The following is a 54554-nucleotide window of genomic DNA, read 5'->3' as shown; positions in this document are numbered from 1 at the left end:
GGTCATATGGGGAATGTAAAACAAACAACTCTTAATCTTGAGTTAGTTAAGGTTGATGTTGAAAATTCATTACTGTTGATCAGAGGTGCTTTACCTGGAGCAAATGGTAGTACCGTTATTGTTCGCAAGGCAATTAAATAAGGTGGGCGTGATGGATTTAAAATTAATTGAATTAGCAAGTGGAAAAGAAGCGGGATCCGTTAAAGTCTCAGAAGCTGTATTTGGTACTGAGTTTAATGAATCTCTTGTTCATCAAGTTGTTAACGCCTACCTAGCTGCTGCACGTTCTGGAACTAAAGGCCAGAAAAATCGTTCAGCTGTAAGAGGTGGTGGTGCAAAACCTTGGGCTCAAAAAGGTTCTGGTCGTGCACGCGCAGGTACAAGTCGTGGTCCAATTTGGATTGGCGGTGGCCGTGCGTTCCCTGGTCATAACCGTGATTTTTCACAGAAAGTAAATAAGAAAATGTATCGTGGCGCAATGAAATCAATTTTTTCAGAGTTAGCTCGTACAGAAAGATTGGTAGTCGTTGACGACTTTAAGATAGAAGCACCTAAGACGAAAGACTTTGTTGCTAAGCTAAATACTTTGAATCTGAAGGATGCATTGGTTATTACAGAAGGGTTTGATGAGTATTTATATTTGTCAGCACGTAACTTGTATCATGCAGATGTGTGTGATGTAGCCTCGATTGATCCTGTCAGTCTAGTAGGTTTTAAGTCGATTGTAGTAACACAAGGTGCAATCAAGCAACTTGAGGAGAAGCTAGCATGAGTAAAGAACGTTTACTAAAAGTATTATTGGCTCCTCATGTCTCAGAAAAATCTGCAATGATGGCGGATGCTTCTGAGCAGTATATTTTCAAAGTTGTGCCTAATGCTACAAAGCCTGAAGTTAAACAAGCGGTTGAGTCTTTGTTTGATGTAAAGGTTCAATCTGTAAACATGATCAATATTAAAGGCAAAACAAAAGTCTTTAAAGGTCGAGTTGGTAAACGTAATGGTTTGAGAAAAGCTATTGTTCGTTTAGCTCCTGGGCAAGAGATTGATTTTATTGGTGCTGAATAAGAGGGTTTGTCATGGCTATAATTAAAAAATCAAAACCTACATCACCAGGTCGTCGTTTTGTCGTTAGTGTTGTTGAACCAGATTTGCATAAAGGCAAACCTTTTTCAGCATTGCTAGAAAAGAAATCAAAATCTGGTGGTCGTAACTCTAATGGTCGCATTACAGTAAGACACCAAGGTGGTGGTCATAAGCAGCATTATCGTCAAATCGATTTTAAACGAAACAAAGACGGTGTAGCTGCAGTTGTAGAGCGTCTAGAGTATGATCCAAATAGAACAGCTCACATTGCGTTGTTAAAGTATTCTGATGGTGAAAGACGTTATATTCTTGCACCTAGACATGTTAAAGCGGGTGACCCTGTTGAATCAGGTGAGCATGTTTCTATCAAAGCAGGAAATGCATTACCGTTAAGAAATATTCCAGTGGGTACAGTTGTTCATGCATTAGAAATGAGACCAGGTAAAGGGGCTCAGATTGCTAGAAGTGCTGGTGCTTATGCACAAATTGCTGGACGTGACGGTGCTTATGTTTTAGTTAAGCTACGTTCAGGTGAGATGAGAAAAATCTTAGCTGATTGTCGTGCAACTATCGGTGAAGTTGGAAACCAAGAGCATTCTCTTAGAAAGCTTGGAAAAGCTGGTGCTAAGCGTTGGAAGGGTGTTCGTCCAACAGTTCGTGGTGTTGCAATGAACCCGGTTGACCATCCACACGGTGGTGGTGAAGGTCGTACTTCTGGTGGTCGTAACCCTGTTACACCATGGGGTGTACCGACTAAAGGTAAGAAGACTCGTAGTAATAAGCGTACAGATAAGATGATCGTACGTCGTAGAAATAAATAAGGAAGGACCCTATGCCACGTTCAGTTAAAAAAGGACCTTTTGTAGATCATCACCTTGTTAAAAAGGTGATGGAGGCACAAGAATCTGGTAATAAACGTCCAATAAAAACATGGTCAAGAAGATCTATGATTCTTCCAGACATGATTGGTCTGACGATTGCAGTTCACAACGGTAAAGAGCATATCCCGGTCTATGTTTCAGAAAACATGGTTGGGCATAAGCTTGGTGAATTTTCAATGACTCGCACATATCGCGGTCATGCAGCTGATAAAAAATCTAGATAAGGAGAAATAACATGCAGGTTAGTGCTACTCATAGATTTGCTCGTATTTCTCCTCAGAAAGCGCGTCTTGTAGCGGATTTAATTCGCGGAAAAGATGTAGAAGCAGCTGTAAATATTTTGGCTTTTAGTGATAAAAAAGCCTCTGAGTTGATGAGCAAAGTATTAAATTCGGCTATTGCGAATGCGGAAAATAATGAAGGTGCTGATATTGATGAGCTGAAGGTAACTGCAGCTTATGTCAATGAAGGTCCCATCATGAAGCGTATGCGCGCTAGAGCAAAAGGTCGTGGAAATCGTATCTTAAAACGTATCAGTCATATTACTGTTACAGTTGGCGATAAGTAAGGAGAGTCAGAATGGGTCAAAAAGTACATCCGATTGGGATCCGTCTAGGGATTACAAAAGATTGGAATGCTCGCTGGTATGCGGATAGCAAAAACTATTCTGATTTCCTTATCAGTGATATCGAAATCCGAAATGAGTTAAATAAAAAGCTAAAACATGCTTCAGTAAGCCAAATTAACATTGAACGCGTAGCAAACGGTGTTCGTGTAACTATTCACACTGCCCGCCCGGGTGTTGTGATTGGTAAAAAAGGTGAAGATATTGAGAAGTTAAAGCAAGCATTGATTGCTAAAACTGGCATGCCAGTTAATATCAATATCGAAGAAATCAAGAAGCCTGAGTTAGATGCCAAATTGGTAGCGGAAGGAATTGCACAGCAATTAGAAAAGCGAATTCAATTTCGTCGTGCTATGAAGCGTGCAGTTAGTAATGCAATGCGCTTAGGTGCACAAGGTATTAAAGTAAATGTTTCTGGTCGTTTAAATGGTGCAGAAATTGCACGTGCTGAGTGGTATAGAGAAGGGCGAGTTCCTTTGCATACGCTACGTGCTGACATTGATTATTCGGCTTTCGAAGCAGATACCACTTACGGAAAAATTGGGGTTAAAGTTTGGATCTTTAAGGGTGAAAAGCTAGAAAAGATTTCAATGGTAAGTGATGACAAGAAACAATCTAAAGGCAAGAAAGGCCGTAAATAAAAGGAATACTTGTTATGTTAATGCCAAAACGTACAAAATTTAGAAAGATGCATAAAGGACGTAACCGCGGTCTTGCTAATGTTGGTAACAAAATTAGCTTTGGTGAATTCGGTTTGAAGGCAATGGAACGTGGTCGTATGACTTCGCGTCAAATTGAAGCAGCACGTCGTGTTATGACACGTAAAGTAAAACGTGGTGCTAAAATTTGGATTCGTGTATTTCCTGATAAGCCGATTACCAATAAGCCACTTGAGGTTCGTATGGGTAAAGGTAAGGGTAGCGTAGAGTATTGGGTTGCCCAAGTTCAGCCTGGACGTGTCCTTTATGAAATGCAAGGTGTTGATGAAGTGGTTGCGCGTGAAGCTTTCGAGCTTGCAGCAGCAAAACTTCCTTTCAAGACGCAATTTGTAACAAGAACGGTGATGTAAGATGACTTCAGAATTAAGAGAAAAGTCAGTTGAAGAGCTAAGAGAAGATTTGTTAAATCTTCTTCAGGAGCAATTTAACTTAAGAATGCAACATGCGACTGGTCAGTTGTCGAATAGCGCACAGTTAAAAACTGTTCGCCGTTCTGTTGCACGAGTTAAAACCATCATTCGTCAAAAAGTGAGTAAATAAGAATGGCTGGTAGTGAAAATAAAGCACGTACAATGCAAGGTGTTGTTGTTAGCAACGGCATGGACAAATCAGTTGTAGTGATGACAAATCGTTATATTAAGCATCCTAAATATAAAAAGTTTGTTAGAAAGTCTACAAAAGTTATGGCTCATGATGCAGATAACACCTGCGGAGTTGGTGATAAAGTCACCATTTCAGAATGTACCCCTTTCTCAAAGAGAAAGACTTGGTCATTGGTTTCGATTGACGAAAAAGCTGCATTGTAATAAAAGTAGACTTTTGATATCAATCTGATATAATTGCCCAAATTTTTCACCGCCTTAATAACCAAGCCTGTAAAAAGGAACTAGTTATTTCGGCGGTTTTTGTGTTATTTAAATTTTATGGATGGAGTTCCATCATGATTCAAATGCAAACTGTACTTGATGTCGCTGACAACAGTGGCGCTAGAAAGGTTCAATGTATTAAAGTATTGGGCGGTTCTAAGCGACGCTATGCGAGTGTTGGTGATGTTATTAAAGTAGCTGTTAAAGAAGCTGCTCCACGCGGCAAAGTCAAAAAAGGTGATGTTTTTGATGCGGTTGTCGTTCGTACGGCGCAAGGCGTAAGACGCCCAGATGGTTCAAAGATTAAGTTTGATGGTAATGCTGCTGTTATTCTTAATACTAAGCTTGAACCAATCGGAACACGTATTTTTGGCCCAGTAACACGTGAGTTACGTAACGATAAGTTTATGAAAATCGTTTCACTAGCTCCAGAAGTTTTATAAGGAACTGATAATGAATCGTCTAAGAAAAGGTGATGAGGTTATCGTTATTGCTGGAAAAGACAAAGGGAAACGCGGTTCAGTTTCTCAAGTTATGCAAAATGGTAAGCTAATAGTAGATGGAATTAATTTGGCTAAGAAGCACGTCAAACCTAACCCTATGACAGGTGAACAAGGTGGGATTGTTTCTAAGGAAATGCCTATTGATGCTTCTAATGTTGCTTTATACAATCCTGAAACAAAAAAAGCGGACCGTGTTGGTGTTAGAGTTGAAGGGGACGTTAAGACACGTTTCTTTAAATCTAATGACAAGTCGGTTGATGCTTAAGTAGGTTGAAATATGGCAAGATTACAAAAAATTTATAATGATCAAGTTGTTCCGGCATTAGTCGAAAAGTTTGGTTATAAGTCAGTCATGCAAGCTCCAAAACTCACAAAGATTACGATCAATATGGGTGTTGGTGAAGCAATTGGTGACAAGAAAATACTTGATAATGCAGTGTCTGATATGGAAGCGATTACAGGTCAAAAACCTGTTAAAACGCTTGCGAGACGCTCTGTTGCAAGTTTTAAGGTACGTGATGGTTATCCACTTGGTTGTAAAGTTACACTTCGTGGCGCCAAAATGTATGAGTTTTTGGATAGATTGATTAATGTTGCTTTGCCACGTGTTCGCGATTTCCAAGGTGTTAAAGGAAATGCGTTTGATGGTCGAGGTAATTATAATTTAGGTGTAAAAGAGCAAATCATTTTCCCTGAAATTGAATTTGAAAAGGTTGATAAAATTCGTGGAATGGATATCAACTTTGCAACAACAGCTTCAACTAATGATGAAGCAAAAGCTCTTTTAGAAGCCTTTAATTTTCCATTTAAAAAGCAATAGAGGTTTCTCATGGCAAAGCAATCAATGATTGAAAGAGAAAAGAAAAGAGCGAAGATGGTTGCTAAATATTCAGTAAAAAGAGCTGAATTGAAAAAAGCATCTGTTGATATGTCTCTGAGCTTTGAAGAGCGTGCAGAAGCAATGGATAAGTTAGCAAAGCTACCTAGAAATGCTTCTCCTGTTAGACAACAGAATCGTTGTAGACTGACAGGACGTCCTCATGGTGTTTACAGAAAATTTGGGTTATCACGTAACATGCTAAGACAGTTAGCTATGCAGGGTGATGTTCCTGGTTTAAGAAAAGCAAGTTGGTAAGGATAAATATTTATGAGTATGTCTGATCCAATAGCTGATATGCTAACTCGTATTCGTAATGGGCAAATTGCTGGTCATACGAATGTTGTTATGCCTTCATCAAAAGTTAAAGTTGCAGTCGCAAAAGTATTAGCTGGTGAAGGGTATGTTAGTTCATACAGCGTAAGTGATAAGAATGGTAAGTCAGAATTGTCGGTTGATTTGAAATATTTTGAAGGTCAGCCAGTCATTGAAATGATTAAGCGTGTAAGTCGTCCAGGTTTACGTGTCTATAAGAATACAAATGAATTACCAAAAGTAATCGGTGGTTTAGGAGTTGCAGTAGTTTCAACTTCTAAAGGAATCATGTCTGATCGTGATGCGCGCAGTGCGGGTATCGGCGGTGAGATTCTTTGTTATATAGCTTAAGGGAGATACACAATGTCAAGAATTGCAAAATCTCCTATTACGTTACCATCTGGTGTTGATGTGACAATTAATGGACTTGATGTCTCTGTAAAAGGGTCAAAAGGTGCATTATCTAAAACATTTAACCATGCTGTTTCAGTATCTCTTGAAGACGGTGTTGTAACGGTAGCACCTAAATCCAATAGTAAGAATGCATGGGCACAAGCTGGTACAGCGAGATCTATCATTAATAACATGGTTGAAGGTGTTACAGAAGGATTTGAAAAGAAATTACAATTGGTCGGTGTTGGTTATAGAGCACAGGCACAAGGTAAAGTGCTTAACTTAACGTTAGGTTTTTCACATCCAGTTAATCATCAGTTACCTGAAGGTGTGACAGTTGAAACGCCAAGCCAGACTGAAATCGTAGTTAAAGGCGCAGATAAGCAAGTTGTTGGACAAGTTGCTGCAGAAATTCGTGGGTATAGACCACCAGAACCTTATAAAGGTAAAGGTGTTAAATATGCTGATGAATATATCTTGCGTAAAGAAGCTAAGAAAAAATAAAGGTTGGGAATATAAATGGATAAGAAAGCTACCCGACTACGTAGAGCAAAAAAGACGAGAGCAAAACTTGGTTCACAAGATAGAGCGCGTCTTTGTGTGCACCGCACACCTAAGCATATTTATGCTCAGATTATCTCTTCAGATGGTTCATCTGTTGTTGCTTCATGCTCTACAGTCCAAGCAGATATTAAAAAGCAAGTTGCTTTTGGTGGAAACAAAGAAGCAGCTCAACTCGTTGGTAAGTCAATAGCGGAAAAGGCTAAGGCTGCGGGTATTGAATCTGTTGCATTTGACCGCTCTGGTTTTAAATATCATGGACGCGTTCAAGTCTTGGCAGATTCTGCTCGAGAGAACGGTCTTCAATTTTAAAAGAAGGGATTACAATGTCTTCAAGAGAATTACAAGAAGGTCAAGATGGTCTTGTTGAAAAACTAGTCTCTGTCCGCCGTGTCGCAAAAGTTGTGAAAGGTGGTCGAGTATTTGGTTTTTCTGCTTTAACTGTTGTTGGTAACGGTGAAGGTCGTGTTGGCTATGGAAGTGGTAAGGCGAATGAAGTTCCTGTTGCCATTAAAAAAGCAATGGAAAAAGCTCGTCGTAATATGAAAGATGTTCACCTTGATGGTGGTACATTGCAGTATCCTATTAATTTTAAACAAGGTGCTGCCAATATCGTGATGTTACCTGCCTCTGATGGTACGGGAATCATTGCGGGTGGTGCGATGCGTGCAGTATTAGAAGCAGCTGGTGTAAAAGATGTATTAGCAAAATGTGTTGGTACAACTCGCCCAGTAAACGTTGTTCGTTCAACCGTTAATGCTTTGACAGGAATGAGTAGCCCAGAACTGATTGCTGCAAAACGTGGTAAATCAGTTGAAGAAATTTTAGGTGAATAAAATGTCAGATAAGAAATTAGTCAATGTTACTTTGGTTAAAAGCACTATTGGACGTTTGCCGGCACACAAAGCTTGTGTTTCTGGTTTAGGTTTAAGAAAAATGCACCAAACAGTAGCGGTTATTGACACTCCTGAAAATAGAGGGATGATCAATAAAGTTTCCTATTTGCTTAAAGTAGAGGAAGCATAATATGCATTTAAATACTTTAAAGCCTTCTGAAGGCGCAAAGAAACTTGCCAAACGTAAAGGTCGTGGTCAAGGTTCTGGAAACGGAAAAATGGCAGGTAGAGGTCACAAAGGTCAAAAATCACGTTCTGGTGGAATGCCAAAAATTGGTTTTGAGGGTGGTCAGATGCCATTGCAACGTCGTCTTCCAAAAGTTGGTTTTACATCAAGAAAATCTGCATATGCTGCAGAAATTCGTTTAGATGTATTATCTTCTGTTGATTCTGATGTGATTGATTTGCCAGCATTAAAAGCTGCTAATCTTGTTTCAGAAAAAATTAAGACGGTAAAAGTTATCAATAGTGGTGAGATGAAGAAAGCAGTTAAAATTTCAGGTTTGAAAGTCACTGCTGGCGCAAAAGCTACTATTGAAGCTGCCGGTGGATCGGTAGAAGCTTAATTATGAATAGTCAGTCAATTGAAAATTCAGGCACAGGTGGGTTAAGCCAGAAAATATTTTTTGTCTTAGGTGCATTAATTGTTTACCGCTTAGGAACTCATATTCCTGTTCCTTTGATTGACCCAGTTGCGCTGGCTGCAATGTTTGAACAGCAAAAAGGTACGATCTTAGACATGTTCAACATGTTCTCAGGTGGTGCCCTTCAAAGACTTTCTATCTTGGCGTTGGGGATTATGCCTTATATTTCTGCCTCTATTATTATGCAGTTATTAACGGTGGTATCTCCAACCCTTGAGCAGTTAAAGAAAGACGGCGAAGCTGGTCGAAGAAAAATTACTCAATATACACGTTATGGAACCGTTGTTTTAGCAACATTCCAAGCACTAGGTGTCGCAATAGCATTAGAGTCCCAAAATATAAATGGGATGTCTGTGGTTGTTGAACCTGGTTTGTTGTTTAAGGTCATTGCTGTCGCAACCTTGGTGAGTGGAACAATTTTCCTAATGTGGTTAGGTGAGCAGATTACTGAAAGAGGTATCGGAAATGGTATTTCTTTAATTATTTTTGCAGGTATTGTAGCAGGCCTACCTTCTGCACTTGGCGGAACGTTTGAGCAAGTGAATACTGGTGCTATGCATGCGATTACAGCTTTTGTATTGTTGGCATTGGTGTTTCTGGTTATTGCGTTCGTTGTCTTCGTTGAACGAGGCCAGCGTCGTATACCTATCCACTATGCTCAACGTATGCGTGGTCGCAAGCTATATGGTGGTCAAGAAGGACACCTTCCATTGAAGTTAAACATGGCGGGTGTTATTCCTCCTATATTTGCTTCAAGCATCATTCTATTCCCAGCAACACTTGGTGGATGGTTTGGTACTGCGGAAAATATGGGATGGCTTAAGGATATCGCTACGACGATGTCTCCAGGTCAGCCTTTGTATATTTTATTTTATGCAATGGCGATTATTTTCTTTTGTTTTTTCTACACAGCAATTGTCTTTAATCCAAACGAGACAGCTGATAACTTAAGAAAATCTGGTGCTTATATCCCAGGTATTCGCCCTGGTCAGCAAACAGCAAGAAGAATTGATACAATCATGAGTCGTTTAACATTGGCAGGGGCAATTTATATTACACTTGTCTGTTTGTTACCTGAATTCTTGATTTTGTATTGGAATGTTCCTTTTTATTTTGGTGGAACATCATTGCTGATTATTGTTATTGTGGTCATGGATTTTATGACAAATATCCAAGCTCACATGCAATCAGGTCAATACGAAAGTATGATGAAGAAAGCTAATTTAAAGGGTCGGTAATTTTAATTTATTGAAAATTAGAGTTACTACTAGTAATTAATCCTAGAAATGAGTATAATCGCTCGTTTTTCGGTAGATGGATAGTTAAGGAGCGCAAAATGGCTCGTATTGCCGGCGTAAACATTCCAGTAAATAAACATATTGTTATTGGATTAAGATCGATCTACGGGGTTGGACAAACGACAGCTCAAAAAATTTGTGCAGATGTGAAGATTGATCCAACAACGAAAGTTCGTGAACTAACTGAAGAACAGTTAGAAGCACTTCGTTCAGAAGTTACAAAGTTTAAGATTGAAGGTGATCTTCGTCGTGACGTTACTATGAACATCAAACGTTTGATGGATATGGGATGTTACAGAGGAATTCGCCATCGTCGTAGCCTTCCTTTAAGAGGGCAGCGCACAAAAAATAATGCTCGTACTCGTAAGGGTCCTAAAAAACCTATTAAGCGTTAAGCATAAATTAGAGATTAGATATGGCAAAAGCAAATTCACGTGTTAAAAAGAAGGCAAAACAGGTAGTAACTGATGCAGTTGCACATGTTCATGCAACTTTTAATAACACCATTGTTACCATTACAGATCGTCAAGGAAATGCACTATGCTGGGCTACGTCCGGTGGAAGTGGTTTCCGTGGTTCGCGTAAAAGTACTCCTTTTGCTGCTCAGGTAGCGGCAGAGCGCGCTGGTCAAATGGCGACGGAATATGGTGTTAAGAATATGGATGTTATGGTTAAAGGTCCTGGACCCGGCCGTGATTCAGCAGTTAGAGGTTTAAACAGTGTTGGTTTTAAAATTACATCTATCGCAGATGTTACACCAATCCCTCATAACGGCTGTCGTCCGCCTAAAAAACGTCGCGTTTAAAATTCAGAGGTAGAAGATGGCTAGATATATTGGTCCAAAATGTAAACTATCACGTCGTGAAGGTACGGATCTATTTTTGAAGAGCGGTGTTCGTAGCATCGAATCAAAATGTAAGATTGATCAACTACCTGGTCAGCATGGTGCTGGTCGTAAGCGCGTAACTGAATACGGTTTACAGTTAAGAGAAAAACAAAAAGTTCGTCGTATTTATGGCGTTCTTGAAAAGAAGTTCCGTTTATATTACAAAGAAGCAGATCGTCGTAAAGGATCTACAGGTGTTAATCTACTTCAGCTTTTAGAAAGCCGTTTAGATAACGTTGTATACCGTATGGGATTTGCTTCAACACGCGCTGAAGCTCGTCAACTTGTATCGCATAAATCGATTCAAGTGAACGGACAGTCTGTAAATATTCCTTCTTACGAAGTAGCAGCTGGCGATGTAATCAGTATTAGAGAAAAATCTCGTAACCAATCACGTATTGCTGCCGCACTAGAATTGAGTGCACAAGCTGGTAACGTTGGTTGGGTTGAAGTTGATTCTAGTAAGTTTGAAGGTGTCTTCAAAACTTTACCAGATCGTTCTGACTTGTCTGCTGATATTTCAGAAAACTTAATTGTCGAGCTTTACTCTAAGTAAACCCTTTGAAACGGAGATAACTTCTAATGCAAGAGATGTTAGAGCAGCTACTAACTCCACGTTTAGTAGATATTAAAACGGTTAACGGTTTTAATAGCCGTGTAACTCTTGAGCCTCTAGAGCGTGGTTTTGGGCATACTCTAGGGAATGCTTTGAGAAGAATCTTATTATCTTCCATGCCGGGTGCTGCGATTGTTGAAGCACAAATAGATGGTGTATTACACGAGTATTCAGCTATTGAGGGTGTTCGTGAAGATGTTTTAGAAATCATGCTTAATTTAAAGGAAGTTGCCATTAAATTAAATGAAACTTCTGAAGCAGAATTAACACTATCTAAAAAGGGTCCTGCAGTTGTGACTGCAGCTGATATTCAGTTGAACCATGATACTGAAATCATGAACCCAGATCTTGTTATCGCTCACCTTGGTGAGGGTGCTGAACTTTCAATGAAGCTAAAGGTCGAAAAAGGGATTGGTTACAGAGCAGCTGTACAGTCTTCTGATTCTGAGTCGGCTAACATCGGTGTTTTAAAATTGGATGCAAGTTTCAGTCCTGTTAAAACAGTGAGTTACGAAGTTCAAAATGCTCGTGTAGAGCAAAGAACCGATTTAGATAAACTGATATTGAATGTCGTCACTGATGGAACTTTAGATCCTGAAGATGCGATTAAACAAGCTGCAACTGTTCTACATTATCAATTGATTGCTTTTGTTGATTTAAAACATAAAGAAATTGTTGTTCAAGAAGAAGAAGAAAATGAATTTGATCCAATCTTCTTACAGCCGGTTGATGATTTAGAGTTGACAGTTCGTTCAGCTAACTGTTTAAAAGCAGAGCAAATCTATTACATTGGTGATTTAGTTCAAAGAGCTGAATCAAGCTTGTTAAAGACTCCAAACCTAGGTAAAAAATCATTGCAGGAAATTAAAGATGTTCTTGCTCAAAGAGGTTTAGGTTTAGGAACAAAACTCGAAAACTGGCCACCTTCAAGTTTGGTTAGTAAAGAGTCAGCATAATTTAAAGGAAAGCTACCATGCGTCATCGTAAAAGTGGTCGTAAATTAAATCGTAATAGCTCACATCGTAAAGCGATGTTCAGAAACATGTCTGCATCTTTATTTGAACATGAGATGATTAAGACAACTGTTGCTAAAGCGAAAGAATTACGTGGTGTTGCTGAACCGCTAATCACATTAGCTAAGCAAGACAGCGTTCATAACCGTCGTATTGCTTTTTCACGTTTACGTGACAAAGCAGCGGTTGGAAAATTATTTTCAGAAATAGGTCCTCGTTACGAGTCAAGACCTGGTGGGTATATTCGCATTCTTAAATGTGGATTCCGTCCGGGTGATAATGCTCCAATGGCTTATGTTGAATTAGTAGATCGTCCGGAAGTGGACTCTACTGAATCTGAAGATTAAAATAAGAAGCCAGCATTAGCTGGCTTTTTTTATGTCTTATCTATTTGATACTCACTGCCATCTGGCAGACCCAAAATTCAATTTTACTCTGGCAAATGATTTAGATACTGCCAAACAACACTCTACGTTAGAATTTCTTTCTGTCGGAACCTCACCTGCTGACTGGTCTGAAACACTTCAACTTGCAAATCATTTTCAAAATATTCATGCCGCTTTAGGATTACACCCCTATTTTATTGATGCCAATCATGCTTTACATTTAAGTGAATTAGAGACTTTAGTGTCGTTAAATTCTATTAGTGCCATTGGCGAGATTGGGTTAGATTATTCAAAACAGGTTAAAGCGGATGAATCCTTGCAAATGTCTGTGTTTAGACAGCAGATAGAGATTGCGCAATTCCATAATCTACCCGTTTCCATTCATTGTCTGAAAGCTTATAATCCAATGTTAAAGTTTTTACAGCGGCATTCCGTTGAAGGGGTCATGCATGGCTTCGCAGGTGGCTCGGAAATGGCGACACAATTTATTGAAGCTGGTTTGTATATCGGGGTGAATTCTGTCCTGTTAAATCAAAATGCACGACGCTACCATGAGATGGTGCAGCTTATTGGTCTAGAAAGGCTTGTACTAGAGTCTGATGCACCTTTTGGGATGAATCTTTATCCAGACAGCCCTTTATCGAGTTTAAGGCTTGTTGCTGGTAAAATCGCAGAATTATTAAATTGTTCTGTTGATTGTGTCATTGAGCAAACAACTCGTAATGCAGAACAACTATTTATAAGGAAGCGATCATGACACCACTTTTTGAACGAAGCTTACTGGTTTTTGAAGAGCAAGGCATTAAACAACTTCAAAATTCGCATGTCTTGGTTGCTGGTGTCGGTGGTGTGGGCGGATTTGTTATAGAAGCCTTGGCTAGAGCGGGGGTTGGAAAGCTGACCATCGTGGATCATGATTCGGTTTCTCCCTCGAATCTTAATCGACAGATTATCGCTCTAGAGTCTACTCTGGGTGAAAATAAAGCCGTGGTGATGAAAAATCGTATCAATGATATTAACCCCGCCTGTGAAGTGAATACAATTCAATCTTTTTTGCGTCCTGAAGATATGGATGAGTTGCTAGGGGAAGAGTTTGATTATGTCGTCGATGCGATAGACAGTTTGAATTGTAAAGTTGCCTTGGTAGCGACGGCTCACCAAAAAGGTTTGAAAGTGGTTTCTAGCATGGGTGCGGGTCGGCGTATTGATCCAAGCAAAATAGTCGTTGCAGATATTTCAAAAACTCATACTTGTGGCCTTGCTCGTAATATGCGCCAACGGCTTAAAAAACAAAGAATTGCCAAAGGAATCCCCGTTGTTTTTTCAACAGAGCTGCCGAAAGCGCCTGGCCCTATGGAAGAAATCGAAGGGGCAAGAGGGCGTGTTGTAAATGGGACAGCCAGTTATATGCCGGGTATATTTGGGTTGATGCTGGCCGGGTTAGTGATTAAAGATTTGGCGAGCTAAGTTTTTAATAGACAAGTGGGTAGAGACCGGACTGTTTGACCTTTTTGCTGGCACCTTCAATAATGCCCGATGCTTGCCAACGTTGTAATGTTTGGCTTAGCAAGGGGTGCATTTCTTTGGCGTTCATTCCGGGGCTTAAGTGGTCGGAATAGAGCAGCTTCAACATAATATAATCCAGCCCTGTGAGTAAGTCTAATTTACTCTTATCATTTGCAATGCTCGGGAAGACCCAATCCGAATCGTTTGGCAAGCCCATGATTTGAGTGGTTTCTTCCACAATACAAGCGGGTAATAACCCTCGGCTCATAACAAAATCAACCGGAATAACCACTTTGGCGTCAACGATTTCATGTTGATGGTTCAAACGAAAGCTGCCAGAACAATTACTTTGACGACTTAACGCTTTTGAGTCTTTCTGTATATAACGTTTAATCGCTGTTTGATAATGTTGGTCTTGCGTGAAGATGATTTCAAGGTTAGGCCGTTGTCCACCTTCCGTTGGCACAATGGGATGATTCGTAATGGTTTGCAGCTGGACTAAATGCGTTGTGGTCAAGTTTTCGATGAATGGGTTTTTGGGAAGACCGAGATAAGTGAATTGGTAATGAATCGGTGCTCGCCATTTGACTAGCCGCAGATCGGTTTGGCGGTATTCATTTTTCAAGGCCACTTCTATAAAGGCACGCTCTATATACTGAATGTCTTGCCAGTCAGTATTTGAAGGTGCAGCCCATGCAAACTGAGAAAGGAGCCATAGGCTAAATGTTTGCCAAATGAATTTTTGCATTCAACCTCCTGGAATAGGTTGTGGTATTTTCATTAAAACAGCCAGGCCTGGCCGTTTTTAATGAAAATACTTGGCGTTAAACGCTTAACCCAGAACCTTTTTCAAATAATGTCCGGTGTAAGAGTGTTTATTTTGTGCCACTGTTTCGGGGGTACCGGTGGCGATTATTTGACCACCACCAGAACCGCCTTCCGGCCCAAGATCAACAATCCAATCAGCGGTTTTAATCACATCTAGGTTGTGTTCGATAATGACAATGGTATTGCCGTGGTCACGAAGATTGCGAATGACTTTGAGTAATAACTCAATGTCATGGAAATGCAGTCCGGTTGTCGGTTCATCCAGAATATACAGTGTATTCCCCGTGTCTCGTTTAGACAGTTCTTTTGCAAGTTTCACGCGTTGCGCTTCCCCGCCGGAAAGCGTGGTCGCACTTTGCCCTAGCTTAATGTAGCCTAAACCAACTTCCATCAGCATTTGAAGTTTTCTGGAAATCACTGGAATGGCGTCGAAGAAAGCACGTGCATCTTCTACTGTCATGTCCAATATTTCGTGAATGTTCTTGCCTTTATAATTGACTTGTAACGTTTCTCGATTATATCGAGCCCCATCACATACGTCACAGGCAACATATACATCCGGCAAGAAATGCATCTCAACTTTCAAGACTCCATCTCCCTGGCAAGCTTCACAGCGACCGCCTTTAACATTAAAGCTAAAACGTCCAGGTGTATAACCACGAGTACGTGCTTCTGGCGTTGCCGATAAAATTTCGCGAATAGGCGTGAAAAGCCCAGTATATGTGGCCGGGTTGGAGCGTGGCGTACGTCCGATTGGGCTTTGATCAATATTAACAACTTTATCAAAGTGCTCTAACCCGGTGATTTTTTCATAAGGAGCAGGTTCTAATAAAGCCTTATTAAGTTTACTGGCCGTGATTTTATAAAGGGTTTCATTAATCAAGGTCGACTTTCCAGAACCTGACACCCCTGTAATGCAAGTGAGTAAACCAGTAGGAATTTCTAAATCGACAGTTTGTAAATTGTTACCTGAAGCACCCTGAATGGATAACCAGTTATCTGGTAACGGTAGGCGGCTTTTCGGAATTTGAATCGCTTTTTCTCCCGTTAGGTATTGCCCGGTTAAAGAAGCCTTGGTTTGCATGACTTCTTCCGGGGTGCCTTGTGCCATGATGCGACCACCATGAATACCCGCGCCTGGCCCTATGTCCAAGACATAGTCAGCAGCACGAATCGCATCTTCATCATGTTCCACTACGATGACGGTATTTCCCAAATCTCTTAAACGCGTCAGGGTACTAAGCAAGCGATCATTGTCTCGTTGGTGTAGCCCGATAGAGGGCTCGTCTAGTACGTACATGACACCGACCAGTCCAGCACCAATCTGGCTGGCCAGTCTAATACGCTGTGCTTCCCCACCGGAAAGTGTGTCCGCACTTCGGTTTAGCGTTAAATAGTTCAACCCAACGTTGACGAGAAACGATAAGCGGTCATAAACTTCTTTAATAATTTTTTCAGCAATCTCCCCTTTGGTACCTTGCAATTCCAGTTGGCTGAAAAAGTCATACAAGTCACCAATGGGGCGTTCTGTTAACGCGGGTAGGGTTTCATCTGCGACAAAAACATGGCGTGCTGCTTCATTTAAACGTGCACCATGACAACTACTACAGGCATGTGATACACGAAATTTTTCCAGTTCATCTCGAACAGTTTTGCTGTCGGTTTCAGTAAAGCGACGCTCCATATTGGGAATAACCCCTTCAAAGCGACGCGTATCGGAATATCGTCCATGGGGTAAAGGTAGTTTTTCTTTACCTGAGCCGTATAGCACGATGTTCTGTTGTTCTTTGGTCAGCTCCAACCAAGGGGTTTCCATGTCAAATTGATAATAATCGGCAACGGCTTTCAGTAAATCATAATAATATTTATGACGACGATCCCAACCGCGAATGGCACCGCCAGCCAAGCTTAGGTCTGGGTGCATAATCACGCGTTCAGCATCAAAGCTTTGTTTAACCCCTAACCCATCACAAGTCGGACAGGCACCATGTGGGTTATTGAATGAAAAAATTCGAGGTTCCAATTCTGGAACGGAGTAACCACATTTAGGGCATGAAAAGCGTTCGGAAAACAACAAATGAAAATCATCATCCTCATCCATTGGTACCACTTGTGCAATACCATCAGCAAGATGCAATGCCATTTCAAAAGATTCGGCCAAACGTTGTTTAATGTCAGGGCGAATTTTGAATCGATCAACGACTACTTCGATGTCGTGTTTATATTTTTTATCCAGCTCAACCGATCCATCTAGTTCCATCAATTTGCCATTGATGCGAGCACGGATATACCCTTGGGCTTGAAGTTCATCAAGCAGATTTTGGTGAGCGCCTTTTTTGCCACGCACGACGGGGGCAATCAATAAACATTTCGTCCCTTCGGGAAGTTCTAATGTGTGATCCACCATTTGGCTGACGGTTTGCGCGACGAGGTCAGTGTTATGCGTTGGGCAGCGCGGTGTTCCAGCTCGAGCATACAGTAGGCGCAAGTAATCATAAATTTCAGTCACCGTACCAACGGTTGAGCGTGGATTATGTGAGGTGGATTTTTGTTCGATTGAAATCGCAGGAGAAAGTCCTTCGATGTGATCAATGTCTGGCTTTTCCATAACCGATAAAAACTGACGCGCATAGGCAGATAAGGATTCAACGTAACGACGTTGGCCTTCCGCATAAATGGTATCAAACGCCAGAGAAGATTTTCCCGAACCGGATAGCCCTGTAATCACAATCAACTTGTCTCGTGGCAAAGTGACATCGATGTTTTTCAAATTATGGGTGCGAGCACCTCGAACAATAATCTCTTCTAGCATGCGGGGTTAGCCTGTCGGTTATGAAAGCAAAAGTCTTATTATAACAAAACACTAGCGTGGAATGACATTGTCCACACCTTTGTAAAATAAGTCAGAAGAGAATGAGAGGGTTAGTTTTTTTGGTTTGAAATCAAGACGCGCCCAGACACGGTGATGCTTAGGCGAGTGTCTCCCGTTTCAATTATTGGTGCCGCTTGTGTGGAAGCTACTTTAGAGGCGTAAGCTGATAGTGACCGTTCAAAAGGAGGTGTTGGTGTGGTGTGTTGGATTTGTGTTTGTGTGATTCGATATGTCGATTGACCGAATGCGTCAGCAATCACTTTCGCTTGGCTCTGGTACCGCGCTAAAGCGCGCTTTAATAAAGATGTCATGGTTTGTTCACGCTGTGACTCTGAAACGGAAAAGCGAATGTCGTTATAATTTAAATAAGGTTGCACCTTGGTCAAAATTTCAGCCAGGCCTGGCTGATTTTTAAGGCTTAAATGAAGTGTTTGTTGCCCCTTCCAGTGTTGGATTTTTTTGTGCTCATTATAAACGGGCATCACTCGATAATTTTGCGTGCTCACCGTTATTTCAGGGTAGCGATTCAAAATAGTTTGCGCTTGATGCATTTTTTGATTGATCTGGCGTTGAACGGCTTGAGCTGTTTTCTCTTCAGCTTGGGCGATAAAGTGCACGCTGACAAAGTCATTTTCAACGCGTTGGCTTTCGGTCACGGAAAAAGTCACTTGGTTAAATTGAAGCAGCGTATCGCCAGCTTGACTGAAAGGTGTGAAGAATAAACTCGTTAAGCAGAGCAGAACAATAAGAGGGTGGATGTTCATTTTCGGACTCCTGTTTAAAGAATTCGGAACAATGCTATAATGCGGCCTATTTAAACGATTAAACACCGATGCAATTCTTTTCGCTCTCAGCGTGAAAAACACATCTATAAAGATAAACAGGATATCACAAATGTCAGAAACCAGTCGTAGTATGGCGCCGATTGAACGACGTGCCGCTTTTTCAGTCGCAGGAATTTTTTCGACTCGCATGCTCGGTCTGTTTATGATTTTCCCCGTGTTTGCCTTGTTTGCTCATGAAGAATTTCAAGGGGTAACAGCAACACAAATAGGGATTGCCATGGGGATTTATGGTTTAACGCAAGCCGTTCTTCAAATTCCTTATGGCATGCTGTCGGATCGTTTTGGTCGTAAGCCGCTGATTATTTTAGGGATGCTGGTCTTTATGATTGGATCCATTGTGTGTGCGATGGCCGATTCCATTGAAATGATGATTGTCGGTCGAGCCATTCAAGGGATGGGCGCCGTTGCGGCAGTCTTGATGGCAACGGTTGCTGACTTGGTCACAGAGCAGTTTCGTTTAAGAGCTATGTCAATTGTGGGTATGACGATAGGCTTGTCATTTACCGTTTCATTAGTTGCAGGGCCGGTGTTAGGCGAATTATTCGGCGTAAGAGGAATCTTCTGGGTTATTGCCGGTCTGGGTGTTTTAGGTATTTTGTTGGTGCTGTTTGCTGTTCCGAAGATTGAGAACCAAATCTATCAGCGAGAAGCGGAGGCTGATCCGAGCCAGTTTAAAGACGTGATTAAAAATCCACAATTACTCCGCTTGGATATCGGGGTGTTTGTGTTGCACGCCATGCTGACCGCGATGTTTATTGCCATCCCGTTTATGATTCGAGATAGTGCTGGCTTAGATTCACTGCATCATTGGGAGTTGTATTTGCCAGTGATGTTATTGTCATTCGTTTTAATGGTTCCGTTTATTATCCAAGCCGAATCGAAAGGGCGCATGAAACCGATTTTTGTTGGGGCGATTTTGACTATTGCGCTCATACAGCTAGGCTTTTTATTTGGTGTGAGTGGCTTCTGGTCAATGTTTGCTTTGTTACTGGTTTTCTTTACAGCCTTTAACTTATTAGAAGCCTCTTTGCCTTCACTTGTGGTAAAGCTTTCTCCTGCAGACAAAAAGGGGACCGCCAGTGGCGTTTACTCTAGTAGCCAGTTTTTAGGTGCGGCTTCCGGTGGTTTTATTGGCGGTTGGTTTTACGAAATGTATAGTCTGGAAGGGCTGTTTCTCTTTACCGCCACGATAGGCCTTGTTTGGTTTTTAGTTGCCATGAGCATGACTAGACCGCTTCCTTTGAGTATTGCCTCTGTTCATTACACGACCGATCTGAATGAATCCGAAGAACAACAGTTAACGGAAAAGTTGCTGTCCTATGAAGGGATTTATGAAGTGGTCTTCTTGTTGGATGAGCATCGCGTGTTCTTTAAGATTGATCGCAAGCTCATTAACGAAGTTGGGTTAATAGACTATCTTGAGAATGGGCTGGCATAATAAAGGGTAAGTAGAAAATTTATCTGATTGTCATAACGATATATAAAATTTGAATTATCTTTTTTGACCTAAAAAAGGTATTATTTGAAGATTAAAAATAAAGAAATTTGGGGAGTAAAAGATGGCGCGTGGTGTCAATAAAGTGATTTTGGTTGGAACGCTAGGGAGAGATCCTGAGCTTAAGTATGCAGCAAATGGGAATGCAATTGCGAATTTAAATGTTGCAACTTCAGAGCAATGGAATGATAAAGCATCCGGTCAAAAGCAAGAAAAAACAGAATGGCATCGTGTCGTCATTTTCGGCAAGTTGGCCGAAATTGCAGGCCAATACTTAAGCAAGGGTTCTCAGGTTTACTTGGAAGGGAAGTTGCAAACACGTAAATGGCAAGATCAAAACACAGGACAAGACCGTTATTCGACAGAAGTGGTTATTGATTTTAATGGACAGATGCAGATGTTGGGCGGTGGTAATCGTCAAGGGTCTGATGCGCCGTTTGATAATAATGCTGCCGGGCTTGGTCAACAAGCCCCTCAAGCGCCACAGCAAAATAATGCCGGTATGAACCAGCAGCAAGCCCAACCTGGTTTCGGTCAAACTGCACCGCAACAGCAGTCTGCGCCACAACAAGGGTTTGGTGGACAGCCAAATAACAACCCTGCGCCAGCGCAGCAAGTGCCTGCTTATACAGCAAATGACTTTGATGACGATGATGTACCGTTTTAAAATCCATCAAGTTTATAAGTGTTGATTAAAAGTCTAAAAAAGCCCGCTCTAACAGCGGGCTTTTTATTTTGATAAAGTATTTTTGAAATTGGCTTAATTGTTTTCGATTTTGGTCGATAACAGTATATAGAGGGAGTCAATATGAATAAAAATGAAATCACACCGGCTTTACAGTATTTCTTTAAAAGACTTGAGCGTAAGTCGGAAGAAGTTCGTCAGCATAAATTAGCGACGGAAGATAAAAAAGAAATCGTTCCTTTTGATGAAGTTGAGCGGTTCGCACGCGCTATTATGACCCAGAATATTTTTATTCATACGGTTGGGGTAAACGGGAAGCCTGAATCGACGATTTTAACCAAAGCCATGTTTAGTATTAATAAGGTTGTGCGACTCTATTACAGCACGAGTTTGGATGAAGATCGTCAAGGATATTTGAGAATACACCCTGATCGAAAGAAGCAGCTGATTGTAGTTGAACGGTTACATGGGTTCCGTCCGAAGCCGGAAATTTTATATGCGAGCTTGGATGAGTGTCATGTGATTCGATTCTTTGTGGGTTGGTTGCTGCGCCGAATTGATTGGGAAAAAACTAAAATTGATAATTTGGATCTATATAAGAAATTTGTCGATTTAGAGCGCAAAGAGTTAGAGAAAGCCATTGCTGCAGAAGAAGCTGAAAGGCAAGAAGAGGAATTACAGCAAACGCTAGATAAGCACTTTAAAGGGAAGCAGAGAATTCCGAGTTCAAGGGTTCGATAGTGAATGGTGATTTTTAGTGGTTTCTTTGAACCGCTAAGTCAGCTAAAGACAATAATGCTTGTTTGATTTCAGAGTCATCTAAAGGAGTCAAAGCTGCTTTGGCTTTTTCCGCCTCTTGGGTGGCAATTTCTTGCGTATACTGAATGGCGCCAGATGTTTGAATAATAGCAGTGACTTCATCCAGTAATTTGATCCCATCTGTTTCGATGGCCTTGCGAATTAATAATTTCTCTTCATCGGTTCCATTTTCAAGTACATAGATTAGAGGCAAAGTCGGTTTCCCTTCTGCCAAATCATCCCCTAAGTTCTTACCGAGTTCATCCGCATCTGCCATGTAGTCCAAAGCATCATCAATGAGCTGGAAAGCCGCCCCTAAATGACGTCCATAGGTTGCAAACCCTGTTTCCAATTCAGGTTTTTCACTCAAAATAGGCCCTAATATGGTTGCGGCTTCAAACAGTTTGGCGGTTTTACGGTGAATGACTTCCATGTATCTTTGGCTAGAGGTGCTGGCATCATGACAGTTGAGTAGTTGTAGTACTTCACCTTCGGCAATCACGTTAGTGGTTTCTGACATGACGTCCATGACGCGCATAATTCCGGGTTCCACCATCATTTCGAATGATCGGGAATATAAGAAATCACCGACCAATACGCTGGCAGCATTGCCCCAGACTTCATTGGCAGTTTTATTTCCACGACGTGTTTCAGATTCGTCCACCACATCATCATGTAGTAATGTTGAGGTGTGAATGAACTCGATGACAGCTGCAAGGGTAAGGTGGTCTTTGCCTTTATAGCCACAGGCATGTGCGGATAATAATACTAATAAAGGGCGTAAACGCTTTCCACCATTGTTAATGATGTAATGACCGATCTGATTAATAAGGACAACATCGGAAGACAGTTTAGACAGAATCAATTGGTCAGTGGCTGTAATGTCATCCTGAATAAGTTTTCGAATCTGTGAAAGCGTCATAAGTTAAATGGGATTGTTGTTGATTAGTTAAGACGCTAAAGTTTAGTATGAAAAGCAATAGAAGCAAAGCTGTAAATGGTTTTTTTCAATAAAAAACAGTGAGTTTGCTGGTTTTTATCACCCGGTGAAGTTTTTTTACAAATTATCTCTATTGGTGTTTGACCTAAAATGTAAAAGGTTATATAATCCCGCCTTTGCCGTTTCTGACGGTGTGAAAACAGAATTAATGAAATTGAAACCGGGAGTTTCCAAGAATGTATGCGGTAATTAAAACCGGTGGTAAGCAATATCGTGTTCGTGAAGGTCAAATTTTACGTGTTGAGTCCTTAGGTGCAAACGAAGGCGACAAAGTTGAGTTTGATCAAGTCATGATGGTTGGTGAAGGTGCAGATGTTAAATTAGGTGCACCTCTTGTTGAAGGTGCAAAAGTTGCAGCAACCGTTACTTCAAACGGTCGTGGTAAGAAAGTAACAATCATCAAGTTCCGTCGTCGTAAGAACAGATCACGTACTAAGCAAGGCCATCGTCAAAATTATACTGAAGTTGAAATTACAGGTATTTCAGCTTAATTTTTGAACTTGTTGTGAATACAGTAAGTTTGGTCGATTAATTTAAAGCCTCGCGTTATTTCTGAGTAGGGAATAACCAGGTTAACAGGAGATGTCACCATGGCTCATAAAAAGGCTGCAGGTAGTACTAAAAACGGTCGCGATTCTAATGCTAAGCGATTAGGCGTTAAACGTTTTGGTGGTGAGCAAGTTCTAGCAGGAAGCATTATCGTTCGTCAGCGTGGAACTAAGTTTCATGCAGGTGATAATGTTGGTCGCGGTAAAGATGATACTTTGTTTGCAAAAGCGACTGGTGAAGTTGCTTTCGTAACGAAAGGTAAGCCACTACGTACGTTCGTAACAATCAAAGCTGACTAATTTAACAGTCGCTGACATTGTTATCAAAAGCCCCGCTGCGTCGGGGCTTTTTTATTTCTAGGTTAAATGTTTTCTCTACGCTAAAATAAAGTGCAATCAGTTTACCGAGCTGAACGTATTCACGATATAGACGTTATTAGGGAAATAGGATTAAGGTCATGCAATTTGTAGATGAAGCCAATATTCGGGTAGAAGCGGGGCGCGGTGGGAACGGCGTCGCAAGTTTTCGCCGTGAAAAATATATTCCATTCGGTGGTCCCAATGGGGGTGACGGAGGCGATGGTGGCAGTATTTATTTAATTGCTGACCGCAATATCAACACCTTGATTGATTTCCGTTATACCCGTGATTATAAAGCACAAAATGGTCAAGCGGGAATGGGGCAGCAAAAAACCGGACGTGCAGGGCAGGACCTGATTATCCCGGTCCCAGAAGGAACGATTGTTCGAGATATTGATACTCAGGAAATGATTGGCGATTTGGTTGATCATGGTCAGAAATTATTAGTCGCTCATGGTGGGCGTCACGGTTTGGGAAATATACACTTTAAAAGTAGTACCAACCGTACACCGCGCCAATGTACCCCTGGAGAGCCAGGTGATGAGCGTAATCTAGGGCTGGAACTGTCGGTCTTGGCTGATGTCGGCTTGTTGGGGTTGCCGAATGCAGGTAAATCAAGTTTGATTACAGCGGTTTCTGCCGCACGCCCAAAGGTTGCTAACTATCCTTTCACGACGTTATACCCTAATTTAGGGGTGGTTCGTGTTTCACCTGAATCCAGTTTTGTGATTGCTGATATTCCAGGATTGATTGAAGGCGCTTCGGAAGGAGCCGGATTAGGGGTTCAATTCTTGAAGCATTTGTCGAGAACAGGGTTGCTTTTACATGTGGTGGATATTGCGCCGATGGATGAAATGGATCCTGTTGAATCGGTTCGAGTGATTGAGAAAGAGCTGGAAAAATACAGTGATGCATTGGCAGGTAAAGAGCGCTGGTTGGTTTTAAATAAAACCGATTTATTGCTGGAAGAAGAAGCCAATGAATTATGCGATCAGATTGTTGAGCGCTTGAATTGGACGGGACCTGTTTTTGCCATTTCAGCGGTGAACCGAGTGGGTACGGATGACTTGGTGAAAGAAGTTGCTTATGGTTTAGAGCAAAATCGTTTAAAAGCGCAAGAAACGTCTGTTGAAGAGTAGGGAATTGTTGTGTTAACCCGATCAGATATTCATCAAAAATCACGCCGTTGGGTGGTCAAAATTGGAAGTGCCTTACTGACCAATGATGGGCGCGGTCTGAATAAAGAAGCGATGGCACAATGGGTGTCTCAGATGGTGGCGTTACGTCAGCAGGGTATTGAGCTTGTTATTGTGTCTTCTGGGTCTGTAGCGGAAGGCATGCAACGCCTTGGATGGTCGAAGCGTCCTTCTGAAATTAATGAGTTACAAGCCGCTGCCGCGGTTGGGCAGATGGGATTGGTTCAGGCGTATGAATCGGAGTTTGCCAAAAACAGCATTCACACCGCACAAATTTTGATGACGCACGATGATTTGTCTAACCGAGCTCGGTATTTGAATGCGTCTAATACGATTCAAACTCTACTAGAGCATGGTGTTGTCCCTGTTATTAATGAAAATGACACAGTCGTGACCGATGAAATTCGTTTTGGCGATAATGATACCTTGGCGGCATTGACTGCGAATTTAGTGTCTGCGGATGTGTTGGTGATTTTGACTGATCAAAATGGTCTGTATAATGATAACCCACGCACGAACCCGAAAGCCGAGTTGATTTCAGAGGCTCAAGTGAGTCGTAAAGATATTGAAGCGATGGCCAGTTCCGAAGGCGGTAGTTTAGGCAAAGGCGGTATGTATACCAAAGTGATGGCTGCCAAACGCGCGGCACGTTCAGGCACCGCAACCTTTATTGCCTCAGGTCGAGAAGACAATGTGCTCCCTCGATTGTTGGCAGGAGAGCCGCTGGGTACTTTATTGATTCCAGATCTAGAGCCTTTGACTGCCAAAAAGCGTTGGCTGGCAGGACATTTGCAGGCTAAAGGTCAATTGGTGTTGGACGAAGGGGCGGTGAAAGCGCTACAGTCTTCAGGTAAAAGCTTGCTGCCTATTGGTGTGAAGGATATGAGTGGTGAGTTTCAGCGAGGCGAGATGGTGGTTTGTGTGAATGATAAAAATCAGGAAGTGGCTCGCGGTTTGGTGAACTATCCGTTCTTTGAGACACAAAAAATCATGGGACATCCTTCTTCAGAAATCAATCAAATACTGGGTTATAGCGACGGTGAGTTCTTGATTCACTGTGATAATTTAGTCTTGGCTGATTAGTTTAAAAAACGACCAGGCCTGGTCGTTTCTTTAATTTGTCTTAAAATCTTTTTTCTTTCCCTTGAAAAACAAATTAACGTCACTATAAGTCTTGACAGTGATGAACCAATCTATAAAATAATTAGCACTCTCGATGGTAGAGTGCTAATTGTTAGAATTTTAGTAACTAAAACCATGAATTATCAAACTTTTAGGAGAATCCTATGAATATAAAACCGTTACATGACCGTGTGGTCGTCCGTCAAGTTGAAGAACAAAAAGAATCTACTGGGGGCATTTTGCTACCAGGTTCTGCACAAGAAAAAGAAAACTTGGGCGAAGTGGTTGCTGCTGGGCCAGGTAAAGCGGCGGATAATGGTTCAATTATTCCAATGACAGTAAAAGTCGGCGATAAAGTAATGTTTGGTCAGTACTCAGGTCAAGAAGTGAAAGACGATGCTGGCAAGCCACTTAAAGTGATGCGTGAAGACGATATTATCGCGATTGTTGAATAATTAAGACCCTCATTAACAGAATATAAAAAGGATTTAAAAATGGCTAAAGACGTAAGATTAGGTTTAGATGCCCGCGAAAAGATGGTTGAAGGGATTAATGTCCTAGCGGATGCCGTAAAAGTAACTTTAGGGCCGAAAGGGCGTAATGTTGTTTTAGAAAAATCATTTGGTGCACCAACGGTCACTAAAGATGGTGTATCAGTTGCACGTGAAATTGAACTGGAAGACAAGTTCATGAACATGGGGGCGCAAATGGTTAAAGAAGTGTCTTCTCAAACCAATGATGTGGCCGGTGATGGTACAACAACTGCGACGGTTCTAGCTCAGTCTATCGTTCGTGAAGGGATGAAGTCAGTTGCAGCAGGCATGAACCCAATGGACCTTAACCGTGGTATCCACAAAGCGGTTGAAGCCGTAGTAAAAGAAATTCAAAAAATGTCAGTTCCTTGTACGACAAACGAATCAATCCAACAGGTTGGTACGATTTCTGCAAACTCTGATTCAGCGGTTGGGAAAATGATTGCTGAAGCGATGGAAAAAGTTTCAACAGAAGGTGTGATCACGGTTGAAGAAGGGTCTTCTTTACATGATGAGCTTGTCGTGGTTGAAGGGATGGAGTTTGATCGTGGTTACTTATCACCATACTTCGTGACAAACCAAGAGAAAATGGTTGCAGAATTAGACAATCCATACATCTTGTTACACGATAAAAAGATTTCAAACATCCGTGACTTGTTGCCAACATTAGAAGCGGTTTCAAAAGCCGGTCGACCATTGTTGATCATCGCGGAAGATGTTGATGGTGAAGCTTTAGCGACACTGGTCATTAACAATATGCGCGGTATTGTCAAAGCAACAGCGATTAAAGCCCCAGGTTTCGGTGAGCGTCGTAAAGCGATGTTGCAAGATATGGCGGTTCTAACCGGTGGTACGGTTATTTCTGAGGAAGTTGGTTTAACACTTGAAAATGTGACTCTAGACATGCTGGGTGAAACCAAGTCTGCTGTTGTTGGTAAAGATAGCACGAAATTAATTGATGGTGCTGGTGCGAAAGCCGATATCGAAGCGCGTTGTGCTCAAATCCGTTCACAAGCTGAAAACACAACCTCTGAGTATGACTCTGAAAAACTTCAGGAGCGTTTGGCTAAATTGGCCGGCGGTGTGGCTGTTATCAAGTTAGGTGCAGCGACAGAAGTTGAAATGAAAGAGAAGAAAGACCGTGTTGATGATGCTTTGCATGCGACACGCGCAGCGGTTCAGGAAGGGATTGTTGCCGGTGGTGGTGTTGCTCTGGTTCGTGCACGCTCAAAAGTCAAAGTCAAAGGTGACAACGACGAGCAGCAACTTGGGATTGAAATTGCCTTACGTGCAATGGAAGAGCCAATGCGTCAAATTGCAGCAAACTGCGGTTTAGAAGGCTCGGTTATTGTGAATAAAGTCATGGAATCAAAAGATAACATGGGCTTCGATGCGGCCTCTGAAACGTATGTTGATATGATTAAAGCCGGAATCATTGATCCAGCTAAAGTAACGCGTTCTGCATTGCAAAATGCTGCATCTGTTGCCGGTCTAGTCTTAACAACGGGCGCTGCGATTGCAGACCTTCCTTCAAAAGACGGTGCATCAGCTGATGCATCTGGCGGTGGCATGGGAGGTATGGGCGGAATGATGTAATTTTAGCTTGAGCATTTTCATGAATTAAATTTGTGGAACTGTTCAGCTTAAAATTCTGCTCAGAATTGAAAAGCCCGCTTTATGCGGGCTTTTTGCTCTTAAAATCTTATCAAAAATGACCAGGCCTGGCTGTTTTTGATAAGGTTTTACGATGGTTAACAAATAAGGTGAAGGTATGTCTGAAACGCATCCGGTACTCTATTCTTATCGGCGTTGCCCTTATGCAATGCGCGCCAGAATGGGGTTGTATCTGTCAGAGGTGCAGGTTGAACAACGTGAGATTGAATTTTGGGATAAGCCGGAATCAATGTTAGAAGCCTCTCCGAAAGGGACGGTCCCCGTGTTGGTTTTGCCGGATGATCAGGTTATAGAGGAAAGTTTCGATATTATGCTATGGGCATTGTCGCGAAAAGATCCTTATAACTGGTTGGACTCAAAGGGTGAAATCCCGTCGGCACAAGCTGTCTTGGTTCAGCAGTGTGACTATGAATTTAAATCTCACTTAGATCATTATAAGTATGCAGATCGATTTCCAGAATATCCGGCAACGTATTATCGAGAACAAGGCGAAGTCTTTCTTCAGCAAATAGAAACCCAATTACAAGAGAATATAAAGCAAGCGAAAGGGAAGTATTTATTTGGCGCGGAGATTAGTTTGGCGGATATTGCCATTTTCCCTTTTATACGGCAGTTCGCCCATGTTGATAAAGACTGGTTTACCACGTCAAACTACCCGGCTTTACGTCAATGGTTGTCGCAACTGATGGAAGCTGACTATTTTAAGGCGATTATGAAAAACCGTCCAAAATGGGAGCCGGAACACATCCCTTTATGGCTTGATGAACCGATATTGATGACCAAAGATCAGTTTCGTAAAAAGGCGCAAGGACGATGAAAGTCAATTAAAAAGCCATTAGTGGTGATTGACATTCAATGATAAAATAAACAGATTAATAAAACGTAAATACGTGATGATATTCACGGAAAGTGGTTGGGAAAATGGATAAAGCAAAAGTCAAAATTGGTATCGTGGGTGGAACAGGTTATACCGGAGTCGAGTTGTTACGGATTTTAGCAAGCCATCCGAATGCAGAAGTGGTTGCGATTACCTCTCGTAGTGAATCGGGGTTAAAGGTTGCCGACTTGTTTCCCAATTTGAGAGGTCATTATGATGACTTAGCTTTTTCAGAGCCTTCGGTAGACGTTTTGAATGCGTGTGATATCGTCTTCTTCGCGACGCCGCATGGTGTTGCGATGGAGATGGCACCTGATTTGATTGCCGCTGGCGTTAAAGTAATTGATTTAGCAGCTGATTTTCGGATTAAAGATATGCAGATCTGGACGCAGTGGTATGGTTTAGAGCACAGCTGTCCAGAAATCATGGATCAAGTCGCTTATGGATTGCCAGAATTGTTTCGTGACGAAATTAAGCAAGCAAAAGTGATTGCCAACCCCGGATGTTATCCAACCAGTATTTTGTTGGGAGCGACGCCTTTGTTGAAAGCAGGCCTGGTCAAATTTGATGCGGTTTTTGTGGATGGTAAGTCGGGTGTGAGTGGCGCGGGTAGAGGTGCCAAGGTTGCGATGTTGGGGGCTGAAATGAGCGAAAGCTTTAAAGCTTATGGTGCTGCAGGCCATCGCCACCTTCCTGAAATGCAAGAGAAGTTTCATCAAGCGACAGGGCAAGCGGTTGATTTAACGTTTGTGCCGCACTTAGTCCCTATGGTGAGAGGGATGGAATCGAGCATTTATATGACGCTTACCGAGGATGTTTCAGAAGAAGAGTTACACTCTGTGCTGGAAACCGCCTATCAGAATGAACCTTTTGTGGATGTGATGCCGCTGGGTAGTTTGCCAGAAACCCGTATGGTGAAAGGCTCGAATATGTGTCGTATTGCGGTTTATCGCCCGGCAGGCGGAAATAAGGTCGTGGTTTCTTCTGTGATTGATAACTTAGTGAAAGGGGCGGCCGGTCAAGCAATTCAAAATATGAATATCTTGTGTGGCCTCCCTGAAACGACAGGATTACAGCAAGTGGCATTAATGCCGTAAGCATTGTGAGATAAGATTCGCCTGAGTCTTTCGTGAAGATTCGGCGGGCTTTTGTTACAATTACTTTTTAATAGACAATTATAGTAGGAGGCGATCATGTCTGAAATGCCTACCCCAGTTAATTTTACCGAAGCAGCCGCTTCAAAAGTCAGTGGATTAATCCAAGATGAGGGTAATCCTGAATTGAAATTGCGTGTTTACATCACCGGCGGTGGTTGTTCGGGATTTCAGTACGGCTTTACGTTTGATGAATCTCAAGCAGAAGATGATACCGTTGTCGAAAAAGACGGTGTAAAGTTGATGATTGATCCGATGAGTTTCCAGTATTTAATGGGCGCTAAAATCGATTATTTAGAAGACCTTCAAGGCGCTCGATTTGTGATTGAAAATCCAAATGCGTCGACGACCTGTGGTTGTGGCTCTTCCTTCGGCGTTTAATTTCTAAAACGCTTTAAACAAAAAGACATTGTTGGTAACAAGTTTCGACAATGTCTTTTAATCATATTTCTTTGTTAGGGTAAATTATGGAATATATTCCTGGTTTAGCAGGCGTGCCTGCAACAGAGTCTGAAGTCTCTTATATTGATGGTAATAAAGGGATTTTGACATATCGCGGTTATGACATTATGGAGTTGGCGGAATATTCTTCTTTTGAAGAAACCACGCTATTGCTTCTATTTGGTAATTTACCAACGGCGGATGAGTTAGCAGACTTTGAAAATAAACTTCGTAATGCGCGTCGAGTTAAATATAACTTGAGAGAGATTATGAAGAACTTGCCAGCAACCACGCACCCGATGCATATGTTGCAAGTGGCGGTTGCCAGTTTGGCGAGCTTCTACCCAAGTACGGAATATATGAAAGGTGGCACGGAAAACCAGGAATATATTAACGAAGTGACAGTGAATATCATTTCGCATATGGGTACCTTGGTTGCGATGTGGGAGCATATGCGTAATGGGTTTGATCCAATTGAACCGCGCAAAGACCTGACCTATGCGGAAAACTTTTTGTACATGGTCACAGGAGAAGAGCCCGATAAAGATTGGGCAAGACTGTTAGATGCTTGTCTGATTTTGCATGCAGAACATACCATCAATGCCTCGACGTTCACCACCATGGTGACAGGCTCGACATTAGCCAACCCTTGCTCTGTTATTTCATCTGCGATTGCTTCGTTGTCAGGGCCGTTACACGGTGGTGCAAATCAAAAAGTCATTGAGATGTTAGATGAGATTGGCTCACCTGAAAACGCGCGTGCATATATTGAGAAGCGTTTGGCAGAAAAGAAAGTGATTTGGGGGATGGGGCATCGTGAATACAAAACGAAAGATCCTCGCGCTTCAATTTTGCAAAAGCTGTCTTCTGAATTGCTACAAAATAAAAGCGATGCGGGATCTCTCAGTAAAGCATTTGAAACCGCGATGGAAGTTGAGCGGGTTTGTGAAGAGTTGTTAGCCCATAAAGGTGTGTATCCGAACGTCGATTTTTATTCGGGCATCTTGTATAAAGAAATGGGCTTTGATGCGGGTTTATTTACACCTATTTTTGCTGTAGCTCGTTCTGCTGGCTGGATGGCGCATTGGCGTGAGCAGCTACAAAACAATAAAATTTTCCGACCGACTCAAATCTATAAAGGGGCGGGGAATTCTTGTTATCTTCCAATGGAAAAAAGAAGCCAAAAGAAATCCATGCCGTAATGGGTTTGGAAAGATGATTAAAAAACCGCTTAAAAGCGGTTTTTTTGTTTAAGAGTCAGTCTAAAAATGCCCAGGCCTGGCGTTATGGGTGCCAGATGCCCCCCAAGATTGAATCCTGAGTCGCGCCAGTAATTTGTTTTAGCGCGATGGGCCTGTTGTTGAGTCGTTGTTTCGCTAGCCAGGCGCACATCATGGCTTCCACCGCATGCGGTTGAATGCCGAAAGATTGTGTCGTCTCCACAGGGAAATCCAGTCGTGTTTGTAGTCGTGAAATCAATGTATTGTTTTCAGCGCCACCACCGCAAATCAGCAGCCTTTTAGGTTGAGCTGGCAAAGCGTTTAACCCTTGAATAAGGGTGTCAACGGTTAGCTGGTTCAGGGTGGATAAAGCGTCTTCTTTGGCTATGGCGGGATATTTCGCAAGAAAGCCACTTAACCAGTCATAATTAAATAAATCTTTACCCGTTGTTTTGGGTGCAGGTGCCGAGAAGTAAGGTTCTTTCATTAAGTCGGATAATAATGCTGTGTTCACTTGGCCTGTTATGGCAATCTTGCCATTAGCGTCGTAAGCACAGTTAAAGAATCGTTCGCAGTACTCATCCATTAGACCATTGCCAGGGCCGGTATCAAAACCGAGTGCTTTTTGATTGTCTAAATAAGTAATATTAGATATTCCACCTATATTAACGACTGCTGTGCCGTCAGTTGTACCGAATAGTTTTTGGTGAAATGCTGGCGCCAATGGTGCGCCTTGACCTTTATTGGCCATGTCATCAATTCTAAAATCGGCAGCCGTTGTAATGCCGGTATGTTTGGCGATAAAGGCTGGGTGTCCAATTTGTAAGCTCATTGGGATATCTGGTGCATGAAAGATGGTTTGTCCATGGCTGCCAATCGCGGTAACCTCTGCCGCAGAGTAATTGGAAGCGTTTAGCAGTTGCTGTGTCGCATCGGAAAACGCTTTAGCAACTCGGTATTCCAAGTCGCAGAGCGCTTTTAAATCAATGTGAGGCGTTTGGTTGAGCTGGTTGAGTTGGCTTTTTAAGTCATCTGCATAAGGAAAGGTTTTAAACGCTTTTAATTCAAGTTGTTCGTCCTGAAAGCTGACTAAAGCTGCATCAATGCCATCTAAACTTGTACCTGACATTAGCCCGATATAAAGTCGGGCAAGGTGAGGGTTACTCAAAGTTTGACACCAATTGTGTGTGTGGGTTAAGGCGGTCAAGCTGTGCTGACATCAGTTCAGCATAGTGGATAAACTGATGTCGGTATTTTTTAGGAACAGGTCCTGCATCCGGGAATTTAACTCTTAAAGGATCTACGTGGTGGCCTTTTTTACGGAATTCATAATGCAAATGAGGGCCTGATGCTAATCCAGTTTGTCCAATATAGCCGATGACTTGTCCTTGGCGTACCCAGTTACCTTGTCGATACTTACCAAATTTCGACATGTGAGCATAAACCGTTATATAGCCACCCGCGTGTTTGACATAAATCACCCGCCCGTAGCTTCGACTCCAGCGGCGCTTAATGATTTGACCATCACCTGTGACGCGAATAGGGGTTCCAATCGGACCACCATAATCAACCCCTCTATGTGCTCGCCATTTTTTCAAAACAGGATGGTATCGTTTTGGCTTGTAACGAGACGTAATGCGAACATAGTCCACAGGGTTTCTAAGGAAGGCTTTTCTAAGGTTACGTTTGTGTTGGTCATAATAGCCGACTTTATCGCCATTTTTATCGCGGAGTAAGAAGGCTGTGTGTAGCTGGTCACCATTCGTGGTGACTTCAGCAGCGAGTATTTCGCCATCGCCGACGTATTGGCCATTAATGAATTTTTTTTCATAGATCACTTTAAAGGGATCACCGGGTCTTAATTGGCGAATAAAATCGATTTCCCAAGAAAAGATATCTGCAAGATTCATGATAGTTTGGGCGCTTAATCCTTCATCTTTACCGCTTTGATAAAAAGAATGTTTGATTGTGCCGGAAGCTGTTTGAATTTTGGTTTCAACCGGATACTCGATTTTTTGAATCTTGAATGGGGTGTCTTCGTTGTCATTACGCGTCAGCTGGTAATGTACAGAATTATGTTTCGGATAGTGAATCTTTTGTAGCTGGTTGGCACTATCCAACCAGATTTCCAAGGTGTCTCCAGTGCGAAGTCTTGTGAGCCATTGTCCGTGTTTAGTGTTGGCAATCTGGAAGCTCACGACGGTGTCTAAACCGATAGAGTTTAAGGCTTCAGATAAAGAGCCATTTTTTTGAATTTTGACGACATGTTTTGTCCAGTTCGCATTTTGTTTATCGAGCGTATGTTTTTTTTGACTGGATAGGTCAACAGGTGGAAGAGGCAGTGCGTACCTTTCCGGTGATTGTGATGCTGTTGCAAATTGAACAACAAACAAGAAAATAAGTGAAATTAACAATAAAAATTGTAATGTTGGTTTGGCTTTAATCACTGTCTTAATATTCACATTAATACGATAAAAAATAAATAAGTTAACGCGTTTTAACTTAGCCCTTGTTTCGATTATACCTAAAGAAGTGAATTTTGTGCCAGTTAAATAATTGAGGTTAATTATCGATAAAATTTATGACGAATGCACTTCGATTTCAATAGTACAGCCAGTTTCAGTCGGCTGTACATGGATGACTTTGTGTCGATTGACTTTACACCAGCTGGTGATGTCTTTTTCTGCTCCCGGGTCGGTACACTCGATTAAAAGGTGATCTCCAGCGTTGCTTTTACGTGTCTGTTGCTGCAACTTAATGACAGGCATTGGACATTTTAGTCCTTTTGCATCAATACGCGTTGTTTCAGCCATTTTTTTTACCAATAAGTTGTTATAATTAGCGGTATTTTACGCTAGGAATGTCCTGATTTTAAAAACTTATTTTCGAATACCTTTTAGAGGCTAGAAAAAATAGTTTAAATCGGATGAAGACCCTAAGCAGTTCATTCTTCAAACAAATACTAAACAGGGAAACAAAGTGTCTAACAACGCGGCAACGGATATTTCAACCTTTCAAGGGTTAATTCAAACTCTGCAAGCCTTCTGGGCGAAACAAGGGTGCGTGATTATGCAGCCTTATGATAATGAGATGGGAGCGGGTACTTTCCACCCTTCAACCTTCTTGAGATCTATTGGTCCAGAACCCTGGCGTGCAGCTTACGTTCAGCCTTGCCGCCGTCCTACCGATGGACGTTATGGAGAAAATCCAAATCGTCTTCAGCATTATTATCAATTTCAGGTGATGTTGAAACCCTCCCCGGATAATATTCAAGAATTATATCTGGATTCATTGAAAGAGCTGGGAATCGATCCGCTAGAACATGATATTCGTTTTGTTGAAGATAACTGGGAGTCTCCAACACTTGGTGCTTGGGGACTAGGCTGGGAAGTTTGGATGAATGGCATGGAAGTGACGCAGTTTACCTATTTCCAACAGGTCGGCGGCATAGAGTGCCGTCCAGTCACGGGTGAAATAACCTATGGTTTGGAACGGATCGCTATGTATTTACAGGGTGTGAATAGTGTCTATGATTTAACCTGGGTAAATGGCCCAGAAGGCAAAGTAACGTATGGCGATGTGTTTCACCAAAATGAAGTTGAAATGTCGACGTATAATTTTGAAAAAGCGGATACCGATATTTTGTTTAGAACGTTTGACGAATGCGAGAAAATCTTTACGAAACTGGTTGAAGATAAGTTGCCATTGCCTGCTTATGAACAAGTATTAAAAGCGTCACATGCCTTTAATATGCTGGATGCACGTCATGCCATTAGTGTGACAGAACGTGCGCGCTTTATTGGACGTGTCCGTAATATGGCAAAACAAATTGCCGAATCTTATTATGAAGGCCGAGAAGCATTAGGGTTCCCTCTGGTAAAAGCAACAAAAGCGGAGGAGAAATAAGATGAGCATGAACACAGCAGATTTTTTAGTTGAAATTGGAACCGAAGAGCTTCCGCCAAAAGCGTTAAAAAAACTTTCGAATGCCTTTACGGATGGCATTAAGGCAGGTTTAGACGAAGCGGAACTGGCTTATGGTGACGTTAATGCATATGCGTCTCCACGTCGACTAGCCGTGAGAATTGAAGGCTTGCAAGCCAAACAAGCAGATAAAACTGTCGAGCGTAAAGGGCCGGCCAAGAAAGCTGCATTTGATGCAGAGGGTCAGCCAACGAAAGCATTGCAAGGATTTGCCAGAGGGTGTGGCGCAGATGTAAACGACTTGTCTGAAATTGAAACAGAGAAGGGCACCTGGATGGTGTATTACCTTGAGCAGAAGGGTCAGTTAACCGCTGAATTATTGCCCGCTATTGTCAATCAGTCTTTGGCCAAGCTGCCGATTCCGAAACGCATGCGTTGGGGGGCGTCAGAAGTAGAGTTTGTTCGTCCAGTTCATTGGGCGCTGATGTTATTAGATGACCAGGTTGTTCCAGCAACCATTTTAGGACATCAAACCTCTAATAAAACCCATGGTCATCGTTTCCATGCCCCTCAAGCAATTGAGATCACTAACCCCTCTGAGTACGTGTCGGTTTTGAAAGAACAAGGTTATGTTCAAGCTGATTTTGAAGAACGTAAATCGCGAATTCGTCAGCAGGTTGAAGCGGTGGCTCAATCCGCGGGCGGCGTGGCCGATATTGATGAAGAGTTATTGGACGAAGTGACGGCTTTAAATGAATGGCCTACCGCTGTCGTTGGCGATTTTGATGAAAGTTTCCTGTCCGTGCCATCAGAAGCCTTGATTTCGGCCATGAAAGGTCACCAAAAATATTTTCATATTTTAGATAAAGTCGGTCAATTGATGGCGAAGTTTATCACCATCTCGAATATTGAAAGCTCCAATCCTGAATCGGTTAAAAATGGTAACGAGCGTGTGATTCGTCCAAGATTGTCCGATGCGAAATTCTTTTGGGATCAAGATCGTAAACAGCCTTTGGATGATTTCTTACCGCGTTTGAAAACAGTGGTCTTCCAGCAAAAATTGGGCACCTTATATGACAAGATAGAACGATTGGAAACCTTGGTGGTTAAGATTGGTCGTCCATTGGGTGAAGAGGCGCAAATTCTAGAAAGAGCAGCACGTTTATCTAAATGTGATTTGATGACGGAAATGGTGGGTGAGTTTCCAGATCTTCAAGGGGTGATGGGGCGCTATTATGCGCAAGCACAAAATGAAGATGCAAAAGTGTCAGATGCAATAGATGAGCAGTATCAACCGCGCTTTGCAGGTGATTCCCTGCCGGAGTCTGCTGTTTCTCAAGCGCTGGCCATTGCAGATAAATTAGACACTATTACCGGGATTTATGGTATCGGACAGGTGCCAACCGGCGATAAAGACCCGTTTGCGTTACGTCGTTCGGCTTTAGGATTGGTTCGCATCATGATTGAAAAAGAACTGGATCTGGATCTGCAATTAATGATTCGTTTCAGTTTAGACCTGCATTCAGAAGTCGAAACGACAGATGATTTGGTCATGGATATTTATGACTTTATTATCAGTCGCCTTAAAGCTTATTATGCTTCGCAAGAAGTAACGGCCGAGCAGTTTGAAGCAGTTCGCGTGTGCGCACCTTCTCACCCATTGGATTTTGCGAAACGTATTGAAGCGGTTTGTCAGTTTAGTGAAATGGAAGAGGCGGAAAGTCTTAGTGCCGCGAATAAACGAATCGCCAACATCTTGAAGAAGGTGGATGCGACGTTACCTGAAGAAGTGGAATCTTCTTTGTTTGAAGGTGACGCGGAACGTGATTTGTTTGAAGCATTGGATGCGTTGCGTGAAACGGTGAGTAATAAGATCGCTGAGCGCGATTATGCCGGTGCCATGCAGTTGTTGGCCACGATTCGTCAGCCTGTGGATGCGTTTTTCGATAATGTCATGGTCATGGCCGATGATGAAGCGGTCAAACTGAATCGTTTGGCGTTGTTGAATCAGATTTATCAGCTCTTTAGACAAGTGGCTGACATCTCAAGATTGTAATAGCGCATTGGTTTGATCAGAGCGGACCCACAGTGATTTTAAAACTGTTGGGTCCGTTTTGCTTTATGGACATTGAAAATGTGACGGTGAAAAATAGCCAGGCCTGGCGACTTTTTACCGTCAGTTTCTAGGATACAAAAGAATGAAAATAATCGTTTTAGATCGTGATGGTGTGATTAATGAAGATTCGGATGCTTATATTAAACATCCGGATGAATGGCATCCTGTTAAAGGCAGTCTTGAAGCGATTGCTAAATTAAAACGTGCTGGCTGGACAGTGGCAGTGGCGACGAACCAGTCCGGCGTGCGTCGAGGGTATTATTCTCGTGAGACCTTGCATGCGATGCACATGAAGTTAGTTGCGTTATTGGCAGAGTATAACGTGGCCGTCGACTGGATTAATTACTCGCCGTATATCGCGGACGATAATTCACCTTGTCGAAAACCCAATGTCGGCATGCTACAGGCGATTGAAAATCGGTTTCAATGCTCTTTAGCTGGGCAACCAATGATCGGCGATACTTTGGCAGATATTGCAGTTGCGAAGGCAAAAGGCATGCAGCCGATATTGGTGAAAACCGGTAAGGGAGAAAGAACCCTGGCAAAACAGGATTTAATTTTGCAAGGAGTTCCAGTGTATGACAATCTTTTGGCAGCAGTAGAGGCGTTATTAAAATGAAATTTTTTTGGTTGATTCGGTCTGTTTTGTTTACGGTAGGACAACTGTCTTCTTTGGTGTTCTTTTCTCTGGTAGGGCAGCTATTAAGACCTTTTTCTGCACGTGTTCGTTATCAATTTATTCATTACTGGGCAAAGTTTTGTATCTGGTGGTTAAAAATCACTTGTGGCGTCACCTATACCGTTCATGGTAAAGACCGAATTGACGCGGCTCAACCTGGTTTGATTCTTGCTAGACATGAATCAGCTTGGGAAACCTTGGCATTTCAGTCAATTTTCCCGCAGCAAACCTTTGTCTTAAAAAAAGAGTTATTGAAAATTCCTTTTTTTGGTTGGGGGCTCGCAATGCTGACGCCGATTTCGATTGATCGAAACGCCGGCAGAAAAGCAATTAAGCAAGTGGTTGAGGAAGGTGTGGATCGTATTCAACACGGTATCTGGGTCGTTATTTTCCCGGAAGGAACGCGTATTGCCGCTGGTGAGTTTGCCAAAATTAAAGGGGGCGGTGCTTTACTGGCTCAAAAAGTCAAAGCGCCGGTGTACTTGGTCGGACATAATGCGGGTGAGTTTTGGCCCAAAAACAGCTTTATTAAACGGCCTGGCAACATTGATATTTATATAAGCGAACCGTTCGATGCGACAGAGATGACGGTAGCAGAAATTAACCAAAAAACAGAGGAATGGTTTTTAACGCACTCAAGTATTCGTCAGTCAGAAGTCGAAGATAAGGAGCGTTGATAACATAGGATTTTAATGAGTAAACTTGCAACATTAATCGGCGTTTTCTTGGGGTTGTTGATTCTAATCCTAAGTATGTTTGATTTTGAAAAAGGACAAATGCTGTCAGCGTTCTTTAACTTGCAGGGGTTACTCGTTGTTCTTGGAGGCACGTTTGCTGCCACTTTCATTAATTACCCGTTAAATCAAATGGGCTGCTTTTTTCGAGGGTTCGTTAAAGTTTTTGCCAGCGAACCGGACTCTGAAAATGAAGCGATTGAACAAATCATATATCTTAGTCATATTCAGCAAAAGAAAGGTATTCTGGCGCTCGAAAAAGAAATTGATCTAATTTCAGATAAGTTTCTGCGTTTTGCCTTGTCAGAGATGATGGTTTATCGCGATATTGAACACCTTTCAACCAGTTTAGAAAATCATTTGAACTCGATGCGGTTACGCCATATTGGGTGTCAAGATGTCTTTAATAATATGGCTTCTTATGCACCGGCTTTTGGGATGATGGGAACGGTTATGGGGTTAATCATCATGATGACAACACAGGTCAGCGGGGCAGGGACACCTTCTGCCGGTGACGGGTCTGAAGATATGTTGAGTAATTTACTCCAAGGCATGGGGTTGGCGTTAGTGACGACCTTTTATGGGGTATTGCTGGCCAATTTTGTCTTCATTCCGGTTGCCGGTAAGCTAAAAGTTCTGTCAGATGCGGAAGCGCTTAAAAATGAAATTTTAATGTTTGGTGTTTTAGGGCTGAAAAAAGAACAGTCTCCTTTACTGTTAAGAGAAAGTCTAACGGCGTTTGTTAATGAAAAAAATAAACAAAAGTTAGAAATTTCTTTAGGGTAATGGGAGGCTGAAATGAAAGCCGAAGCGATAATCCAAGCCGAAGACCAGAAGGCGGTTCAGCGCATCAAGCGAAATCAGTCATGGCAGGTGGTCTATATTGCGTTATTTACCTCTCTGTTGGCTTTCTTTGTTCTCATTACGACATTGATTGAATTAGAAGGGTCTCAGCCGAAAAGAGATTATCAAAAACTGGTGAATTTCTTGTATCTAGATGCTTTGGAAACACAGAAACGTTTGGGAATGAGTTGGCTTCAAATTGAAAATACCTTGTCGAAAGGGATTAAAATTACGATGCAAGAAGAAGTCTTTTCGTCACAAGACTTGTTTGCTTCCGGACGCGCCAAAGTTAATCCTCGCTACTTACCTTACATCAATCGGTTTGTCGGTTTTTTAACTCAGTTGCAATTAGAAAAATTTCAAAATCACCATCCAACGTTGGTTAGGAGTATTGTCAAGTCTGGAGAAACCTTTCAGGTTACAATTCGGATAGAAGGTCATACGGATGCCTCCCCATTAGCGAAAACCGCTTTATATAAAAGTAATTTTGAACTCAGTACGTTTCGTGCGTATGCCATTATGAATTTGTTACAAATTTATTCTGGGTTACCCGAATCTTTATTTTCGATTGCGGGCTATGGCAGTTTTCATCCTTTAACATCTGATCCTTATGATTCCAAAAACCGCCGGGTAGAAATTTATCTGATTCCACAAGTGATCCAGAATGGGAGCCAATCATGAGTGCTCTGGCTTTAAAAGCTCGCTCTTCCTGGTTATTTTCATTTGGCGATTTGGTGACGTTGCTGATTACCTTTTTTATTATGATGATTGTGCTTAATAAAGGGGAAATCTCACAAGTTCAAAAGTGGGCGGAAGGCCAGTTAGATCAAGCTTATGCTAGTTTGGAACAAGAAATGACCGGCGCTGACTATATTTCCTTATCCCGCACAGCGAATGGTATTTCGATAAATATCAGTCATAAAGAAGCCTTCGTCAAAGGCGGGTATGAACTGTCTGATGCTTTGGAGGTTGAATTGAACCAGCTTGGCAAGGCATTGCAGTCCTTGAAAATATTTCATTTGAGTCGATCGGACATTCCCATCAAGATTTTAAGAATTGCTGATGCGGATAGTTTAAGTTGGCGTTCAGAGGTATCGGTGGTCGGTTATACCGATAATGACCAGATTGCCCCTGAGTCCTCATTAAGAAATAATTGGTTTTTAAGTACGATGCGCGCGCAGAATGTCATGAAAAGTCTTTATCAATCAAGTGGTTTGGCGCAGTCTCAATTTGGGGTAACTGGCTATGGTAAATACCGACCTATTGCTTCTAATGAAAGTGCAGAAGGTAAAGCTAAGAATCGACGTGTTCAAGTAATGATTTCAGCGACCTTTGAAAAATCGATTACACGGTAATGAGGCTTAACGGGGTTGGCCATTGCTATTGTCAGTTTGTTGGTTGACCGTTTTAATTTGTCTTAAAAGAGCTTTCAAATCATTTTTGAGGAGCGTCTAGATCAAACGGCTTTATTCGGCAACTGCCAATTTATATGAGGAAGGTTATGTTCGGAAAGGTATTGGTTTGTTTTGGAAAAAGGTTTGCTTCCAAAAAAACCGCGGTAGGCTGATAAAGGCGACGGGTGCGGGCTTTTTAAGACTAAGTGATGGGCTGGGTTGATGATTTTACCTTTTTTCTGCGCATAAGCACCCCACAAAATAAAGACGATATTTTGGCGCTGGCTTGCCAAAGCGTCAATGATGGCATCGGTAAATTGTTCCCAGCCTCGATTTTGATGCGCGTTAGCCTGGCCAGCTTCTACTGTTAATACAGCGTTGAGTAATAAAACGCCTTGGTCAGCCCAAGGCTGTAAATACCCGCAATGGGTATTGTCGATGTTCAAATCATCCAGCAGTTCTTTGTTGATATTAAGTAACGATTTAGGCAGCGGTTTGACGTCCGGTAGTACAGAGAAGCTCAGTCCATGGGCGTGGCCAGGCGTAGGATAAGGGTCTTGCCCTAAAATAACCACTTTGACGTCTTCAAACGGTGTACTGTTCAGTGCATTAAACCAAAGCTTAGCTTTGGGCAATATTTCTTTGCCTGCCGCCTTTTCAGCTAACAAAAAGGTTTTAAGTTGCTGCATATACGGCTTTTCAAACTCTTCGCCAATGACATTGAGCCAAGATTCATCTAATTGGATGTTTTGATTCGGCATAAAAGCCTCTATTGTTTTCATCTGAATTAAGGGTTTAACCGAGTAATTTGCCAGGCCTGGTCGTTTTTTGAAAGACGTTGATAACGAAAACGATCATGTAGCCGACTGGGGCGCCCTTGCCAAAATTCAAAATAACATGGCTTAAGTTGGTAACCACCCCAGTGAGCAGGACAGGTTAATGTTGCGTCAGATTGTGATTTTGCATTACCCAGTTTCTCCTCCAATAGGTCACGACTGGCAACCGGTTGACTTTGGTTCGAGATGGATGCCGCCAGTTGACTGTCTTTAGGGCGACTATAAAAGTATGCTTCGGAGGTTTCGCGAGGCACTTTTTGGAGAGTGCCTTCAATGCGAATTTGACGGTCTAGTTCTGGCCAAAAGAATAATAAAGCGGCTTTTGTATTTTGTTCGATTTGTTGGCCTTTATCACTGTCATAGTGGGTATAGAAAACGAATCCCTCAGAATTGAACGCTTTTAATAAAACAATACGGCTATGAGGTTGTCCATCTGCGCTGACCGTTGAAATGCTCATGGCAGTAGCATCTTGCTCGGTTTTTTCAAGCGCCGTTTCCATCCAGTCAGAAAATTGGTGAAAGGGGTCTGTATGTAAGTCTGCTCGTCTCAGAGAAGCAAATCCATATTCACGTCTTTCAGCGTGATAATCTCTATTTGGCATAGGGTTGACGTTCCTGTTTGAATCCTTTTAAGTTAAGGGGTAATATAACTCAACTTAAATTTTCTTACCACCAGGAGTTCCCTTACGTGAGCGAAAACTATAATGCTTCCGAAATAGAGGTTTTAACCGGATTGGATCCAGTTCGAAAAAGACCGGGGATGTATACCGATACTACGCGTCCGAACCATTTAGCACAAGAAGTGATTGATAACAGTGTGGATGAGGCAATAGCCGGTTATGCCAGCAAAATTATTGTAACGCATTTTGCGGATGGTTCTATTGCTGTTGAAGATGACGGTCGAGGAATGCCTGTGGATATCCATCCCGAACAAGGGATGCCTGGGGTGGAAGTGATTTTAACCAAGCTTCATGCTGGGGGGAAGTTCTCGAATAAGGCTTATCAGTTTTCTGGCGGGTTGCACGGGGTTGGTATTTCCGTGGTGAATGCGCTCTCTAAACGAGTTGAAATTCAAATCAAGCGCGATGGTAAGTTACATCAAACAGCGTTTGAGCAAGGTTTAGTCGTTGAGCCGCTAGAGGTTATCGGAAAAGTCGGCAAGAAAAACACCGGAACGACTTTACGCTTTTGGCCGGATGAACGGTTCTTTGATACCCCTAAATATGCTTTGACCAAACTGAAACATTTGCTACGGGCAAAAGCGGTTCTGAGTGCAGGGCTACATGTCACTTTTATAGATGAAGTCAGTAATGAAACAATAGAGTGGCAGTTTGAAGATGGTTTAAGGGATTATTTGAACCAAGCTTTAGAGGGGGTTGAACGAGTCCCGGTCGAAGGGTTTGTAGGCGAATCTCATGGTGAAAATGAAGGTGTTTCCTGGGCGATTGCTTGGTTGGCAGAGCCAGCCGATACCGTTTTAGAAAGTTATGTGAACTTGATCCCGACCCCGTTGGGGGGAACCCATGTTAATGGACTTCGAGCCGGTACCACGGATGCTATTCGAGAATTCTGTGAGTTTCGTAACCTTCTGCCGCGCGGAGTAAAAGTGACTCCTGAAGACGTCTGGCAAAATGTCGCTTTTGTGTTGTCTGCCAAAGTCAGAGAGCCGCAGTTTGCCGGTCAGACCAAAGAGCGTTTATCTTCCAGAGAATGCGTACCCTTCATCTCTGGGGTGATTAAAGACAGCCTGAGCTTGTGGTTGAATCAGCATACCGATGTGGCCGAAAAAATTGCCGAAATCGTTATTAACAATGCTCATAATCGTAATAAAAAAGCGAAAAAAATTACCCGTAAAAAAATCACCTCTGGGCCAGCTTTGCCTGGAAAATTAGCGGATTGCACTGAGTCGGACTTAAATCGCACGGAACTGTTTTTGGTGGAAGGGGATTCCGCTGGCGGGTCGGCTAAACAAGCGCGTGATAAAAATTTCCAAGCCATTATGCCGCTTCGAGGCAAGATTTTAAACACTTGGGAGGTGGACTCAAGTCAGGTGCTCGCATCATCAGAGATTCACGATATCAGTGTGGCAATCGGTGTTGATCCTGGATCGGATGATTTAAGCAGTTTGCGCTATGGCAAGATTTGTATCTTGGCGGATGCCGACTCGGATGGCGCGCACATTGCCACGTTAATCTGCGCGCTTTTCGTCAAACACTTCCCAAAGCTTGTTGAAAATGGTCATGTGTATGTAGCCATGCCACCGTTGTATCGTATTGATGTAGGTAAACAACTTTTTTATGCCTTGGATGAATCTGAGCGTGCTGGCATTTTGGATCGAATTGAATCGGAAAAAATGCCAGGAAAAGTTCAAGTTACACGATTCAAAGGGCTTGGGGAAATGAATCCAAAGCAGCTTCGTGAAACGACTATGATGCCAGAGACACGTCGGTTGATTCAGCTAGGACTGGATATTGAAACGGCTGACCTTGTTATGGATAAGTTATTGGCAAAAAAACGATCTGGAGACCGAAAAATTTGGCTGGAAGAAAAAGGTGACTTAGCCGAAGTGGTTTAACGTTTGTTTGACTGTTAGATAAGTCTAGTCGACAAATACCATTTTTTTTGGATGGTATTTGTCGATTAAATTCAATAGCTTACAGAAAAACAAATAATGTATACTGTCCTAGTGTAGTAGTTTTACTTACTTGCAAAAGGTGGTTGCTTCTCGTGAAAACGCCCAAAAAAACATTTTTTACCCATCATCCTTTTTTAGAGCTGCAAAAGATTATTGTTTCGAATAATTTGATTTTGTTTGTTCTGATTGTGTTAATTATTGTTATTAATGCAGCAGGTTTCTTTAGTGTCAAATGGCTTCAGGCTGAGTGGAAGCAACAATACACGGTCTATCAGACCAAACAAACTTTGTATGTGGATCTTTACCGTGAATCGGGTTACGGCGGGTTCATCCATGCTTTTAAAAATGCCGTTTTAAGAAAAAAACCTACCTACCTCAAATCACTTTCAAAACGTTATCATAATGTTGAAGCAACCGTTTCTGCTTTAAAGGCTCTTGCAACGTCAATTGAAGAGAAAACCAAGCTCCAGGAAGTTCAAAATACTTTTGACAGTTATTGGCAAAAATATGACTTGTTGAAAAAAGGGGTTCAAGAAAACTGGTCCGCTGAAAAGTTGGATAAACAAGTTTTTGTGAATGATGAAGCCGCCCTAAAAGCTTTAAATCAACTTATTACGATAAACCAAGAAAAATTTGATCGTTCTGTCGAGAAAAATAATCAGCTGATTCAACAAATGGGTCTTTATGAAGGCGTGTCGTTAGGGGTTATTCTGTTTTTTAGTTTGATGCTGTATTTTGCAATGAGAAAAAAAGCAGGACTAGTGGGTAAAGTCTTAAGAATGCAAAAAGAAGCGGTGGCTAACAAAGAACTTTATGAAGCCACATTAGATAGCATGGTGGATGCCTGTATCATTACCGACGCCACTGGAAAAATTGAAAACTTTAATCAAATTGCATTAGAGCGTTTTGGGTATACCCCGGATGAACTCATGGGCCAACCGATTGAAATTTTAATTCCAGAAGGGGAGCATAAAAAGAATCATGCGCATTATATGGACAGCTCTTCAATGCACAAAAAAGTATTGTTTAAAGGCAGAGAGTTAAAAGCAATTACTAAAAATGGTGAGTTGTTGTCATCAGAAATTACCGTAACACCGCTGAAACAAAGTGAAGATTTGAAGTTTGTCGGTATCATTCATGACATTTCGAATCGAATGAAATTGATGGAACAATTAGGTTCACTGTTGAATCAGTTAAGAGATGAAGCCACAAAAGATTATTTAACCGGGCTATTGAATCGAAAAGCTTTCTTTGAGCAAGCTGATCAAATATTGCTTTCTGCAAAGGAAAGTGAAAAGCCGATTGCGGTATTAATGATAGATATCGATTATTTTAAAAAGGTTAATGATTCCTTTGGGCATGATGTTGGAGACCGTGTATTGATGGCCGTAGCGAAGGCTTTTAAAAAAGATTGTCGAGAAGAGGATCTGGTGTGTCGTTACGGAGGAGAAGAATTTGTCATTCTGTTGGATAACAAGGATGAAGAGCCTGCTCTAGAATTTGCTTCGAGACTTAAGAAAATTATCCAGGAGATTTCTATCTCTGAACAAGGTGAACAGATTCGCTTCTCAATTAGTATTGGTCTAACAGTCGGCAATGCCCTCTCTACTAACTCGATCGAACCGTTTATTTCTCGAGCTGATCAAGCTCTTTATCAAGCAAAAGCGAATGGACGTAACAGGGTAGAGGTAAACCATTCGGAAGAATGAGATAAGTTAAAATTTGAATGGTTCCTTTTATTCCAGTGTATTATTAAGATCTATTTATTAAAGATAGCAATGCTCAATTTCAGGCAAAAGTAATCAACGTAATATTGTTCAAACTTTATATCGTAAAGACAGAGCAAAAAGAAGCACACCATGACAGATTTTTTTACAAATGTATCTTTTTCTTTATCTCCGCTGATTGCCAGTGCATCAATTGTGCTGGTGTATTTTTTATTGAACATGGTTTTAAAAAAGGTAATCACATCTCTCGGCGAATTTAAAAAAGTTCCTGTTGGAAGACACACTCAAATCTATAAATACTTTCGGTTTATTTTACATGTGCTAACAGGCGTTGCCTTGTTGATTGCCTGGGGGTTTGATTATAAAGGGTTGGCTGTTTTAGCAACGTCCATCTTGGCGATGCTTGCCGTGGCGCTGGTTGCTCAATGGTCTATCTTGAGTAATATCACAGCAGGGGTACTCATCTTTTTTTATTTTCCAGTTCGGATTGGCGACAAGATGGAAATTATCGATGGCGCCGCTTCCGTTACGGGTGAGATTATTGAAATTAATTTGTTTCAAATTATTTTAGAAGACGACAGTCGGCAGTTGATTTCTTATCCCAATAATCTTCTGTTACAAAAAGCGGTCAGAAAAATTCAACCTGCTTCAACGTTAAAAACAACGACACTGAATCGCATGCAGAACCGATTAAAATAAAACAGCTAGTCAAAGCGATGATGATATCGAATAAATTCGGCGATTAGAGACTGCATATAAACAGGAAGGTTGGTGAATTGCACGCCTATTAAATACTGGTTTCGGACCGGTGTCGTATGTATGGTGATCCCTTCAAGTTCAATCGACGAACGATCTAATGCCAGTAAGCTAAACTTTACGGAGATCACCTCTCCTTTCTGGATGGGGTCGGGGGTGAGAATCCCTGTACCATTTTCAGATAAATCCAACATTTTTCCCTGAAAAATTCCATGGTCTGTTTGAATTGAAATAGGTCTTTCTGTGGCAATTCTGTCAAAGTGTCGTTTTTCGGATGGGTTTAGCATAATCTTTCCGGTTAGTTCCTGATACCAAGTCAATAGAGAGTGTTTTAAGTTTTATTCCGTATCTCAACTATGATAAATTAACTTTCTATGAATAGAAACGTAAAATACCGAGGCAAACATGCATTATTCCATGGAAGTCGAAAATATTAAGTGTGGTGGGTGTGCAAATTCGATTCAAACGAACCTAGGTCATATCGAGGGTCTTTCATTGGTTGAAGTCGATGTGGAAGCAGGCCTGGTTAAATTTGAAGCACAAACAGACACCTCTGTAGAATCGGCAAAAAAACAACTTCTAAAAATGGGATACCCTGAAGTGGGTTCAACGGAGGGGCTTAATGCGATGGGGGCAAAAGCAAAATCTTTTGTTTCCTGTGCAATCGGTAAAATGAGTGCAGATTCGGAAACCAAATCTTAAATCATGTTAAAAAACAATCAGAATACAAGAGGCATGGATGAGCCAGCAAATGATTAATTATGAAGGCATAGAGCAACAGTCGGTTGCGCAATTTACAGAAAAAGCTTATTTAGATTATGCAATGTATGTCATTTTGGACCGGGCACTTCCTCATATAGGAGACGGGTTAAAGCCTGTTCAACGCCGAATTATTTATGCCATGTCTGAGTTGGGATTGAAATCAACCGCAAAGCATAAGAAGTCTGCCAGAACCGTTGGGGATGTATTAGGTAAGTTTCATCCACATGGGGATTCCGCTTGTTATGAAGCGATGGTTCTCATGGCACAAAATTTTTCATTTCGTTATCCGCTGGTTGATGGCCAAGGCAACTGGGGATCGGTCGATGATCCAAAGTCGTTTGCCGCCATGCGATATACCGAAGCCAAGCTCTCCAAGTTTAGCCAGCTTCTTTTAGAAGAAACCGCCCAGGGAACCGTTGATTGGGTGCCGAACTTTGATGGCAGTTTGAATGAGCCGTCTGTGTTACCTGCTCGTGTACCACACGTTCTATTGAATGGTACCTCAGGGATTGCCGTTGGGATGGCAACCGATATCCCGCCTCATAATTTACGAGAAGTCGTTAATGCTTGTGTTGCATTGTTGGAGAATAACGACCTGACGACGCAAGAGCTTTGTCAGTATCTTCCTGGACCAGATTACCCAAACAATGCTTTGGTGATTACCCCTGAAGCAGAAAGACTTCGATTGTATGAAACAGGCAGTGGTTCTATTCGTCAAAGAGCGAACTACTATGTTGAAGATGGGGTGAATGTTGTCATTGATGCCTTGCCATTTCAGGTTTCTGGGGCGAAATTACTTGAACAAATTGCATCACAAATGCGCGCGAAAAAATTACCGATGGTAGTGGACCTAAGAGATGAATCGGACCATGAAAACCCGATTCGTCTGGTGGTTGAGTTGCGTTCCAAGCGTGTGGATGTTGAAGCAGCGATGTTGCATTTGTTTGCAACGACCGATCTTGAGCGTAGTTATCGCGTGAATCTTAATGTGATTGGTTTGAATGGCCGTCCGCAGGTGAAAAGTCTAAAAACCATGCTGACAGAATGGCTAGTGTACCGATTGGAAACCGTTCGAAGACGTCTACAGCATCGTTTGGATAAAGTGTTAGCGCGTCTTCATATTTTAGATGGGCTTTTAATTGCATTTTTGAATATTGATGAAGTCATTGCGATTATTCGTGAAGAAGATAAGCCGAAGCCTGTGTTGATTGAAAGGTTTGGACTGTCAGATACTCAGGCAGAAGCGGTATTAGAGCTTAAACTCCGCCAGTTAGCCAAACTTGAAGAAATGCGCATTCGCGGTGAACAGGAAGAGCTTGAAGCTGAACGTCAGAAAATTGAAAAGATTTTGGGCAGTGAAGCGCGTATGAAGACGTTGGTTAAAAAAGAGTTGTTAGCAGATGCAGATGCTTACGGAGATGATCGTCGTTCTCCTTTATCTGATGCAAAACAAGCACAAGCAATGAGTGAACAGGACTTGTTGCCGTCTGAATCCATTACAGTCGTGTTATCAGAGAATGGTTGGGTTCGTGCGGCAAAAGGACATGATGTGGATGGACGTACTTTAGGGTATAAGTCTGGGGATGCTTTTTGTGCCCAAGCGCTGGGACAAAGCCGACAGCTGTCGGTGTTTTTGGACGATACCGGCCGCGCTTATAGTTTGCCAACGCACAGCTTGCCTTCCGCCAGAAGCCACGGTGAGCCTTTAACCGGTCGGTTAAGCCCTGCCTCAGGCGCGAAGTTTAAGCAGGTAATGCTCGGTCAGCCTAAGGAACAATATGTACTTGCGTCTTCCGCTGGATATGGGTTTATTACCGAACTAGAAAATCTTTATTCAAAAAATAAAGCAGGTAAAGCGGCTATTTCATTGCCAAAAGGCAGTGACTTGTTGGCGCCTGCCAGAGTAGAGGCTGAAGACTGGGTAATCGTCGTCACTGATGAACCACGTATGCTGGTGTTCGAAATGTCTGAACTGCCTGTCTTGTCAAAAGGGAAAGGCAATAAACTGATACAAATGCCGAAAGGCACTTCCGTAAAAGCTGTTTTTGCCTTTAAGGCTGGGCAGAAAATTGAAATTATTGCCGGTAACTATTCAAAATCATTTGGTGCGACGGCCATTGAAGAAGCCTTTTCAAACCGAGCCAAACGCGGTGTTCCGCTACCACGAACGCTTAAAAACACAAATGAAATTCGTCTTTCAAAATAATAGGGGTGCTTCTTTGGTATTATTGTTGCTTAATCGAATCTAGATTAATTTAACAGTGTCAAAAAAGTAACCATTATGATTTCAAAACCTTTTGCAATTCTTGTCGTTCTAGGAAGCTCCATCGGGGGCTTTTTAATGGCCGGCGGTAACCTTATTTCTTTATGGCACCCTGCTGAGTTGGTGGTTATTATCGGACTTGGGTTGGGCGTTTTCCTTGGATCGACGCCAGTTTATATCTGGACGAAAACAATGACGTATTTAGGGCGTTATTTTGGTGGGGGGCGAGTTAATAAAAAGATCTATATCGAAGTGCTAGGATTACTGGATGAGCTTTCTAGATTGGCAAGATCTCAAGGCTTGCTGGCGCTTGAAAACCATGTGGTCGCGCCAGAGAGTAGTTCGATTTTTGCAAAATATCCCCTAATCCTAAAACATAAAGAATTAAAAAAATTCATTGTCGATAACTTTGGTTACTTGTTATTGAACCCGCCACAAGCGCTCAGTTTTGAGAATTATTTACACGATCAAATTGAAGATATTACCCAGTCAATGATGGAAGTGCCGAAGGCAACGGGTAAAATTGCCAACTTAATGCCGGGTTTCGGGATTATTGCCGCTGTTATGGGGGTAATCTTAACGATGAACCTGTTAGGCGGAGATATGGATGTGGCAAAAATCGGTAACTCGATTGGGGCGGCTTTGGTCGGTACCTTGACAGGGATTTTTGTTGCCTTCTCGATTATTGCGCCTTTTACACATGCCGTTGAAGTGATGATTCGGCAAGATAAAGCCATTTTTGTGGTGGTCGCTTCGTTTTTGACAGCCTTTGCACATGGTGTTTCTCCAAGTATGGCGCTGGAAGTTGGTAGACAGCGTATTCCTGCAGAATTTGAAGTCCCACGAGAAGGATAGGCGTATATGAGTCGTAGGCAACGTCACGAAGAGTGTCCAGAAGAAGGCGGAGCCTGGGAGATCGCTCTGGCCGATTTGATGACCACGTTAATGGTTTTCTTTTTGGTGATGTGGCTGACGTCGATTGTAGATCCAGATAAGCGCAAGGCGTTTGTTGAGGCTTTGGTTGGTGAAGGGGCTGGAGGAGAAAATATCTCGGCTGATGAAACCAATACGCCGACAGAACCAAGCATTCTTAAAGAAGATTTGAAGCCGGTGAGCACGGAAGAAATTCAAGAAGCTATGTCGGAAGTGAATCCAAAAGATATCGATATTGAGGATACACCTGAATATACCAAAATTACGTTACGGTCTGATAGCTTCTTTGAAAGTGGGCGTGCGACGATTACCGATAAAACACGTGAACAATTAGAGCAGCTAGGTGAAACCTTGGCTGGTCGAGATCAGGAAATCTCGATTACCGGGTATACAGACAGTATTCCGATTGAAAACTTACAGTTCCCTTCCAACTGGGAACTTTCTGCCGCTCGAGCAGCCACCGTTGCACGAACCTTCATTTATATGGGGGTAGATAAAAACTTGGTGACGATTTCAGGTAAAGCGGATAATGATGCTGTAGCGCCGAATGCAACATCATATGGCCGTTCTCTTAACCGTCGAGTGATTATTCTGGTGAATAAGCAATCTCAAAAGCAAAGAAAAGCGCAAAGCGAAAAGCCAACCAATCCAACATTTGATTATCGGTACCAGCAGCGCTAACGTTATGAGTTAGTGGCTAGACTGGCAAGTTTTGCAGTCTGGATCTTTGGATAACTTTAAGGTTCGGATTTGCATGGTGACGCCATCCATAATCATAAGCTTTCCAACCAATGTCGGCAGTCCGATCAAAGCTTTAATCGCTTCCATCGCTTGCATGGAACCCACCATGCCAACCATCGGAGCGACAACGCCGTTCTGACTGCAGGTGAGATCTTGCCCTTGCTCTTCTTTGTATAAGCATTGATAACATGGACTGTTTTCTTGGCGAAAATCATACGTAGTTAACTGGCCTTCCCAGCGAATGGCCGCGCCGGAAACAAGCGGTTTTTGGTGTTTGAAACACGCCCGATTCAGGGCAAAGCGGCTTGCAAAATTATCAGTACAATCTAAGACAATGTCAGCTGTTTTAATTAGCACTTCAAGTGCTTGTTCATCCAGCTTTTGGTTGACCGTTTCTATTTGAATATGGTGATTAAGCGCGAGTAAATTTTCTTTAGCAGATAATACTTTAGGTTGACCAATATTGGCTTCACGGTGAATGACTTGGCGCTGTAAATTGGAATCATCCACTTCGTCAAAATCCACTAGTGTTAAGGTGCCTACGCCTGCTGAAGCAAGATATAAAGAAGCAGGGGAACCTAATCCCCCTAATCCAAAAATCACCGCATGGGATTGTGAGAGTTTAAGCTGCCCCGCGTAATCAATTTCCGATAAAAGAATTTGCCGGCTATAACGGGAAAGTTCTTCATCGTTCAACTCTGTTTTAAGTGTGTTCATAACCGTTCTTTTTTGTTGTTGCGTTGAGTGTATTTTACAATAATGCGAGTGAACAAGCAGTAAGGAGCCTTAAAGGTGTCCTAAGGTCACTCTGGGGATTTGGCCATAATCTAATCGAGATTCAACGGCTTTAAAGCCCTGTGCTTTAAATAGCGTTTGTACGGCTTCATGCTGGTTGTACCCATGCTCAATGAGAAGCCAGCCATTCGGAGTTAGGTGAGCCGGAGCTTGTTGGATAATTAAGCGGATATCATCCAGTCCGTCTTCACCAGAGGTCAAGGCGGTTATCGGCTCAAACCGCACATCGCCTTCCTTTAAATGAGTATCTTTTTCTTCAATATAAGGCGGGTTGGAGACAATTAAGTCAAAGGTTTGACCTTTAACGGGATCAAACCAGCTTCCTTGTTTAAAAAGAATGGTTAATTGGTGTTTTCTGGCATTCTGTTCAGCCACGGCTAAAGCTTTGGTTTGGAAGTCGACAGCGGTGGCATGAGCATTTGGCTGGTTTGCTTTAATGGCGCAGGCAATCGCACCTGTTCCGGTTCCCAAATCTAAAAATGACCAGGCCTGGCTGTTTTTAGACTGCATTTTTTCCAGCGCGGTTTCGACTAAGATTTCGGTATCAGGTCGTGGGATGAGCGTATCCGGCGTGACGACAAACTCCATGCCCCAAAACTCACGGGTGCCCACAATATGGGCAATTGGATGTCCTTCTACACGGCGCGAAATCAACTCAAAATAATGTGTTTGCTCTGTTTGGGAGAGTGTTTTTTCGGGCCAAGTATAAAGATAAGTGCGATTTTTTTGTAACACAAAGCTTAATAAAAGCTCCGCATCCAGTGCAATGCTGTCAGAAGTGGAAGCTTTAAGTTGTTGCTTGGCCGTTGTTAAAGCTTCGTCAATGCGCATAAAGCCTCTTTTGTTCCGTTAATTAGGCGCTTTCTGCGCTGAGTGCGGCAAGTTGTTCGGCTTGATATTCATTGATCAACGGGTCAACCACTTGCTGCAATCCACCTTGCATGACTTCATCCAATTTATAAAGTGTCAGGTTGATGCGATGGTCTGTGACACGACCTTGTGGATAGTTGTAAGTACGAATACGCTCAGAACGGTCGCCACTACCGACCAGACTTTTACGCTCTTGCGCGATTTCCTGATCATGAATGCGTTGACGCTCGTCCATGATACGGGACGCTAACAAAGACATGGCTCGCGCACGGTTTTTATGCTGGGAGCGCTCGTCCTGACATTCCACCACGGTTCCTGTTGGAAGGTGGGTAATACGAATAGCGGAGTCGGTTTTGTTAACGTGCTGCCCACCCGCACCTGAAGCGCGGAAGGTATCGACTTTTAAGTCCGCAGGGTTTAAGTCGATTTGTTCCACATCTTGTGCTTCCGGCATGATGACGACGGTGGCGGCAGAGGTGTGCACGCGTCCTTGGGTTTCGGTTGCAGGCACACGCTGTACTCGGTGAGCGCCAGATTCAAATTTTAAACGGGAATAAGCGCCTTCCCCAATAATGCGAACAATAATTTCCTTGTAGCCCCCATGTTCACCTTCTTGAGAGTTAATCACCTCTACCTGCCAACGCATCGTTTCGGCATAGCGGCTATACATTCTAAAAAGGTCCCCGGCAAAGATGGCCGCTTCGTCACCGCCTGTTCCAGCACGAATCTCTAAGAAAATGTTTGCATCATCATTCGGGTCTTTCGGCAATAACATTTTTTGCAGGTCTGCTTCTAGACTTGTTTGTTGTTTTTCCAGCTCAGGCAACTCT

At 42.3% G+C, this 54554-nt stretch carries 68 protein-coding genes (2 of these 68 running past the window's edge); 55 read left to right on the top strand and 13 right to left on the bottom strand.

Annotated features, from left to right (window positions below; translation table 11 throughout):
• The 28 genes from rplC to P8629_RS03585 form a co-directional block, all read left to right on the top strand.
• On the top strand, nt 1–141 hold the final stretch of the coding sequence (gene rplC, locus P8629_RS03720) for a 50S ribosomal protein L3 (RefSeq protein ID WP_278164582.1). It extends 498 nt beyond the left edge of the window; only the last 141 of its 639 coding nucleotides appear in the window; its start codon lies off the left edge, out of view; the stop codon is at nt 139–141.
• 10 nt (nt 142–151) lie between these two features.
• Entirely contained in the window at nt 152–772 is a 621-nt protein-coding gene (gene rplD, locus P8629_RS03715) for a 50S ribosomal protein L4 (protein WP_278164581.1), read from the top strand.
• Nucleotides 769–1065, top strand: a complete 297-nt coding sequence (gene rplW, locus P8629_RS03710) for a 50S ribosomal protein L23 (RefSeq protein WP_278164579.1) — start codon at nt 769–771, stop codon at nt 1063–1065. The genes rplD and rplW overlap by 4 nt, the downstream gene beginning before the upstream one ends.
• A gap of 11 nt (nt 1066–1076) precedes the next feature.
• Complete coding sequence (rplB, locus tag P8629_RS03705) at nt 1077–1904, top strand: 50S ribosomal protein L2 (RefSeq protein ID WP_278164577.1); 828 nt, start codon at nt 1077–1079, stop codon at nt 1902–1904.
• Between the two features lie 11 nt (nt 1905–1915).
• On the top strand, nt 1916–2188 hold the full coding sequence (rpsS, locus tag P8629_RS03700) for a 30S ribosomal protein S19 (protein WP_278164575.1): 273 nt from the start codon (nt 1916–1918) through the stop codon (nt 2186–2188).
• 11 nt (nt 2189–2199) lie between these two features.
• Nucleotides 2200–2532 carry a 50S ribosomal protein L22 gene (gene rplV / locus P8629_RS03695; RefSeq protein WP_278164573.1) on the top strand — a complete coding sequence of 111 codons (333 nt, stop codon included), beginning with the start codon at nt 2200–2202 and terminating at the stop codon, nt 2530–2532.
• A gap of 11 nt (nt 2533–2543) precedes the next feature.
• Complete coding sequence (rpsC, locus tag P8629_RS03690; RefSeq protein WP_278164572.1) at nt 2544–3230, top strand: 30S ribosomal protein S3; 687 nt, start codon at nt 2544–2546, stop codon at nt 3228–3230.
• A gap of 14 nt (nt 3231–3244) precedes the next feature.
• Nucleotides 3245–3658, top strand: coding sequence for a 50S ribosomal protein L16 (rplP, locus tag P8629_RS03685; RefSeq protein ID WP_011369723.1), 414 nt, complete (start codon nt 3245–3247; stop codon nt 3656–3658).
• A 1-nt stretch (nt 3659) separates the two neighbouring features.
• Entirely contained in the window at nt 3660–3848 is a 189-nt protein-coding gene (gene rpmC / locus P8629_RS03680) for a 50S ribosomal protein L29 (RefSeq protein WP_278164569.1), read from the top strand.
• Between the two features lie 2 nt (nt 3849–3850).
• Nucleotides 3851–4114, top strand: a complete 264-nt coding sequence (rpsQ, locus tag P8629_RS03675; RefSeq protein ID WP_278164567.1) for a 30S ribosomal protein S17 — start codon at nt 3851–3853, stop codon at nt 4112–4114.
• A 134-nt stretch (nt 4115–4248) separates the two neighbouring features.
• On the top strand, nt 4249–4617 hold the full coding sequence (gene rplN, locus P8629_RS03670; RefSeq protein ID WP_011369726.1) for a 50S ribosomal protein L14: 369 nt from the start codon (nt 4249–4251) through the stop codon (nt 4615–4617).
• Nucleotides 4618–4627: 10 nt separating this feature from the next.
• Entirely contained in the window at nt 4628–4942 is a 315-nt protein-coding gene (rplX, locus tag P8629_RS03665) for a 50S ribosomal protein L24 (RefSeq protein WP_278164554.1), read from the top strand.
• A 12-nt stretch (nt 4943–4954) separates the two neighbouring features.
• Nucleotides 4955–5497, top strand: a complete 543-nt coding sequence (gene rplE / locus P8629_RS03660; protein WP_278164552.1) for a 50S ribosomal protein L5 — start codon at nt 4955–4957, stop codon at nt 5495–5497.
• Between the two features lie 9 nt (nt 5498–5506).
• Nucleotides 5507–5812 (top strand): 30S ribosomal protein S14, encoded by a 306-nt coding sequence (gene rpsN / locus P8629_RS03655; protein ID WP_278164549.1) that lies wholly within the window; start codon nt 5507–5509, stop codon nt 5810–5812.
• 12 nt (nt 5813–5824) lie between these two features.
• Entirely contained in the window at nt 5825–6220 is a 396-nt protein-coding gene (gene rpsH / locus P8629_RS03650; protein WP_278164547.1) for a 30S ribosomal protein S8, read from the top strand.
• A gap of 12 nt (nt 6221–6232) precedes the next feature.
• Complete coding sequence (gene rplF, locus P8629_RS03645; protein ID WP_278164545.1) at nt 6233–6766, top strand: 50S ribosomal protein L6; 534 nt, start codon at nt 6233–6235, stop codon at nt 6764–6766.
• 15 nt (nt 6767–6781) lie between these two features.
• Nucleotides 6782–7135, top strand: coding sequence for a 50S ribosomal protein L18 (gene rplR / locus P8629_RS03640; protein WP_278164543.1), 354 nt, complete (start codon nt 6782–6784; stop codon nt 7133–7135).
• 14 nt (nt 7136–7149) lie between these two features.
• On the top strand, nt 7150–7659 hold the full coding sequence (rpsE, locus tag P8629_RS03635) for a 30S ribosomal protein S5 (protein WP_278164541.1): 510 nt from the start codon (nt 7150–7152) through the stop codon (nt 7657–7659).
• Nucleotide 7660: 1 nt separating this feature from the next.
• Entirely contained in the window at nt 7661–7849 is a 189-nt protein-coding gene (rpmD, locus tag P8629_RS03630) for a 50S ribosomal protein L30 (RefSeq protein ID WP_135795023.1), read from the top strand.
• A gap of 1 nt (nt 7850) precedes the next feature.
• Nucleotides 7851–8285: a 50S ribosomal protein L15 gene (gene rplO / locus P8629_RS03625; protein ID WP_278164538.1), complete on the top strand. Its 435-nt coding sequence runs from the start codon at nt 7851–7853 to the stop codon at nt 8283–8285.
• A gap of 2 nt (nt 8286–8287) precedes the next feature.
• A complete protein-coding gene (gene secY, locus P8629_RS03620) occupies nt 8288–9601 on the top strand; it encodes a preprotein translocase subunit SecY (RefSeq protein ID WP_011369736.1) in 1314 nt (437 codons plus the stop codon).
• Nucleotides 9602–9699: 98 nt separating this feature from the next.
• Nucleotides 9700–10056: a 30S ribosomal protein S13 gene (gene rpsM / locus P8629_RS03615; RefSeq protein WP_278164535.1), complete on the top strand. Its 357-nt coding sequence runs from the start codon at nt 9700–9702 to the stop codon at nt 10054–10056.
• A 20-nt stretch (nt 10057–10076) separates the two neighbouring features.
• Nucleotides 10077–10466 carry a 30S ribosomal protein S11 gene (rpsK, locus tag P8629_RS03610; protein ID WP_068647290.1) on the top strand — a complete coding sequence of 130 codons (390 nt, stop codon included), beginning with the start codon at nt 10077–10079 and terminating at the stop codon, nt 10464–10466.
• Between the two features lie 16 nt (nt 10467–10482).
• Nucleotides 10483–11103: a 30S ribosomal protein S4 gene (gene rpsD / locus P8629_RS03605; protein WP_278164532.1), complete on the top strand. Its 621-nt coding sequence runs from the start codon at nt 10483–10485 to the stop codon at nt 11101–11103.
• Nucleotides 11104–11129: 26 nt separating this feature from the next.
• Nucleotides 11130–12119 carry a DNA-directed RNA polymerase subunit alpha gene (locus tag P8629_RS03600; protein ID WP_011369740.1) on the top strand — a complete coding sequence of 330 codons (990 nt, stop codon included), beginning with the start codon at nt 11130–11132 and terminating at the stop codon, nt 12117–12119.
• Nucleotides 12120–12136: 17 nt separating this feature from the next.
• A complete protein-coding gene (gene rplQ, locus P8629_RS03595; protein ID WP_278164529.1) occupies nt 12137–12523 on the top strand; it encodes a 50S ribosomal protein L17 in 387 nt (128 codons plus the stop codon).
• A gap of 31 nt (nt 12524–12554) precedes the next feature.
• On the top strand, nt 12555–13319 hold the full coding sequence (locus P8629_RS03590; RefSeq protein ID WP_278164527.1) for a TatD family hydrolase: 765 nt from the start codon (nt 12555–12557) through the stop codon (nt 13317–13319).
• A complete protein-coding gene (locus P8629_RS03585) occupies nt 13316–14029 on the top strand; it encodes a tRNA threonylcarbamoyladenosine dehydratase (RefSeq protein WP_278164525.1) in 714 nt (237 codons plus the stop codon). The genes P8629_RS03590 and P8629_RS03585 overlap by 4 nt, the downstream gene beginning before the upstream one ends.
• A 4-nt stretch (nt 14030–14033) precedes the next feature.
• On the opposite strand, the gene P8629_RS03580 is transcribed toward P8629_RS03585, so the two are convergent.
• From P8629_RS03580 to P8629_RS03570, 3 genes are all read right to left on the bottom strand, one after another.
• Nucleotides 14034–14816, bottom strand: coding sequence for a DUF2927 domain-containing protein (locus tag P8629_RS03580; RefSeq protein ID WP_278164523.1), 783 nt, complete (start codon nt 14814–14816; stop codon nt 14034–14036).
• 84 nt (nt 14817–14900) lie between these two features.
• Nucleotides 14901–17708, bottom strand: a complete 2808-nt coding sequence (uvrA, locus tag P8629_RS03575) for an excinuclease ABC subunit UvrA (protein WP_278164521.1) — start codon at nt 17706–17708, stop codon at nt 14901–14903.
• 110 nt (nt 17709–17818) lie between these two features.
• Nucleotides 17819–18532, bottom strand: coding sequence for an SIMPL domain-containing protein (locus P8629_RS03570; RefSeq protein WP_278164519.1), 714 nt, complete (start codon nt 18530–18532; stop codon nt 17819–17821).
• 130 nt (nt 18533–18662) lie between these two features.
• Here P8629_RS03570 and P8629_RS03565 point away from each other — a divergent pair, with 130 nt between their 5' ends.
• The 3 genes from P8629_RS03565 to P8629_RS03555 all read left to right on the top strand — a co-directional run bounded on the left by P8629_RS03565 (nt 18663) and on the right by P8629_RS03555 (nt 21534).
• Nucleotides 18663–20051, top strand: a complete 1389-nt coding sequence (locus P8629_RS03565; protein WP_278164517.1) for an MFS transporter — start codon at nt 18663–18665, stop codon at nt 20049–20051.
• A gap of 121 nt (nt 20052–20172) precedes the next feature.
• The gene (ssb, locus tag P8629_RS03560; protein WP_278164515.1) at nt 20173–20775 is read left to right on the top strand and encodes a single-stranded DNA-binding protein; all 603 of its coding nucleotides are present in this window, start codon (nt 20173–20175) and stop codon (nt 20773–20775) included.
• 141 nt (nt 20776–20916) lie between these two features.
• Nucleotides 20917–21534 carry a hypothetical protein gene (locus P8629_RS03555; protein WP_278164513.1) on the top strand — a complete coding sequence of 206 codons (618 nt, stop codon included), beginning with the start codon at nt 20917–20919 and terminating at the stop codon, nt 21532–21534.
• Between the two features lie 13 nt (nt 21535–21547).
• Here the strand turns inward: P8629_RS03555 and ispB are convergent, their stop codons facing one another.
• The gene (ispB, locus tag P8629_RS03550; protein ID WP_278164511.1) at nt 21548–22513 is read right to left on the bottom strand and encodes an octaprenyl diphosphate synthase; all 966 of its coding nucleotides are present in this window, start codon (nt 22511–22513) and stop codon (nt 21548–21550) included.
• A gap of 254 nt (nt 22514–22767) precedes the next feature.
• On the opposite strand from ispB, the gene rplU reads away from it, so the two are divergent.
• From rplU to P8629_RS03500, 10 genes are all read left to right on the top strand, one after another.
• Entirely contained in the window at nt 22768–23082 is a 315-nt protein-coding gene (gene rplU / locus P8629_RS03545) for a 50S ribosomal protein L21 (protein ID WP_278164510.1), read from the top strand.
• Between the two features lie 99 nt (nt 23083–23181).
• Nucleotides 23182–23439 carry a 50S ribosomal protein L27 gene (gene rpmA / locus P8629_RS03540; RefSeq protein WP_011369763.1) on the top strand — a complete coding sequence of 86 codons (258 nt, stop codon included), beginning with the start codon at nt 23182–23184 and terminating at the stop codon, nt 23437–23439.
• 158 nt (nt 23440–23597) lie between these two features.
• Nucleotides 23598–24638 carry an Obg family GTPase CgtA gene (gene cgtA, locus P8629_RS03535; RefSeq protein ID WP_278164507.1) on the top strand — a complete coding sequence of 347 codons (1041 nt, stop codon included), beginning with the start codon at nt 23598–23600 and terminating at the stop codon, nt 24636–24638.
• A gap of 9 nt (nt 24639–24647) precedes the next feature.
• Entirely contained in the window at nt 24648–25778 is a 1131-nt protein-coding gene (gene proB / locus P8629_RS03530; RefSeq protein WP_278164505.1) for a glutamate 5-kinase, read from the top strand.
• Between the two features lie 203 nt (nt 25779–25981).
• The gene (locus P8629_RS03525; RefSeq protein WP_278164503.1) at nt 25982–26272 is read left to right on the top strand and encodes a co-chaperone GroES; all 291 of its coding nucleotides are present in this window, start codon (nt 25982–25984) and stop codon (nt 26270–26272) included.
• A 39-nt stretch (nt 26273–26311) separates the two neighbouring features.
• The gene (gene groL, locus P8629_RS03520; protein WP_278164501.1) at nt 26312–27946 is read left to right on the top strand and encodes a chaperonin GroEL; all 1635 of its coding nucleotides are present in this window, start codon (nt 26312–26314) and stop codon (nt 27944–27946) included.
• A 175-nt stretch (nt 27947–28121) separates the two neighbouring features.
• Nucleotides 28122–28841 carry a glutathione S-transferase gene (locus tag P8629_RS03515; RefSeq protein WP_278164499.1) on the top strand — a complete coding sequence of 240 codons (720 nt, stop codon included), beginning with the start codon at nt 28122–28124 and terminating at the stop codon, nt 28839–28841.
• Nucleotides 28842–28945: 104 nt separating this feature from the next.
• On the top strand, nt 28946–29998 hold the full coding sequence (gene argC / locus P8629_RS03510; protein ID WP_278164497.1) for an N-acetyl-gamma-glutamyl-phosphate reductase: 1053 nt from the start codon (nt 28946–28948) through the stop codon (nt 29996–29998).
• A 96-nt stretch (nt 29999–30094) separates the two neighbouring features.
• On the top strand, nt 30095–30436 hold the full coding sequence (gene erpA / locus P8629_RS03505) for an iron-sulfur cluster insertion protein ErpA (RefSeq protein ID WP_011369770.1): 342 nt from the start codon (nt 30095–30097) through the stop codon (nt 30434–30436).
• A gap of 86 nt (nt 30437–30522) precedes the next feature.
• Nucleotides 30523–31698, top strand: a complete 1176-nt coding sequence (locus tag P8629_RS03500) for a citrate synthase (protein WP_278164494.1) — start codon at nt 30523–30525, stop codon at nt 31696–31698.
• 82 nt (nt 31699–31780) lie between these two features.
• Here the strand turns inward: P8629_RS03500 and P8629_RS03495 are convergent, their stop codons facing one another.
• The 3 genes from P8629_RS03495 to P8629_RS03485 form a co-directional block, all read right to left on the bottom strand.
• Nucleotides 31781–32884 carry an anhydro-N-acetylmuramic acid kinase gene (locus P8629_RS03495; RefSeq protein WP_278164493.1) on the bottom strand — a complete coding sequence of 368 codons (1104 nt, stop codon included), beginning with the start codon at nt 32882–32884 and terminating at the stop codon, nt 31781–31783.
• Entirely contained in the window at nt 32877–34178 is a 1302-nt protein-coding gene (locus P8629_RS03490; protein WP_278164491.1) for a M23 family metallopeptidase, read from the bottom strand. The genes P8629_RS03495 and P8629_RS03490 overlap by 8 nt, the downstream gene beginning before the upstream one ends.
• Before the next feature lie 117 nt (nt 34179–34295).
• Nucleotides 34296–34529, bottom strand: coding sequence for a sulfurtransferase TusA family protein (locus tag P8629_RS03485; protein ID WP_278164490.1), 234 nt, complete (start codon nt 34527–34529; stop codon nt 34296–34298).
• A gap of 166 nt (nt 34530–34695) precedes the next feature.
• Between P8629_RS03485 and glyQ the strand changes: the two genes are divergently transcribed.
• From glyQ to P8629_RS03450, 7 genes are all read left to right on the top strand, one after another.
• Nucleotides 34696–35622 carry a glycine--tRNA ligase subunit alpha gene (glyQ, locus tag P8629_RS03480; protein ID WP_278164488.1) on the top strand — a complete coding sequence of 309 codons (927 nt, stop codon included), beginning with the start codon at nt 34696–34698 and terminating at the stop codon, nt 35620–35622.
• Nucleotide 35623: 1 nt separating this feature from the next.
• A complete protein-coding gene (glyS, locus tag P8629_RS03475) occupies nt 35624–37696 on the top strand; it encodes a glycine--tRNA ligase subunit beta (RefSeq protein WP_278164486.1) in 2073 nt (690 codons plus the stop codon).
• A 142-nt stretch (nt 37697–37838) separates the two neighbouring features.
• Complete coding sequence (gene gmhB / locus P8629_RS03470; RefSeq protein ID WP_278164484.1) at nt 37839–38375, top strand: D-glycero-beta-D-manno-heptose 1,7-bisphosphate 7-phosphatase; 537 nt, start codon at nt 37839–37841, stop codon at nt 38373–38375.
• Nucleotides 38372–39112 (top strand): lysophospholipid acyltransferase family protein, encoded by a 741-nt coding sequence (locus tag P8629_RS03465; protein WP_278164482.1) that lies wholly within the window; start codon nt 38372–38374, stop codon nt 39110–39112. The genes gmhB and P8629_RS03465 overlap by 4 nt, the downstream gene beginning before the upstream one ends.
• 15 nt (nt 39113–39127) lie before the next feature.
• Nucleotides 39128–39955 (top strand): motility protein A, encoded by an 828-nt coding sequence (locus tag P8629_RS03460; protein WP_278164481.1) that lies wholly within the window; start codon nt 39128–39130, stop codon nt 39953–39955.
• A 12-nt stretch (nt 39956–39967) separates the two neighbouring features.
• Complete coding sequence (locus P8629_RS03455; RefSeq protein WP_278164479.1) at nt 39968–40693, top strand: OmpA/MotB family protein; 726 nt, start codon at nt 39968–39970, stop codon at nt 40691–40693.
• On the top strand, nt 40690–41367 hold the full coding sequence (locus P8629_RS03450; protein WP_278164477.1) for an OmpA/MotB family protein: 678 nt from the start codon (nt 40690–40692) through the stop codon (nt 41365–41367). The genes P8629_RS03455 and P8629_RS03450 overlap by 4 nt, the downstream gene beginning before the upstream one ends.
• A gap of 101 nt (nt 41368–41468) precedes the next feature.
• Here P8629_RS03450 and ung read toward each other — a convergent pair whose 3' ends face one another.
• Together ung and pdxH are read right to left on the bottom strand one after the other, a co-directional pair.
• The gene (gene ung, locus P8629_RS03445; protein ID WP_278164476.1) at nt 41469–42167 is read right to left on the bottom strand and encodes a uracil-DNA glycosylase; all 699 of its coding nucleotides are present in this window, start codon (nt 42165–42167) and stop codon (nt 41469–41471) included.
• 26 nt (nt 42168–42193) lie between these two features.
• Entirely contained in the window at nt 42194–42844 is a 651-nt protein-coding gene (pdxH, locus tag P8629_RS03440) for a pyridoxamine 5'-phosphate oxidase (protein ID WP_278164475.1), read from the bottom strand.
• A gap of 86 nt (nt 42845–42930) precedes the next feature.
• Between pdxH and parE the strand changes: the two genes are divergently transcribed.
• The 3 genes from parE (at nt 42931) to P8629_RS03425 (ending at nt 47303) form a co-directional block, all read left to right on the top strand.
• Nucleotides 42931–44817: a DNA topoisomerase IV subunit B gene (parE, locus tag P8629_RS03435; protein WP_278164473.1), complete on the top strand. Its 1887-nt coding sequence runs from the start codon at nt 42931–42933 to the stop codon at nt 44815–44817.
• A gap of 152 nt (nt 44818–44969) precedes the next feature.
• On the top strand, nt 44970–46586 hold the full coding sequence (locus P8629_RS03430; RefSeq protein ID WP_278164472.1) for a sensor domain-containing diguanylate cyclase: 1617 nt from the start codon (nt 44970–44972) through the stop codon (nt 46584–46586).
• Between the two features lie 150 nt (nt 46587–46736).
• Nucleotides 46737–47303, top strand: coding sequence for a mechanosensitive ion channel domain-containing protein (locus P8629_RS03425; RefSeq protein ID WP_278164471.1), 567 nt, complete (start codon nt 46737–46739; stop codon nt 47301–47303).
• Nucleotides 47304–47308: 5 nt separating this feature from the next.
• On the opposite strand, the gene P8629_RS03420 is transcribed toward P8629_RS03425, so the two are convergent.
• Nucleotides 47309–47647 (bottom strand): PilZ domain-containing protein, encoded by a 339-nt coding sequence (locus tag P8629_RS03420; protein WP_278164469.1) that lies wholly within the window; start codon nt 47645–47647, stop codon nt 47309–47311.
• 118 nt (nt 47648–47765) lie between these two features.
• Between P8629_RS03420 and P8629_RS03415 the strand changes: the two genes are divergently transcribed.
• From P8629_RS03415 to P8629_RS03400, 4 genes are all read left to right on the top strand, one after another.
• On the top strand, nt 47766–48062 hold the full coding sequence (locus P8629_RS03415) for a heavy-metal-associated domain-containing protein (RefSeq protein ID WP_278164468.1): 297 nt from the start codon (nt 47766–47768) through the stop codon (nt 48060–48062).
• 37 nt (nt 48063–48099) lie between these two features.
• Entirely contained in the window at nt 48100–50328 is a 2229-nt protein-coding gene (parC, locus tag P8629_RS03410; protein ID WP_278164466.1) for a DNA topoisomerase IV subunit A, read from the top strand.
• Nucleotides 50329–50403: 75 nt separating this feature from the next.
• A complete protein-coding gene (locus P8629_RS03405) occupies nt 50404–51240 on the top strand; it encodes a motility-associated protein (RefSeq protein WP_278164464.1) in 837 nt (278 codons plus the stop codon).
• 6 nt (nt 51241–51246) lie between these two features.
• Entirely contained in the window at nt 51247–51999 is a 753-nt protein-coding gene (locus tag P8629_RS03400; RefSeq protein WP_278164462.1) for an OmpA/MotB family protein, read from the top strand.
• A 9-nt stretch (nt 52000–52008) separates the two neighbouring features.
• Here P8629_RS03400 and P8629_RS03395 read toward each other — a convergent pair whose 3' ends face one another.
• The 3 genes from P8629_RS03395 to prfA form a co-directional block, all read right to left on the bottom strand.
• On the bottom strand, nt 52009–52776 hold the full coding sequence (locus P8629_RS03395) for a HesA/MoeB/ThiF family protein (RefSeq protein WP_278164461.1): 768 nt from the start codon (nt 52774–52776) through the stop codon (nt 52009–52011).
• 69 nt (nt 52777–52845) lie between these two features.
• The gene (gene prmC / locus P8629_RS03390; protein ID WP_278164459.1) at nt 52846–53685 is read right to left on the bottom strand and encodes a peptide chain release factor N(5)-glutamine methyltransferase; all 840 of its coding nucleotides are present in this window, start codon (nt 53683–53685) and stop codon (nt 52846–52848) included.
• Nucleotides 53686–53707: 22 nt separating this feature from the next.
• Nucleotides 53708–54554: the 3' portion of a peptide chain release factor 1 gene (prfA, locus tag P8629_RS03385; RefSeq protein ID WP_278164457.1), read on the bottom strand. Its footprint extends 245 nt past the window's final position; the window shows 847 of its 1092 coding nt (coding positions 246–1092); the start codon falls outside the window, past its right edge; it ends in the stop codon at nt 53708–53710.

It is taken from the genome of Hydrogenovibrio sp. 3SP14C1 (genome assembly GCF_029625905.1).
GTDB lineage: Bacteria > Pseudomonadota > Gammaproteobacteria > Thiomicrospirales > Thiomicrospiraceae > Hydrogenovibrio.
This window is presented reverse-complemented; position numbering and strand designations above follow the sequence as displayed.

Bases quoted from the DNA above. Each gene is read 5' to 3' on its own strand.
- P8629_RS03565 (WP_278164517.1), top strand. From the start codon at position 18,663: ATGTCAGAAACCAGTCGTAGTATGGCGCCGATTGAACGACGTGCCGCT.
- P8629_RS03450 (WP_278164477.1), top strand. From the start codon at position 40,690: ATGAGTGCTCTGGCTTTAAAAGCTCGCTCTTCCTGGTTATTTTCATTT.
- rplU (WP_278164510.1), top strand. From the start codon at position 22,768: ATGTATGCGGTAATTAAAACCGGTGGTAAGCAATATCGTGTTCGTGAA.
- rplB (WP_278164577.1), top strand. From the start codon at position 1,077: ATGGCTATAATTAAAAAATCAAAACCTACATCACCAGGTCGTCGTTTT.
- rplO (WP_278164538.1), top strand. From the start codon at position 7,851: ATGCATTTAAATACTTTAAAGCCTTCTGAAGGCGCAAAGAAACTTGCC.
- rplV (WP_278164573.1), top strand. From the start codon at position 2,200: ATGCAGGTTAGTGCTACTCATAGATTTGCTCGTATTTCTCCTCAGAAA.
- rpsN (WP_278164549.1), top strand. From the start codon at position 5,507: ATGGCAAAGCAATCAATGATTGAAAGAGAAAAGAAAAGAGCGAAGATG.
- P8629_RS03395 (WP_278164461.1), bottom strand. From the start codon at position 52,776: ATGAACACACTTAAAACAGAGTTGAACGATGAAGAACTTTCCCGTTAT.
- P8629_RS03590 (WP_278164527.1), top strand. From the start codon at position 12,555: ATGTCTTATCTATTTGATACTCACTGCCATCTGGCAGACCCAAAATTC.
- P8629_RS03525 (WP_278164503.1), top strand. From the start codon at position 25,982: ATGAATATAAAACCGTTACATGACCGTGTGGTCGTCCGTCAAGTTGAA.
- rplN (WP_011369726.1), top strand. From the start codon at position 4,249: ATGATTCAAATGCAAACTGTACTTGATGTCGCTGACAACAGTGGCGCT.
- P8629_RS03570 (WP_278164519.1), bottom strand. From the start codon at position 18,532: ATGAACATCCACCCTCTTATTGTTCTGCTCTGCTTAACGAGTTTATTC.
- rpsE (WP_278164541.1), top strand. From the start codon at position 7,150: ATGTCTTCAAGAGAATTACAAGAAGGTCAAGATGGTCTTGTTGAAAAA.
- rpmC (WP_278164569.1), top strand. From the start codon at position 3,660: ATGACTTCAGAATTAAGAGAAAAGTCAGTTGAAGAGCTAAGAGAAGAT.
- rpmD (WP_135795023.1), top strand. From the start codon at position 7,661: ATGTCAGATAAGAAATTAGTCAATGTTACTTTGGTTAAAAGCACTATT.
- rpmA (WP_011369763.1), top strand. From the start codon at position 23,182: ATGGCTCATAAAAAGGCTGCAGGTAGTACTAAAAACGGTCGCGATTCT.
- rpsM (WP_278164535.1), top strand. From the start codon at position 9,700: ATGGCTCGTATTGCCGGCGTAAACATTCCAGTAAATAAACATATTGTT.
- glyS (WP_278164486.1), top strand. From the start codon at position 35,624: ATGAGCATGAACACAGCAGATTTTTTAGTTGAAATTGGAACCGAAGAG.
- P8629_RS03460 (WP_278164481.1), top strand. From the start codon at position 39,128: ATGAGTAAACTTGCAACATTAATCGGCGTTTTCTTGGGGTTGTTGATT.
- gmhB (WP_278164484.1), top strand. From the start codon at position 37,839: ATGAAAATAATCGTTTTAGATCGTGATGGTGTGATTAATGAAGATTCG.
- P8629_RS03400 (WP_278164462.1), top strand. From the start codon at position 51,247: ATGAGTCGTAGGCAACGTCACGAAGAGTGTCCAGAAGAAGGCGGAGCC.
- rplR (WP_278164543.1), top strand. From the start codon at position 6,782: ATGGATAAGAAAGCTACCCGACTACGTAGAGCAAAAAAGACGAGAGCA.
- rplX (WP_278164554.1), top strand. From the start codon at position 4,628: ATGAATCGTCTAAGAAAAGGTGATGAGGTTATCGTTATTGCTGGAAAA.
- prmC (WP_278164459.1), bottom strand. From the start codon at position 53,685: ATGCGCATTGACGAAGCTTTAACAACGGCCAAGCAACAACTTAAAGCT.
- P8629_RS03425 (WP_278164471.1), top strand. From the start codon at position 46,737: ATGACAGATTTTTTTACAAATGTATCTTTTTCTTTATCTCCGCTGATT.
- ung (WP_278164476.1), bottom strand. From the start codon at position 42,167: ATGCCGAATCAAAACATCCAATTAGATGAATCTTGGCTCAATGTCATT.
- rpsH (WP_278164547.1), top strand. From the start codon at position 5,825: ATGAGTATGTCTGATCCAATAGCTGATATGCTAACTCGTATTCGTAAT.
- P8629_RS03465 (WP_278164482.1), top strand. From the start codon at position 38,372: ATGAAATTTTTTTGGTTGATTCGGTCTGTTTTGTTTACGGTAGGACAA.
- ssb (WP_278164515.1), top strand. From the start codon at position 20,173: ATGGCGCGTGGTGTCAATAAAGTGATTTTGGTTGGAACGCTAGGGAGA.
- P8629_RS03500 (WP_278164494.1), top strand. From the start codon at position 30,523: ATGGAATATATTCCTGGTTTAGCAGGCGTGCCTGCAACAGAGTCTGAA.
- P8629_RS03485 (WP_278164490.1), bottom strand. From the start codon at position 34,529: ATGGCTGAAACAACGCGTATTGATGCAAAAGGACTAAAATGTCCAATG.
- rpsC (WP_278164572.1), top strand. From the start codon at position 2,544: ATGGGTCAAAAAGTACATCCGATTGGGATCCGTCTAGGGATTACAAAA.
- P8629_RS03600 (WP_011369740.1), top strand. From the start codon at position 11,130: ATGCAAGAGATGTTAGAGCAGCTACTAACTCCACGTTTAGTAGATATT.
- P8629_RS03420 (WP_278164469.1), bottom strand. From the start codon at position 47,647: ATGCTAAACCCATCCGAAAAACGACACTTTGACAGAATTGCCACAGAA.
- cgtA (WP_278164507.1), top strand. From the start codon at position 23,598: ATGCAATTTGTAGATGAAGCCAATATTCGGGTAGAAGCGGGGCGCGGT.
- P8629_RS03580 (WP_278164523.1), bottom strand. From the start codon at position 14,816: ATGCAAAAATTCATTTGGCAAACATTTAGCCTATGGCTCCTTTCTCAG.
- P8629_RS03515 (WP_278164499.1), top strand. From the start codon at position 28,122: ATGTCTGAAACGCATCCGGTACTCTATTCTTATCGGCGTTGCCCTTAT.
- secY (WP_011369736.1), top strand. From the start codon at position 8,288: ATGAATAGTCAGTCAATTGAAAATTCAGGCACAGGTGGGTTAAGCCAG.
- ispB (WP_278164511.1), bottom strand. From the start codon at position 22,513: ATGACGCTTTCACAGATTCGAAAACTTATTCAGGATGACATTACAGCC.
- groL (WP_278164501.1), top strand. From the start codon at position 26,312: ATGGCTAAAGACGTAAGATTAGGTTTAGATGCCCGCGAAAAGATGGTT.
- rplF (WP_278164545.1), top strand. From the start codon at position 6,233: ATGTCAAGAATTGCAAAATCTCCTATTACGTTACCATCTGGTGTTGAT.
- rplW (WP_278164579.1), top strand. From the start codon at position 769: ATGAGTAAAGAACGTTTACTAAAAGTATTATTGGCTCCTCATGTCTCA.
- rpsQ (WP_278164567.1), top strand. From the start codon at position 3,851: ATGGCTGGTAGTGAAAATAAAGCACGTACAATGCAAGGTGTTGTTGTT.
- rpsK (WP_068647290.1), top strand. From the start codon at position 10,077: ATGGCAAAAGCAAATTCACGTGTTAAAAAGAAGGCAAAACAGGTAGTA.
- P8629_RS03555 (WP_278164513.1), top strand. From the start codon at position 20,917: ATGAATAAAAATGAAATCACACCGGCTTTACAGTATTTCTTTAAAAGA.
- rplQ (WP_278164529.1), top strand. From the start codon at position 12,137: ATGCGTCATCGTAAAAGTGGTCGTAAATTAAATCGTAATAGCTCACAT.
- rplP (WP_011369723.1), top strand. From the start codon at position 3,245: ATGTTAATGCCAAAACGTACAAAATTTAGAAAGATGCATAAAGGACGT.
- rplE (WP_278164552.1), top strand. From the start codon at position 4,955: ATGGCAAGATTACAAAAAATTTATAATGATCAAGTTGTTCCGGCATTA.
- uvrA (WP_278164521.1), bottom strand. From the start codon at position 17,708: ATGCTAGAAGAGATTATTGTTCGAGGTGCTCGCACCCATAATTTGAAA.
- P8629_RS03405 (WP_278164464.1), top strand. From the start codon at position 50,404: ATGATTTCAAAACCTTTTGCAATTCTTGTCGTTCTAGGAAGCTCCATC.
- rpsD (WP_278164532.1), top strand. From the start codon at position 10,483: ATGGCTAGATATATTGGTCCAAAATGTAAACTATCACGTCGTGAAGGT.
- rpsS (WP_278164575.1), top strand. From the start codon at position 1,916: ATGCCACGTTCAGTTAAAAAAGGACCTTTTGTAGATCATCACCTTGTT.
- P8629_RS03415 (WP_278164468.1), top strand. From the start codon at position 47,766: ATGCATTATTCCATGGAAGTCGAAAATATTAAGTGTGGTGGGTGTGCA.
- P8629_RS03585 (WP_278164525.1), top strand. From the start codon at position 13,316: ATGACACCACTTTTTGAACGAAGCTTACTGGTTTTTGAAGAGCAAGGC.
- rplD (WP_278164581.1), top strand. From the start codon at position 152: ATGGATTTAAAATTAATTGAATTAGCAAGTGGAAAAGAAGCGGGATCC.
- P8629_RS03455 (WP_278164479.1), top strand. From the start codon at position 39,968: ATGAAAGCCGAAGCGATAATCCAAGCCGAAGACCAGAAGGCGGTTCAG.
- argC (WP_278164497.1), top strand. From the start codon at position 28,946: ATGGATAAAGCAAAAGTCAAAATTGGTATCGTGGGTGGAACAGGTTAT.
- pdxH (WP_278164475.1), bottom strand. From the start codon at position 42,844: ATGCCAAATAGAGATTATCACGCTGAAAGACGTGAATATGGATTTGCT.
- parC (WP_278164466.1), top strand. From the start codon at position 48,100: ATGAGCCAGCAAATGATTAATTATGAAGGCATAGAGCAACAGTCGGTT.
- erpA (WP_011369770.1), top strand. From the start codon at position 30,095: ATGTCTGAAATGCCTACCCCAGTTAATTTTACCGAAGCAGCCGCTTCA.